This is a genomic window from Bradyrhizobium sp. LTSP885, assembly GCF_000938305.1.
GTDB lineage: Bacteria > Pseudomonadota > Alphaproteobacteria > Rhizobiales > Xanthobacteraceae > Bradyrhizobium.
In genome coordinates this window covers 112218-154436 of the sequence record NZ_JYMT01000039.1, presented here as the reverse complement: position 1 = coordinate 154436, position 42219 = coordinate 112218, and the positions used below count along the sequence as shown (strand labels likewise).

The window sequence follows — 42219 nt, the reverse complement described above, 5'->3', positions numbered from 1 at the left end:
TGTCATTCGGCCTGCAATATTGACCCCCTAAGCCGGGGGATCGGCGTCCAAAATTGACCCCCTACAGGTTGGTCTGTTGCGCTGCCTGCTTTGTAATGAAGCAGGTGGTCGGGGATGCTGGTCGTGGAGACAATTGCCCGGATACGGCGCGAACACTTCATCAAGGGCAAGACGATCAAGGAGATCGCCCGGGACCTGAAGGTGTCGCGGAACACGGTCCGGAAGGTGCTGAGGTCGGGAGAGACCTCATTCGAGTACGAGCGTGTTGTCCAACCGCGGCCGAAGCTGGGACGATGGGCAGCGGAGCTCGACGGATTGCTTGCGGGGAACGCAGCTAAGGCTGCTCGCGAACAGTTGACGTTGATCCGGATCTTCGAAGAGCTGCGCGGGCGCGGCTATGATGGCGGTTACGATACCGTTCGGCGTTACGCCAGGCGGTGGAGCCAAGAGCGTGGGCAATCGACGGCTGCAGCCTATGTCCCGCTGAGCTTTGCGCCTGGGGAAGCCTATCAGTTCGACTGGAGCCACGAGGTCGTCCTGCTCAATGGCGTAACGGTGATCGTGAAGGCCGCCCATGTCCGGCTCTGTCACAGCCGGATGCTGTTTGTGCGGTGCTATCCGCGCGAGACACAGGAGATGGTGTTCGACGCCCACGACCGGGCATTTGCTCTGTTCAAGGGCACCTGCGGACGCGGCATCTACGACAACATGAAGACGGCGGTGGAGACCATCTTCGTCGGCAAAGGGCGTCTCTACAATCGCCGCTTCATGCAGATGTGCAGCCACTACCTGGTCGATCCGGTTGCCTGCACGCCAGCGTCGGGCTGGGAGAAGGGTCAGGTCGAGAACCAGGTCGGACTTGTCCGGGAGCGCTTCTTCACGCCACGGCTGCGGTTCAAAACCCTCAACGAGTTGAACGCGTGGCTGTTGGACAAGTGCATCGCCTACGCCAAAGCGCACCGGCATCCGGAACTGATCGAACAGACGGTCTGGGAGGTGTTCGAAGCTGAGCGACCGAAGCTCGTTCCCTATGCCGGCCGGTTCGACGGATTCCACGCGGTGCCGGCGTCGGTCTCGAAGACCTGTCTGGTGCGTTTCGACAACAACAAATACTCGGTCACGGCCAGCGCTGTCGGGCGGCCTGTCGAGGTTCACGCCTACGCCGACCGCATTGTGATCCGCCAGGACGGGCGCATCGTTGCCGAGCATGCTCGCTCGTTCGGCCGCGGCGATACCGTCTACGATCCCTGGCATTACGTGCCGGTGCTGGCTCGCAAACCCGGTGCCTTGCGCAACGGCGCTCCCTTCAAGGACTGGGTACTGCCGGCCGCGATCGAACGTGTACGGCGCAAGCTCGCCAGCGCCGACGATGGCAATCGGCAGATGGTCGACATCCTCAACGCAGTTCTGACCGACGGCTTGCCGGCCGTCGAAGCCGCCTGCGCCGAGGCGATCACTCACGGCGTTCATTCCGCCGATGTCGTGCTCAACATCCTGGCCCGCCAGCGTGATCCTGCGCCACCGGCCAACATCCTCACCCCGGCTGCGCTGACATTGCGCCATGCCCCGATCGCCGACTGTGCCCGTTACGACAACCTCAGGAGAACCATCTGATGGAACGTACTCAACTGTTCGACCTCATGAGCGAGCTCAAGCTCTACGGCATGAAGGCCGCCTTCGATGAGATCATGGCGACCGCTGTCAAACGCCAGCACGAACCTCAACGCATTGTCGGCGACCTGCTCAACGCCGAGATCAACGAGAAGCAGGCGCGCTCGATCAAGTACCAGCTCACCATCGCCAAACTGCCGCTGGCCAAGGACCTTGAGGACTTCCAGTTCGAGGGCACTCCTATCAACCAGACGCTGGTCAATGATCTCGCCGGCGGCGGCTTCATCGCCCAGCAACGTAACGCCGTCCTGGTCGGCGGTACCGGCACCGGCAAAACACATATGGCCATCGCCATCGCCAGAAGCTGCATCCGATCTGGTGCCCGCGGCCGCTTCTACAACGTAGTCGACCTCGTCAATCGCCTGGAGATCGAGACCCGCAATGGACGGCAGGGTCGCATCGCCGAGCATCTGACCCGGATGGACTTCATTGTCCTCGACGAACTCGGCTACCTTCCGTTTGCTCAATCCGGCGGCCAGCTACTGTTCCATCTCGTCAGCCGGCTCTACGAGCGCACGTCGATCGTCGTCACCACCAACCTATCCTTCGGGGAATGGCCCAGCGTATTTGGCGACGCAAAGATGACCACCGCGCTGCTCGATCGTCTGACTCACCATTGCGATATCGTCGAGACCGGCAACGACAGTTGGCGCTTCAAGAGCCGCGACGACGATCACGCAACCCGCGCTCGCACCGTCTCCGCAACCCCGACCAGCTCCGACGGCGCGAGCGCTACCGCCAAAACCCGTCGCCCAAAGGGGTCAAAATTGGACGCCGATGCGGGGTCAAATTTGAACGCCGATTGACAGGCTGGCTGCCCAAGACGGTCAGCATCATGCGACCGTGCGGCGTCGTAGTGTCAGCCCAGGTATGTCTAGCCGACGCAAAATCGCGGCGTCGATGGCATTTCTCGGAGTGCGCCTCCGATCACAATTGAGTCATTACGTCGCGCCGGTCCCGTCGATTTTACGCCGCGACTTTCCTCCTGCCGCTTCCACGACGCTTCCACGAACGAATTTTTCGGTCAAAATCGGGTCAACAATAGGCCCTTGAAAACGATTTGTTTTCAAGGGCTTGTTGTCTGGTTGCGGGGATAGGATTTGAACCTATGACCTTCAGGTTATGAGCCTGAAGATCCTTTCGAGAAAGTATGAGCGATGAAAGCCGCTGAGCGCCGAAATATCGGCTCATGCTAGCGCTGCATGCCCTGCTCAACGATGCGGACCGCCCCCGACAAAACACACAATGCCGGATGGACGGTATTTGGCGGCTACCGGTTGCATTTTCGTGAGAACGACTCGATTGCTTGCGCCAGATCGACGTATCTGCGCCCGATCACCGCCAATTGCCGCATAAGGAAGTAAGGGTTCTTTCCAAACACAGGCTCAGCGGATTTGATGGTGCAGCACCTCGTTGACACGGGAGGCATTCTTTGAACGCACGGGCCTCAACCTCAGAATTTCGATTGGCGTGATCCGCACAAACGCGGCAGGCATCCAGCCAAAAAATGAAGCATGAGTCTTAGAAACCTCATCATTTGCGCTACAATAATGTCGAAAGCCAAATTCACCGAAGCCGATGTAAAGCGCGCCGTGAAGGGCGTCATCGAAGGTGGCGGCATCGTCGCGAACGTTGATATTTGGCCTGACGGACGGATATCGGTTACAGTCAAAGAGGACAAACACCGCTCGATGGACCCGGAAGATGATCCGGAAGTGTCGCGGAGGCTTCTGTGAAAATTGGCCGATCTGCCCTACCCTTGCCGCGCTACACAAGGCGCAAACGCCTCAAGAAGGGCGGGGTCGGATATTTTTTCGATGCGCCGACGTGGGCACGCAAGAGCGGTTGCCCGGTCAAGAATGAACCGCTGGGAACCGATTATGACTTGGCGGTGCAACGCGCCGAAAGGGTATTGCTGCCCGCGTTCGATAGCTGGCTAAGCGGCGGCGAAGATGCAAATCCGATCGGTATCGGCGTGGTGATCGGAACGCTGGACTGGATGTTTCACGAGTATCGCCGAACGTGGAAACAGAAGACCGCGAAGCGCCTGCAGCCGTTGAGCCCCGGACAATGCCGCGTGCATGAAACCGGCATCAAGATGATCTGCGAATACTTGCTACAGGACGGCAGGCGTCTAGGGACGCGGCGGGTGTCGAGCATCGATACGGCGTTCGCGGACGATCTGTTTGAGAAGCTACTCTACAAAGATGTGGAGGGCGAGAAGGTCGAACGCCGTACCACTGTCAACCACGCCATGAAAACCGCGCGCGGCGCATGGAACGCGATCTCGCGGGCGCACCCTCACATGTTTCCGCCGAAAAACCCGTTCGAGAAGATGGGCCTGCGATCGACATCGCGCGAAACGCCGCATGCGAATTTTGCCGAGCTGGCGGCGTTCCGCGCCACAGCCATCGAGATGGGCTATCCGTCATTGGCAACGGGCGTTCTGATCGGCTGGGAATGGCTCCAGCGCAAGGCTCACATCTTCATACGGTTCATGGCCGAGCACTACCGTCCAGACAGCCGTCCAAACCACGTCTATGTCATCAACTACAAGACCAGCACAGGCTCATGGGAGCCGCTGTTCGATAAGAAAGGCAAGCCGCTCTATCCCCTGCTGATGGCTGAGTTGGATGCCATGAACGCGCTGCGGCCAACCGGCGGCCTGATGCTGCGCCGAGACGGCAGTGGCCTGCCGTGGGGTGGCAAGGGTGAGATGCTGACGCAGGTCGAGCGCATTTCGAAGAAGATCATCATGGCGGCGGGGCTGCGGCCTGAGCTGACGTTCACTTCGTTCGGCCGGCATGGCGGGACCACTGAAGCGAGCACGTCCGGCCTAACGGAAACGCAGTTGATGAAGAAGGGCCAATGGTCATCGACTAAAGCGATGGCGCATTACCTGCACCATGACGACGAGGCTAAACAGGACGCGCAGATAAAGCGCATCAAGCGGCGCAAGCAGGCGGCCAAAAAGTGAACGTTTGTCGGAATGAAACAGCCCAGCTTGTCGGAATGGAAATTAACGAATCCAATAAGTGCCTGAAAACATTGGAGCGGGTGAAGGGAATCGAACCCTCGTATTCAGCTTGGAAGGCTGCTGCTCTACCATTGAGCTACACCCGCGTCGCGCGATCACCTAACACGGCCGGGCGGCCGTCTCAACTGCCCCGGCGGAGGTCTTATTCCCGGCGAACGGCACTCATTTCCGCGCATTCCACCCCTGTTCCCTCGTCCGCACGGCCACTTGTGGCCTTAACAACGGCAGATTCGCTGTCTATATTGAAATTACCGTAACCAACGAAAGGAGGTGATCCAGTGTCTTCACTCAAGCGCTGTCACCTCGCTGGGATCGCCCGCTAGGCTTTGAGCTATGAGCCTGGCATCGGGGCGCTCTCAGCCCTGGACCAGCGAGACAACATAACAGGGCGCGGCGGGAGCAATCCCGCCGCGTTTTTTGCTGCGCGGGCCCGGTGATTCGCAGCCGTTGTTGCGGCTTGGTCAGTGACCCGCCCGGAAGAAGAAGCGGAGCCAGCGCGGAAGCCAGCCGCGCCGCATCACGACAAGGCGCTCGCCGCCATTGAAGGCGGTGCTGCCGTAATAGCGGTGATGGCCGGAAACCTCGTTCCAGTCAGCGGCCTGCAATGCAGGCATTCTCTCGGCGTCGCAGATGATGGTCCCTGGCTTGCGTGGCATGATGCTCTCCAAGAGTCTGTTTGAGCCTGCGCGGTGGCCGCGTCTGCCCATCAGTCGTGCAGATCAACCCAGGCGTTCAAGCCTGAAGGGGCGATATCGGGTTTCCGGACCGTTTCGCGAGGGCTTGCCGCAACACAAAAACTGTTCGATCCGTGAGGGATGAAATGTCGGCTGGGCCGCCTTTGGCCCGTCCTTTGACCAGCCGCATCAACACGGAGGAGCGTTGCCGATGCTTTATGCCATTCTGGCCTACCACGTCGAAGCCGAGACCAGGTCATGGACCGCCGAAGAGGACGCCTCCGCCTTCGCACGCGTACAGGCGGTTCGTGAACGGCTGAAGGATCAACTCGGCCCGGCCGCACGGCTCGGCGATACCCGCAACGCCCGCACTTTGCGCGGACCCGGCCACGGCACGGTGATCGATGGCCCGTTCGCCGAAACGAAGGAGCAGTTGCTCGGCATCCACATGATCGATTGTGCCGATATGGACGCGGCGATCGCGGTCGCGCGAGATCTGCGCAGCGTCAATCCGACGGTGGTCTATGAGATCCGCGCCATCAAGCTCTATGTTCCGGGCTCGCCGTTTCCAGAGACTGCGCGCCCCCGCGGCATCTGAAGCACGAACCGACCGGATCGACGCGCGCAACAGGCACGTCTTTCGTGTCGGCCGGCGCAGTGAAGAATGCCGCTCAGCGATCGCCGGGCAGTCTCGGCAGCTTTGGAAACTTGCTGGCGTCGAACTTCGGCGCCGGCTCGTTCGCCTCCGGCGCGAGCGGCACCTCGTGACTGGGGATCAGGGTCACCTCGAAGACGAGATCGGGCACCGCATCGGCCCGTCCCGTACAGGTCGCGATCGCGCCGTTCCAGGCGCCCTCGAGCCGCACCACGAGGTCGTCGGTGCCGAACACGGTTGCGTGCCCCGCGGTGTGCCGCTTGGCGGTGAGAACAACGGAGAAGCGATCACCATCGGCCTCGACGGTGCCGTCATAGGTCATGATGCTGTCGCTGCCCCACAGCTTGCCGTCGGCCACATGCACGACGCCTGTGCCGTCCGCGAGCGACGTCCGAAACCACGCCGCATAGGTGCCGTTCTTGAGCATGGCGCCCGTCTCTGGCCGCTCCGTTTCATCGCTGACGATCTGGGCACCGTTGCGTTAACAAGCGGTGAAGGAACCTACTGGCCGTCGATCTGCCGTCCCATGATGGCAATCGCCTTCTGGTAGACCTGCGCGGCGTTCCACGCCTCGATCGCGGCGAAGTTGGGTTCCCCGGGCTGATAGCCCGCGCCGGCGCGCCAGCCATTGGCGCGCAGGAAATTCGCCGTCGAGCTCAGCGCATTGGCGGCGACGTCGAGATTGCCGGTGCCGTAGGCCAGGATGTTCTTCGGCATGAACTGGGTCTGGCCGACCTCGCCATGCATCGAGCCGCGCGTGGCTCCCGAGAGCGAACCGCGGTCGATCAGTTTCAGCGCGGCATAGAGCTGCTCGGTGAAGAACTCCGGACGGCGGCAGTCATAGGCAAGCGTCGCGATCGACGACAGCATGTTCTGGTTGCCGCGCTGGCTGCCGAAGCCGGTCTCCATGCCCCAGATCGCGATCAGCGGCCCCGGCGGCACGCCAGTGCGCTGCTGGATCGAGGCGAACAGCGCCGCCTGCGACTGCTTGAGCGAACGGCCGCGCGCCACGATGGTCGCAGCACCGCGCTTGGCCATGAACGCCTCGAGCGACAGGCTGAAACTGTGCTGGCTGCGGTCGGCGGCAATCGTCGCGCTGGCGTAGTTCGCGCCCATCAATGCGCCGATCGCAGTCTGACCGACGCCCTTGGCGCCGGCTTCCTCGGCAAACTGCCGCTTCCAGGTCTCGAAGCCACCCGGGCCGTTGCCGCACTGCGCGGCGTTCGCCTGCGTGCCCAACGCTGCAACGAGCGCGATGGCCGCGAGCGCCGACGTCGCAAGCTGTTTGGCCCTGGTCATCCGAAAACTCCTCCGCATTGGTGCCCTCAGCTGACGATGGCCGACGGTACATGACCCGATCATGAACGCCGAGCCATGATATCCGACGGCGCAGGCCGTTCGATTCCGGGAACCATAGGAAACCGTGTGCGTTTTAGCCACACCTCCGTCAACACAAGGTATCCGCCCTGCTCTCTCCGCACGCGATCGCCGGTTGGTTTGCCCGCACTGGGGCCTGTTCGTGATCGTGGCGCAGGGAGAATCCGCGTGACCACAGATGATTCGCGCCAGCAAAAGGCGCTCACGCCATTACTGGCGCTGAACTTCTTCATGGCGGACATGCAGGCCGGCATCGGCCCGTTCCTCGGCGTGTTCCTGCTCGCGCATGGCTGGCAGAGCGGCTGGATCGGCACCGTGATGACCGCGGGCGGCGTCGCCGGCATGCTGATGACGACGCCGGCAGGGGCGCTGATCGATGCCACGCGCAGCAAGAAGCTGTTCGTCATCATCCCCGGCATTTGCACCGTCATCGCATCGGGCATCGTGCTGCTGTCGCAGCAATTCTGGCTGGTCGCGGCCTCGCAGGTCGCAACCGCGATCGCGGGTGCTGCGATCGGTCCGGCGGTTGCCGGCATCACGCTCGGTATCGTCCGCCAGGCCGGATTCAATCGCCAGAACGGCAAGAACCAGGCGCTCAATCACGCCGGCAACATGGTCGGCGCCGGCCTGTCCGGCCTTCTCGGTTGGCTCTACGGCTTCACGGCCGTATTCTGGCTCGCGGCCGCCTTCGGCGTGCTCTCGATCATCTCCGTGCTGATGATCCCAAGTGAGGCCATCGACGATGACGCTGCGCGCGGATTGGAGCAACAGGACAAGGACAAAGGCCATGCCGGCGGGCTTAAGGTGCTGGTGGAGTCGAAGCCGCTCCTCATCCTCGCTGCCGCGCTGCTGTTCTTCCATCTCGGCAACGCCGCGATGCTGCCGCTGTACGGACTGGCTGTCGTCGCCGACAAGCACGCCGATCCTGCGAGTTTCGTCGCGATGACCATCGTGATTGCGCAGGGGACGATGATCCTGACCGCACTCGTCGCGATGCGGATGGCCGAGAAGGAAGGCTATTGGATGGTGCTGCTGGTGTCGTTCGCCGCGCTTCCGATCCGCGGCGTGATTGCTGCGTGGCTCCTCAACAAATGGGGCGTCTACCCGGTGCAGATCCTCGATGGCGTCGGCGCAGGTCTGCAGAGCGTCGCGGTGCCCGGTCTGGTGGCGCGAATTCTCAACGGCACCGGTCGCGTCAATGCCGGCCAGGGTGCCGTCATGACGGTTCAGGGCATCGGCGCGTCGCTTAGCCCGGCGACCGGCGGCTGGATCGCGCAGGAGTTCGGCTACGGCCCGATGTTCGTCATCCTCGGTGCCTTCGCCGCGGTCTCGGTCACCCTGTGGACGCTGTTCGCCCCGTTGCTCAAGCCGGCCTGCGCCGGCGTATCCGAACGGACGCCACGCGATATCGCTATTGCCGGCGCGGGAGCGGCTTGATGTTCGCATCAACCGCGACCTGGGGCATCGCCGGCCTCGCCACGCTCGGCGTCGTCGCCCGGCCCTGGAATTTGCCTGAGTACATCTGGGCGGTGACCGGCGCGGTGCTGCTGGTCGCCCTCGACCTGCTACCGTGGCGCGATGCGATCGCGGCCGCCGGCAAAGGCGTCGATGTCTACTTCTTCCTGATCGGAATGATGCTGCTCGCCGAGGTCGCCCGCAAGGAAGGGCTGTTCGATTGGCTTGCCGTCCAGGCCGTGCGGCGGTCGCACCACTCGGCGTCGCGACTGTTCGCGATCGTCTACGCCGTCGGCACGTTGGTGACGATCTTCCTGTCGAACGACGCCACCGCGGTGGTGCTGACGCCGGCGGTCTATGCCGCCACCCGCGCCGCCAAGGTCGAGCCGCTGCCCTATCTGTTCGTCTGCGCGTTCATCGCCAACGCGGCGAGCTTCGTGCTGCCGATCTCCAACCCGGCCAACCTCGTCGTGTTCGGCGAGCGGATGCCGACACTGCTCGAATGGCTGCATTACTTCGCGCTGCCGTCAGCGGTCGCGATCATCGTGACCTTTGCCCTGCTCCGTTTCAGCCAGCGCAACAGCCTCGCGGGCCGCGTCGACAGCGACGAGACCCCGATTGCCCTGACGCGCGGCGCCGCGATCGTGGCTTTCGGCATCGCAGCTACCGCGATCGTTCTGCTCGCCGCGTCCGCGCTCGGCCGCGATCTCGGGTTACCCACTTTTGCTTGCGGCGCCATCGTCACCGCGATCGTGCTGCTGCTCGGGCGAAAGTCGCCACTGCCAGTGCTGCGCGATGTGTCGTGGTCCGTGCTGCCGCTGGTGGCCGGCCTCTTCATCCTGGTCGAGGGCCTCAACCATACCGGAGTGCTGCCCGCGCTTGCCGATGTGCTGAAGCAAGCGGCCGCCACCTCGCCCCATGCCACCGCCTGGAGCGCCGGCATCATCGCGGCAACAGCCTCGAACCTGATCAACAATTTGCCGATGGGACTGATCGCAGCGACGACCACGCAGGCCGCACAGGCGTCACATCAGGTCACCGGCGCGATCCTGATCGGGGTCGACCTCGGTCCGAACCTTTCGGTGACCGGCTCGCTTGCGACCATCCTGTGGCTGATCGCCCTGCGCCGCGAAGGCGAGCATGTCGGCGCGCTCCGCTTCCTGCGGCTCGGCATCGTGGTGATGCCGCCCGCGCTGCTATTGTCGTTGTTCGCCCTGTCACTGGTCTCGCCCTGACGGGCGACCCGCGTCGAATATGTCGAGCATCGCGACAAGCATCCGGCGGACGTGCTGCCGTGAGCCTCGGCCGCTACGCCGCCAGCCTGTCGACCTGGACCTTGCCCGCCTTCATGACGAGCGGAATGTGCTCGCCCTGGCCGAGCAGGCACGCGACGTCGCGCAGCGGATTGCCTTCGACCACCAACAGATCGGCAAAGGCCTCGGGCGCGATGCGGCCGAGCTTGCCTTCCATGCGCAGCACCTCGGCGCCGACAATGGTCGCGCTCGCGATCACCGCCTGCGGACCGAGCACTTCGGCACGGATCCGGAATTCGTTGCTCTGCAGACGCTGCGATGGTCCAAGCAGATCGGTGCCAAACCCGATCTTCACGCCGGCCTCGCGAAGGATGCCAAGCGAGCGCAGCCCGGCGTCGCGCACGTCGGCGACCTTGGCGACGCTTGCGGCAGGCAGGCCGTATTGGGCGCCCTCGCTCGCCAGCGCCTCATAGGTGACAAGCGTTGGGACCGCATAGGCGCCCTGCTCGGCCATCAGGCGCGCGGTCGGAAGGTCGACCAGATTGCCGTGCTCGATGGTGCGCACGCCGCAGCGCACCGCGCGCTCGATCGCCTCGGCAGTGTAGGCATGGGCCAGCACATAGGTCTGGCGCGCCCGCGCTTCAGCGACGATGGCGCGGATCTCGTCCTCGGAATAGCCGAACGCTCCGATCGGATCGGTCGGCGAGGCAACGCCGCCGGACGCCATGATCTTGATCTGATCGGCGCCCATCTGCAGCTCCTCGCGGACCGCCTTGCGGCAGGCATCGACGCCGTCGACGACGCGCGCGATCGCGCCGACCCGCACGCAGCAGGAGCAGGTCGGGTCGCCCAGATAGTCCGAGCGTGCGCGTCCGTCGCCATGCCCGCCGGTCTGGCTCAGCGCGCGGCCGGAGACGAACAGCCGCGGACCGTCGGTCAGGCCGGTGTCGATGGCCTGCTTGAGGGCGTAACCCGCGCCGCCGGCATCGCGGACGGTGGTGAAGCCCCGCTTCAACATGCCGCGCAGCAGCATGGTCGAGCGCAGCGTCACCAGCACGTTCGCCATGCGCGCCTGCGCCGCCAGATCGAGCTCGACAGCAACAGCATGCACATGCAGGTCGATCAGGCCTGGCATCAGCGTCTTGCCCTTCAGATCGATGGTGCGATCCGCCGACGCCTGCAGCGGCCGATCCGAAACCTCCTTGATCAAATCATTCTCGACCAGCACGTGATGCCCTTCCAGCAATTCGGGCTGAAGCGGATCGAGCAGTGCGGCGTTCTTGAAGAGCGTTGTGGGCATGACGATGTCCTTGGCGATGTCCTGTCGGGTTAGAACGCCGCCGGCGTCAGCAACGCCGGCAATGCGAGTTGGGCAAAGGGGCGGCAGGCGGCGACGTCATCGTCGTCGTACCAGCCCGCTTCATGGAGGAGATTGAGCGAGCCGAGCGTGCGGCCGCGCCAGCGCACCGGCATGTTGAGCACACTGGCGCAACCGAGCGAGGCGATCAGCGCGTGGTCGGAGAACACCGTAGCGAGATCGTCAAGCGTGCGGCCGATATAGGCCTCGCCCCGGTCGAGCACGGCCTCGGTCCACGGTCCCGCCGCGAGCCGCTTGCGCCCGCCCGCCGGATAGGATTCGGGAAGATTGGAATAGAGCCGCGCGGCCTCGCCGGTCACGCCGTCATAGGCCAGGATGGTGAACAGTTTGTGCCCGATCGCCGATCTCAACGCGGCGTCGAGCGCCGCGAACACCGTGTTCGGCTGATCGACGCTGGCATGCGCGATCGCGACGTCGCACAACAGCGGATCGGCATGCGGCTTGGCGTCCCTGCGGTGCGGCGTCATGCGGCTTCGCTCGCGGCGATCTCTTCCAGCGAGCGCCCGCGTGTCGGCACGCCCATCAGCACGACGGTCAATGCACCGATCAGGAGCACGGTCGTGGTGACGCCGAACACGCCGGCGAAGCCGAAATTCGGATAGAGGTAGCCGACCAGGATCGGCGAGACGATCGCCCCGATGCGGCCGATCGCCGACGCAAGCCCTGCCCCCGTGGTCCGGATCGGCGTCGGAAACACCTCGGCCGTGTAGGCATAGACGCCGGCATAAGTGCCGTTCATGAAGAACGACAAGAGGATGCCGGCCAGCATGATCTCTCCGTCGCTGGTGGCGAGGGCGAGGCCGAACGCGCTGATGCCGCCGAGCAGCATGTAGGTGGCGATCGTGGCCTGCCGGCCGATGCGTTCGTTGAACCAGGCGGCGCTGAAATAGCCGGGCACCTGCGCGCAATACATCGTCAGCGAATAGCCAAAGCTCTTCGTGATGCTCATGCCGTTCTGCACCAGCAGGCCGGGAATCCAGACGAAGAAAGAGTAGTAGCTGAACGTGATCGACAGCCACATGATCCAGGTCATGGTGGTGATGCGGGCCTGCCGCCCGGCGAACAGAGACGCGAAATTGGTCGCAAGCGTTCCCGCTGGCGCCGGAGCCGCGGTCACCTCGACGACCGGCGGCGGCAGGACATGGCCGGCGCGCGCGAAGCTCGCTTCGACCCTGTCGAGCACCGCTTCGGCCTCCTTGAGCCGTCCCCGGCTTTCCAGCCAGCGCGGCGATTCCGGCAGCGCCCTGCGCCACCACAGCAGCATGACGACAGGCACGGCGGTGATCACTAGCACGATGCGCCAGCCGTTATCGTAAGCCGGCACGATGAAATAGCCGAGCAAGGCGGCTGCCACAAAGCCGAACGAGAAGAAGCCCGCCAGCGCGCCCGTGAAACTGCCGCGGTAACGCCGCGCCACGAACTCCGCAAGGTAGGGCGCGATGATCGCGCTCTCGGCGCCGGTGCCCATCCCCGCCACCACGCGGGCGGCGAAGAACGACGACCAGCTATCCACGGTCGCGCTGACCACCGATGCCATACAGTAGAGTGCGAGCGCCGACATCATCACCGCGCGGCGGCCGATCAGGTCGCCGAGCGTGCCGGCCAGCAGGGCGCCGAACAGGAAGCCGACAAAGGTGCTGCTGCCGAGCACGCCGGTCTGGACCGCCGTGAGATTCCAGGCGGTGCGGAGCACCGGCAGGATAAAGGCCAGCACGGCGGCGTCCATCGCGTCGAACATGTAGCCCAGGCCGCCCATCAGCAGCAGATGAATATGAAAACGTGCGAACGGAAGGCGCTCGATGCGCGCCGATATCATCGACATCTGAAATCCCCCTGCCCCACGGCCCGGCGCCCGTATTCCCCGGGGGCACTTGTGCTCCCCGGGGCACTTGTGCTCCCGCGGAGGGATAATAGACAAACCGCCATTATCCCAATAATTTATAGTTATGATCTCATATATCACCAGTGTGAATGTCACCGATGTCATTCCGGACGCTTGACCTGAACCTGCTGAAGGTCTTCGAGGCGCTGATGACCGAGGGCAGCGTCACGCGGGCCGCGAACGCGCTGATGATGACGCAGCCTGCGGTCAGCAACGCGCTGGCACGATTGCGCGACGCGCTCGGAGATCCATTGTTCGTGCGGTCAGGCACCGGGATCCGCCCCACCCAACGCGCCGTGGCGTTGTGGGATCCGATCGGCGAAGCGCTGGAAAGCGTGCGCGGCGCGCTCGACGAGAAAGTCTTCGATTCGGAGCGCGCCCAGACCGAGTTCAGCCTGTCGATGTCGGATTACGTCGCCTCGCTGGTGATGCCGCGGCTCCTCAACCGTTTCGCCAAGGCCGCGCCCAACGCGCGCATCCGCACCGTGCCCAACACCATCATCGGCATCGCCGATCAGCTCGAGGACAACCGGGTCGATTGCGTGTTGAGCGTCTACGTCAACGAGGCGCAGCATCCGGCGCTGATCCGCTCGCGCTCGCTCTGGACCGTCGACTACGCCTGCTTCATGCGGCGGGACCATCCGTTGGCCGCCGGCAAGCGGCTGAGCACGCGCAGCTTCCTGAACGCCAAGCATGTCGATGTCAGCCTGGCCGGCCGGACGTTGCCGACCTACGACCAGTTCCTCGCCTCGCGCGGGCTGTCGCGCAACCTCGTCTCCATCGTCAATCATTACGGTGCGGCTTACGAGATCGTGCGCCAATCCGACCTGATCGGCGTGCTGCCGCGGGATCTGCGCGGCCAGTCGCGACACGCCCCGTCGCTGCGCGCGATGCCGCTTCCGCTCGAGGCGCCACCGCGCGTCGTCAGCCTATTCTGGCACCAGCGCAACGACACCGTACCTGCCCAGCGCTGGCTGCGCGAAACGCTGGTGGAGCTGTTCGCGCGGATGGAGTGAGGAAGTGAATTCACATTCTCACGGACATTCCGATCGAGCGAATTTCAGCCCATCGCAGCCTTTCTTGGCCGTCCCGCCGTGCGCGGACGCAGATGGGCCTGCATCATCAACGGGTCCCGCTGCATCGCCCGGAGCAACATCCCAATGGGTGCCGGCACCGTACCCGCGGCACGATACGAATTCCAGGTGCTGAGACTGACGTTCACCAGATCGGCGGCCTCAGCATTGGATATTCCCATCTGATCTTGCCAGCGACGAATCTCAACGTTGCCGAATGGACGCTGCTCATCAGCCAGCATCTTCAGATGCATGGCATCGATTGCGAGGTCCTCGTCATTCCAAGCGACCGCCGATCCGTAGGATGCAACGTGCGCTTGACTGAACGTCGAAGCATCTTTGAGTGGCGCAAGAATATCGCCACCGGTGGCAATCCACCCGGTCAAGTTCACAGCGTCGCGGCCTCGTCTCCCTCGCCAGCGGACGACCAATGACGACGGAACTTCCACCTTAACGGCTTCGACCCGCGGAATTTCCCTATCCATGTAAATATCCTAGTACAATTTTCGTAGTAGGTTTTCTGTCCGATTCGCCCGAGCCATCGCCCGTCCGACGCGCTCTCACTATCATCTGGCGAGCAATTTCCGACGATGCCCTCAGCGCCAACGCCGGCCATCATGCGGCTCGCCACGTCCCGGCCCTCAGTTCTCCTGCAAAAAGATCGACAACGCCCGCTGCAAGTCGCGGTAGGCACGCGGTCCGATCTTGGCGGCGAGCCGCTTGTCGCTTTCGGCCACTGCGGGCCTGATCCGGCGCAAGAGTGCTGTGCCTTCGTCGGTCAGAGAGAGCACGTAATAGCGCCGGTTGATCGCGGAGGCGGTGCGCCGCACCAGGCCGCGCCCCTCCAGATGATCGGCCAGCCGGCCCAATCCGGCCCGCTCGATCGACAGCAGTTGCGCAATCGCAAGCTGGTTGATGCCGGGATTGGCGTCAATCACGCAGAGAACGGAGAACTGGGCCGGGCTGACGTCATAGGCAGACAATTGCCGGCCGAATTCCTTGAAGACCCAAAGCTGGGCCCGGCGGAGGCGATAGCCGAGCAATTGCGACAGGTCGCCCAAGGCCAACGGTTTCAAGGCCAGCGGTTTCAAGGCCGACGGTTTTGCCCGCGCCGGCTTTTCCGCCTGCGTCGCGCGCGGCTGATGTCGTGACGACTTCACCACGCGTGCTGCGCGGCGCAGGCCCTTGGCGGGCCGCTTCCTGACACCTGCCTTCCCTGGCTCCATCGATATCAATCTTTCCCAAGCCAGTTTCCCAAGCCTGCGCCCCGAAGATCGGGGATTCGAGCGCTTTAGTCTATCCCGGCGCCCCCGCACGGCAAGCAGAGCGGCGCCGGCCTTCGCAATTGCAAATGCCACGAGAGGTTGCGTGGCAGTGTCCGATTTCGAATCCATGTTGACAAGACAACATCGCGGCGCAAGGATCGCGGAAACCTGCCGCAACACGAGCCGGTCCAAGGGAGATAACGTCCGTGCCTCCATCAAGGGTGGACGCCGATGAGCGCGTTGTGACGCGCCGCGGCGAGATGACATCGTGCGCCGCCACACGTGCGCAGCGATCTGTTCGGCAGGACGTGAAGCTCTGCGGCGCGCCGCTGGTCTGGCAATCGCTCTTCATCACCTGGGAGGGACTGACATGAAACGACTATTGCTGGCGTCGACGATTGTTGCAGGCTGGGCGGCGCTCGGCGCACACGCATCGGAAGGGCTGCCGCCAGGCGGCGTCGCCCCGCGTTCATCCTGCACCGGCCTCACCGGCATCAAGCTGGCGAACACGCAAATCCTGAGCGCTGTGCAGAAGTCGGGCTATTGCAATGTGGTCGGCGTCATCGGCAAGCGCACCAGCACGCAGGATCCCGATCATTTCACCTACGCCATCGGCTTTGCGCTCAATTTGCCAAACACCTGGCACGGCCGGTTCGAGATGATGGGCGGCGGCGGCACCGACGGCAGCCTGCAAAGCGACCCGCAGGGCTCGGCCGGCGTCGAGCTCACACAAGGCTGGGCGGTCGCCGCCGATGACGGCGGCCATGAAGACAGCGCGAGCAATGCGGTCGGCGGCTATCAGGACGATGATGCGAATGCCGGAGGCTCGGCCCATTTCGCCATCGACGCCCAGGCGCGCCGCGACTACGGCTATAACGGCATCGAGAAGACGGCTGTCATCTCGAAAGAGATCATCTCCTATTATTACAGTCTCGACACCGAATATTCCTACATCATGGGATGCTCGAATGGCGGCCGCGACGCGATGGTCGCCTCGCAGAAATTTCCCTTTCTGTTCGACGGCGTGATTTCGCAAAATCCCGGCTTCAACCTGCCGCAGGCAGGACTTGCTGAGGCCTGGAACGAGCAACAGTTGGGCAAGCTCGCCACCAGCACCGATATCAACGGCCAGCCGTTCGTTCCGAGCACCTTTCCCGCGCAGGACATGGAGGTGGCCTCGGCCGCAATCCTGAGCGCCTGCGATGCGCTCGACGGGTTGGTCGACGGCATCATCGACAATTACCACGCCTGCACGGCCAAGAAGGTGTACCCGGCGCTCGCCAGCTACACCTGCGGCACCGGCACCCACGGCAGCACGCCGCATAGCGGCACCTGCCTGACCGGCGCGCAAGTCGATGCGCTGAAGAAGATCTACACCGGCCCGGTCAATTCGAGGGGCCAGCGGCTCTATTCGAACTGGTTCTGGGACGCAGGCATCTGGACGCCGCCGACAGCGCCCGGCGCCGGCTGGGGTTTTTGGAACGTCGTCACCGCACCGGTGCCAAACGTCAACACCGCGATCAACCTGACGCTCGGAGCAGGTGCGCTCCCGATGGTGTTCCAGACACCTCCCGTCGTCACGCCGGTCAACGGGCCGACCGGTCAGGAGGCGTTCGTGTTCCATTTCAACTTCGATACCGACGCGCCGAAGATATTCACCCGGACCCAGGCATATCCGGAGAGCTCGATGGATTTCATGGCGGCGGTGTCGACCGACCTGCGGCCGTTCAGGCAGCGCGGCGGCAAGCTGATCGTCTCATCGTCGGTCAATGACGGCATCTTCTCTGGTGCTGCGATCGCCCGCTGGTACCGCAAGATGAACCAGCAGATGGGCGGCCATGCCGGGGATTTTGCGCGTCTGTTCATGGTGCCGAACATGGCTCATTGCGGCGGCGGCGCGGCCACCACCAACTTCGCCGGAAACGAGCTCAACGCCATCACGAACTGGGTCGAGAAGGGCAGCGCGCCGGAGCGCATCGTGGCGGCGAACACCAACACGGCCTCCCCCTACCCGCCTGGCGCGCCGTTCGACCCACGGGTCGCGATGTACTTCCCGACCGGAGGCACGCGACCGCTGTGTCCTTATCCGCAGATTCCGACCTACAAGGGCAGCGGCATGACCAATAACGCGGGCAACTTTGCCTGCGTCGATCCCCAGTTCAAGCCAGGCGGCGACCACGACTTCTACGATGACGACGACGGTCGCGGCGACAGCGCGCACTGATTGATCGCGTCCGGTCGCTGACGCCTCGACAGATGCTGCGCCGCGTTGCATTGGGCGCAGCTGGGCCAATGGCCGATACACCTTGTTCGGCGAGCTATGGTGATGAGCGAGAGGGGTTCGCGGATACAGCCCGCCTTCGCCCTTCGGGCTATGGCGCGGCAGCCTTCGCTCACTTCGCTATGATGGACTTACCGGGCTTGCCCAGCCGTAGCTCGCGAAGCGAGCGAAGGCTGGTGGGGGAAGAAGGACTCGAACCTTCGAAGTCATAAGACGGCTGATTTACAGTCAGCTCCCTTTGCCACTCGGGACACTCCCCCGTCCAACAGCGCTAAATCCCGGCCGCACGAGTGGCGACGGACCGGGTCATCAAGATGACGCTGATAACCGCGCAGGCCCGGTTACGGGTGCGCGATCGGGGCCGTTTATGGTCGAAGGGACCGGCCAAAGTCAACCAAGCCGGCCTCCTAAATGCGGGTTAAATTGCCAATATTCGGGAGCCATGAGACAAGCCTCAGATGAGCGATCGCGACCGCAAGTCCAATTTCCGCCGCGGCGGGCCTAAACCCTTCGAAAAAGGGCGGAAATTCGGCCGCCCGCCTGGTCGGCGGGAGCGTGAATCCGGTTCCGACGGGCCGGTGATTCTGTATGGCTGGCACACGGTGGCGGCCGCACTTGCCAATCCGGACCGCCAGATCCGCAAGCTTTACCTCACCGAGAACGCCGCCAAGCGGCTCGCGGACGAGAATATCGACACCAAGGTCGCGCCGGACATCGTCCGCCCCAGCGAGATCGACCAGAGGCTCGGCCCCGATGCCGTGCACCAGGGCCTGCTGGCGGAGGCCGATCCGCTGCCCTCGCCTGATATCGATACGCTGGCACAAGAAGGCATCGTGCTGGTGCTCGACCAGATCACCGACCCGCACAATGTCGGCGCCATCCTGCGGTCGGCCGCGGCCTTTGCGGTGAAGGCGATCGTCACCACGGCGCGGCACAGCCCGGAGGCCACGGGCGTGCTGGCGAAATCCGCCTCCGGCGCGCTCGAGCTGGTGCCGATGGTGACGGTGCAGAATTTGGCGCGTGCGCTGAACGAATTGAACGACCTCGGCTTCATGACCGTCGGCCTCGACAGCGAGGGCACCGAGGATCTCGGCAAGGTGGCATTGCAACAGCCGCTCGCGCTGGTGCTCGGCGCCGAGGGCAAGGGCTTGCGGCAATTGACCCGCGAGACCTGCAGCGTCGTCGCTCGCCTCGACATGCCCGGCGAGATCAAGAGCCTCAATGTCTCGAATGCCGCGGTGCTCGCGCTCTATATCGGCGCCAGCCGGCTGGGGCTGATGAGCTAGATAGGCGCCGCGGACTCTGTCCACCTCCGAGGGGGCGCTTGCACGATTTCGGAATAATGGAATAATGCCGCTGAGTTGCCCGACATGTCAAGTCTTGTCGCGTCGAACGCCCGCAGCCGCCGGCTACTTTGCATGGGGTTGTTTTCGATATTTTGGCAGCGCGTCCCCTTCAATTCCTCAACCACCAAAGAAAAACGCCCGCTCGCGGATTGCGAACGGGCGCTCTTCAACCGATCACAGGATCAGTAGTAGCGGCGCAGCACGGGGTGGCCGTAGTGATAGGGCGCGTAGCGCGGCGCATAGGCGTGACGCGGTGCGTAGCCGTCATGATAGCCGTAGTGCGGATGGTGATATGACGGGCGATAGTGATGGTACGCGCCGTAGCCGTAGTGGCGATACCCGTACTCATGGTGGCGATAGCCGTAGCCATAGTGGCGATAGCCATAAGACGGGCGGCCATAGCCCTCACGATAGTACGGACGCGGCGCCCAGTTGCCCGGACCGGTATAGGTCGGGCCCTGGTTGACATAGTAGTACTGCTGCGCCTGGTCCGGGTAGGCCTCGTCCGGGTCAGGCAGCCGCTCGGCCGCCACGCCGCCGCCGCCGCAGGGGTTGCAGTAATTCACGACCGGCGGGGCATAGACCGGCGCGCCGCAGGGGTTGAAGCCGCACGCCATCGCGGGCGCAGCCGCCATGACGGCCACGGCCGCAATCAGTCCAGTGATCATTTGACGCATTACTCTCTCCTGTAGGTGTCTTTCGTTGATTTAGGTTTCTTTTGGCTTCTTGGGCTTCTTGGGCTTCTCGACGTTTATTGCGGAATTCTCGGCCGCGGCGGCCGCTGGCCTCCCGGTGGCCTGCCGTTGAACTGCGGTGCGTAGATCACCGGTGGCGGATCGACGGGAACGTTGGATTGGGCCGGCAGCGGTGCCGACTGCGCCGACCATGTCTGGTGATAGCTCTCGGCCGGCTGCGGCAGGCGGCGGTTGGTCGGCGGCTCGATCTCGAGGCGGCCGTAGCCGGGCATGTGGCCCATGCTCGGATAGTAATGGCCGACATTCGGCTCCGGATCTATGTACCGCCCGCCATAGACGGTCGGCTGCATCGGCTCGTTGTGGCCGAGGCCGATTGCGCCTTCGATCACGGCATAGGAGGCATCGACGCCGTTGATGATGATGGGGACGCCCGGGCGATTGGGCACGACGATGTCGAAGCCGCCGCCGGCCCATGCTGTAGAAGTCATGGCCGTCGAGCTCATGGCAGCCAATATCGCCAGTGCTACGCCAAAACGCATCTCACGCAATGCCCCGTTGTTCCAGGCACAACCTAGTCCAAGGCGTCGGCGCAAGGGTTAAGGCCGCCGGTCGAACTGCCGGTAAGCCTAACGCGTAAGCATCAACGTTCGGTCAATTGCGCGAGAACAAGATCGGGAATCGTTAACGCCCATGCCCGACGTGTCGACGCGTCAGGCGAAGGCGTTCTCGATGATCGCGTGGATGCCGATCGCGATGGTGACAAGGCCGACCGCGACCTGGAGCGCGCGATTGGCCCAGGTCAGCCAGCGCGCGGAGGCCGCGAGCGGCACCGCGATCACGCTGGACAGCACGCCCATCCCGATCATCGACCCGACGCCGAACAGCGCGACATAGCCGAGCCCGGTCACCGGGCTCGGGGCCTGCGACACCGTCAGCACCAAAAGCGCCGCCGAGCCCGCCATGCCGTGCATCAGGCCGACCAGCAGCGTGCGCCAGCGGAAGCCGTGCGCATGGATATGCGCGGCGCGCGCGTGCGGCACAGTATCCCCGGCATGGCTGTGGGCGTGGACATGCATGGTGCCATCGGCATGGTCGTGGGCGTGGAAATGCACGCGGTCGCGCCACAGCCGCCACAGCACATGCGCGCCGAGCCCGACCAGCATGATGCCGACCGCGGTCTCGATCGGCTGCGCCACCGATTCCGGAATCGCGTGTCCGAGCAGGACCGCGGCGCCCGCGAATACGAACAGCGTCAGCGTGTGACCGAGCCCCCAGGTCAGGCCGTGCTTGACGATGTCACTGATGCTGGTGCGGCGCGCCGCAATGCTCGACACGGCCGCGATGTGATCGGGCTCGAGCGCGTGCTGAAGACCGAGCAGAAAACCAAGACTCAAAATTCCGAACATCACTCCCCCACGCACGCCCGACGTGACTCGGATCAAACACCAGATCGCCGATCTTGTCAGGCCAGCACGTCATCAAACAGGCCATGCATCGCCGCCCAGGAGCGGCGGTCGGCCTGCGCATTGTAGAGTGCGGCCTTCATGATCGAGCCATCAGCGGCCGGGTTGGCGAAGCCGTGCAGCGCGTTGCCGAAGCTGACCACCTGCCAGTCGGCGACCTCGGCGGCGCGCATCTCGTCCGCGAAGGCCGCGACCTGGTCGGGCGGCGCCAGCGGATCCTCGGCGCCGGTCAACACCAGCACGCTCGCCTTCACCGCGCCCGCTGCCGCCGGCAGTTTGGTCGAGAGCACGCCGTGGAAGCTGGCGACGGCCCTGAGATCGGCGCCGTCACGCGCGAGTTCGAGCGCGACCATCCCGCCGAAGCAGAATCCGATCGCGGCGCATCTGTTGGCATCGACCTCGGGCAGTGCGACCAGCGTCGCAAGCGCGGCGCGGGCACGAGCGCGCAGCGTCGCCGGCTCGGTGCGAAGCACGCCGATCAGGGCTGTCGCCTGCTCCAGATTGGCCGCCTGCCGCCGCTCGCCGAACATGTCGGCGGCGAACGCGGCATAGCCATGCTCGGCAAGCCTGCGTGCCCGCTCCATCGCGAAATCGCCGAGCCCGAGCCCCTCGTGGAACACCAGCACGCCGGGCCGCTTTCCGCTCGACTCCTTGAAAGCGAGATAGCCGCGCAGATGGGTGTCGCCGCAGCGGTAATCGATGTCGCGAAGATGCATGCAAATCTCATCAAGTGGGAACGAGGCGGAACTTCACATCGGTTTGAACATAAGACAAGGCGGAACAGGAACAGGCGCGGCACAGCGAGATTAGCTCTGCATCACGACAGAGGAGACTTCACATGACGCAGCTCAAGATTCTCGGCGCCGCCGCCCTGCTCGCCTCGGCGCTGGCGACCCCCGCAATGGCACAGCAGATGATGGGCAGCCCCGCCCGCTGCTCGAACGTCGATAGTTACGGGAATTGCCAGACGATGCGACCGGGCTATGGCGCAGACGCCAGCTATCACCGCCGCGCCTATCGGCAGGATCGCAATTGGCAGGATAACGACAGCTACAACCGCTATGACTCCGGTCCAGCCGACATCGCGGCGGATGTCGTCGGCGGCGCGGTCGGAACCGCGGCCGCGATCGCCACCGCCCCCTTCGGCGGCCCCGGCTATGGCCCCGGCGGCGGCTATGCCCGCGGCGGCGCCGAATACGCCCGGCAGAACGGCTTCGTCTGTACCCCCGGCACCTGGTTCCGCGGCGACGACGGCCGGCAGCATCCCTGCCAATAATCAGACCTCCATCTCGGAGACGGAAAAGGCGGCCCGAGGGCCGCCTTTTCCTTGCCCGGCCGGCGGCCGCGCCATTTCCCCAGTCTTATTTCTGGTTCTGGCCCTCGCTCGGCAAGTCTGCTATGCGAGCCGCAAATCTCACCCATTCGCCGGCTTAGCTCAGCGGTAGAGCAGTGGTTTTGTAAACCAAAGGTCGGGGGTTCAATCCCCTCAGCCGGCACCATCAATTACTCAGAGCCTGCCCGAGCCGGTTCGCGCTCGAACCAGGCTCACGCGGTTCAGTATCTCCGACTCCTCACCGGGCACGTACTGCAACGGGCATGAGGCGACGCTTGAACGGCGGGAGGGCAATGGGCCTTTCCGCTTTCGGGCGCCGCGAGATGAACCCGCCGCTCACCAGGATCGGCTCACGGTCGCCGAGCACGGCGCGTTCCTCGACAAGGCGACTCATCACCGTGCGCATTTTGATCATGTCCCCGGCCACGAAGGCGCAATCCTCGCCCCGGTTGATTTGCCCACGCATGATGGCTTCGGCCTCCATCATGCTGACCCTCAATGCTCTTACTTGCCTGCGGATTTCGTTGATGCGGTTGTCCATGATGCTCTCCTTGCTGGACGTGCAGCATAAGAACAAAACATGAACAATGAGTCAATCCCGCAATGGGTGATCCTCGAAGATCAAGGGGAGGAACACTAAAAAGGCCGCCAACTGAGGCGGCCCGAGACACCTACTCGCTGCGACCGGACTCCGCCTTGTTCGCCGCGCTTAGTCTGTCCCGGATATATTCGCCGACGTCACCGACCTCGTCGCGCAGCGCCTGCTCGGTAATGCCCTCGCCTTTGGCCATGTCGATGCACCGCTGCGTGAGCTCGGCCACGTCTTGCGACGCGCCCGGCACACGATACTGCTCGACAGCGTGAACGCTGTTCTCGATCCAGAAATCGACGAACTCTCGCGCACTTGCACTCATGTTTTCATCCCGGCTGAGAGCGGTCATAGCGGGCAACGGTTGCATTGCAATGTCAATCTGTCTTCCGTTGCAATCTGTCTTCCGTTGAAGGAATCCGCCGCCTCGGTTGGCGGCCTGTTTGCGCTCCTTGTGGCGGGCGCGGCTTAAGGATGTGAACCAATCCCTGCCCCGCGTCCTTGGCAGGATTCGCGGGAGCGTTCCCGTAAGACCACGCAAATTTCGCATTGTTTCTTGTCCTTCCCCGCAAAAGCCGTGTACGCTGGTGGCGGGTGGACTCAAAGCCATGACCTATTTCATCCTTGCGCGGGACGGCACCAGCCAGATCGTTCTGAAGCGCGACAGCGAGGACGCTGCCGAGAAGAAGGCACGCGAGCTGAAGGAGATGGGCTGGTTCGACGTCGAGATCCGCGAGGACAACCCCTGCGCCGGCCTGGCCGCGCTGACGGAACGCTCGCAAACGCTGCAGTGAACCTTTGCGGACCGGCCCTTACATATTTGTGAGGAGCCACAATGTCCGACACCGCGCATTACCGTTTCCAGTCCGATCAGGCCAAGCGGCTGGCCCGCCAGGTCACCGACGCTGCGGTGCGCGAGAAGCTGCTCGAAATGGCCGAGGAATACGGCCGCTATGCCGACCTGATCGAGGCCCGCGCCACCGAGCCGGAGGTCGAGACGGTCGCTCACTAAAGCTTCCGGTCGGCACCTCTCAAAGCCGGGCTTCGGCTCTCCAGAACGCGCTCGGCCTCGTCGGTACTCTGCTCCACCCCCAGCCCTCACCCGCTCAGGTGGTGTCGCCGTTTTGTCACCTCGCGGGCAAAACAGACGCCTTCGTCAACCATCTTCGTGGTAAACGCTTGATTCTGCAGCGTTGCTTTGCTGGAATCCAGCCCACTGAGGGTGCGCCATGAAGTGGATGAAAGAACGCGATCTCCTGATCGCGCAGACCATGGCTTTCGTGCAATCGGTGACGGGCAAGCGGCCTGACGCCGAGGCGCTGATGGCTGCGCCGCCCGTGGTCGCGCATGGAGCGACGCCGGTCACTGTCGCACTGCCGGTGCCTACCATGATCGAGGTCCCGCCTGCCGCGGCGCCCGCTCCGGCCGCCGCGATGGTTGTTGAGGTCCCGCCGGCGCCGGCGTTGCCGGGTTTCGTAAAGCTCGACCTACGTGGCGACTTCGGTTCGGAAGTGCGTGCGCGGGTTGCGAATTTCCGTGCCAACCAGCAGCGCTTCCTGCGCGAGCGCGAGGAGTATTGCAGCTCCACCATGGACAAGGTGCGCGCAGCGATTCGCGACAACGGCGAACTGCCGCGCTCCGGCAAGTAGGCGCGCTACTCTACGTCTCCCTGCTTCATCTCTCCCGTCGTTAGCTCCCCTGGCCGCCGATCTTCTCCAGCACCGGCAGCAGGTGCTTCAAGAACTCGCCCGGATTCTCGCTCATCGGGAAGTGCCCGAGCCCCTTCATGATGGTGGCTTCGCTGCCGGGAATGCTGCGCGCGACCGCCAGCGTCTCCTCCGGCGTGCAGGAATAGTCGTACTCGCCTGAGAGCAGGAACAGCGGGCATCGCTTGGTGTCGATCTCGGCTATGCGGGCGCGGATGTCGCCGTCGATCTTGTAGAAATAGAGATCGCCCTTGAACACGCCGGGCCCGCTTTGCGCGTAGTACCACAGCGTCTCCCACTTCTCCGCCTCGGGCGCATCGGGGCCGACAAGGCCCGAGACGATGGCGGCAGCGACTTCGCCGCCATGCACGTCCGGCCGGTGCAGGAAATTCAGGTCGTAATAGGGATCGACATGCGCGCCGGCCTGCAGGCCGATGATGGCGCGGAAGCTTTCCGGGTGTTCGAGCGCCAGATGCAGCGCGATCCGGCCGCCGATCGAGCAGCCGATCAGGATCGGACGGTCGAGATCGAGCGCGTCGATCACGGCCAGGATCATCGTCATGTATTGCACTGACGTGAGCTGGTACTCCTCGTCGTGCCAGCCTGAAGGCGGCGACGACTTGCCGTGCCAGGGCATATCGAAGGCAATGACGCGGTGACGGCGCGTAACGCGCGGATCGTTCATCAGGCCGCGATATTGCCGCCCGTCGGCGCCTGCAGTGTGCAGGCAGAGCAACGGCGTGCCCGAGCCTGCCTCCTCGACATAGACGCGGTGCGCCCGGCCGAACAGATCGAGATGCATATAGCGGCCGATGATCGGCTCGAAGCTTGCACTCATGCCGAAGCCCCGTCGCGCGTGCGCAGCTTGGCGAGCGCGTCCTTGAAATAGCGCAGGTTCGCCATGAAGATTTGCAGGTCGCCCTCGGCTTTCAGCACGCGCCGCTTGATCAGCGCCATCAGGTCGTTCGAGCCGGGCGGCGGCCGGCGCGCGGAAAACTTGTCCCATTCCTCGTCCGAGGTGCGCAGCGCAAACGACCATGACGGCATCACGAACGGCCCCTTCGTCACCGACATGAGGCGGCCCTCATGGATCGCGATCAGCCAGGCCGTGTTGCCGATCTCGAGCAGGAATGTGGTCGACAGATACCGTCCACGCCGCACCAACCCGGTGTCGCCATTGACCCGCTCTCTCAGCGCTTCGATCATGTTCGCTCCACCCACGAACGGCCCGTCCGCTGATTGCGGCAGGCGCTTGTTATGTCGACAATGATGGAGGGAATGCGCGGGCCGTCAATCGGCGCTGACGTCGGGCGGCTACGGCGTTTTCAGGCGGAGCCCCGGCTACAGCCAGGCCCACACCAGCGCCAGATTGGCCGCACAGGCCGCCAGCAGCGCAACCGTCAGCGCGGCATGGACACGTTCATGAGGGGTCTGGATCGCTCTCATGACGTGGAGCATCCGGCGATTCTACCCGGGGAGTCCCGGGGATTCTTTTTTTTGGGATTTACCTCTCGTTAGGGACTCAGGGACTCCCGCGAAAGGACCGGAATGATTCATATTTTCAGGTACTTGCTCAGTTAGTTGCTCACGGTTCCGTGATCCCGAAACCTCTTAACCGGTGCCTGCGTTGTCGGTTTTTGGGGGAGACGATGAATGCCCTACGCGCTATTCTACCAGGATGCCAAACTGAGCAAGGCTTACCCGACCGAGGCCGATGTCTGGAAGCTCGCCACGGATTCCGGTCTGGTGGTCGATGCCGTTTCGGAAGAGGAAGCGCCCTCGCCGCGCCCGGTGCTCGATAATGACTACGAGATCCGGCCGTGCCAGCTCGATCCGAACGAAGACCCGGCCAGAAACAAGGCCGATGCCGATCGTGAAGCCCGATTGGAGCTCAAATTGAATTCGTGATGTGTTGGGGTCGTGACGTCAATGGCCCCGGCGCGCATCAGCGAGCCGGGCCGTGTGGTGCGTCATCCCCAGCCCTACGGCGTCGCCGTCACCAGCGAAGCCTGCTCGGCTGCCAGCGAGACACAGACCTTCCGCCGATGCAGGCCCCGGATCGCGCCGGTCACCTTGAGCACCTTGCCGGTCGGACAGGACGCGTCCTGCACGAGGACAGCCTCATAGGGGGCGAGAATCAGGGGTTCGGATTTCAGGACGGTCTGGGCAAGGCACGGCATGGAGACCGCAGATATGATCAGCCCTAACGCGAAACTACGCATGTTCGTTTGTCCACCAGCCCCGGCGAACGCATAATAGCGCATCACGATGAAAGTTCCTTGCAATGCAGAAAATTATTTTTTGCATTGCACTTGTGCCGCCGACACGCACCTAACCCGGCATCAACGCAACAAAAAGGCCGGCTTGAAGCCGGCCTTTCCGCGTCGATCAAACAGACTGACGATCAGTATTTGGCTGCCACCGGTCCGCCCCAGCCGAAGCGGTAGTTGATGCCGAGTTTGACGGTGTGTTCGTCGTTGCGGAAGCTCGCGCCGACGATGTCGGCCGGACCGCCGGTGAAGGTGGTCTTGCCGAAATTGTAGTACTGGTACTCGGCCTTGGCCGACCAGTTCGGGGCGAACATGTATTCGAGGCCGCCGCCGACGGTGTAGCCATCCTGACGGTTGCCGTTGGTGGTGATGCCGACCGGCACGCCGGCGACCGAGGCGTTGATGTTGTTGCCGTCGCGCCAGGCATAACCGCCCTTGGCGTAGAGTAGCGCCGGACCCCAAGTGTAGCCGAGGCGGCCGGTGACCGAACCGATCTGGTCGGTATTGCCGCTCACCAGCGTACCGGCCGGGAACAGCACGCCATTGTTCGACGAGTTGGGCAGCCAGGAGTACTGCGCCTCGATACCCGCCACCCAGTTGGGGGCGAACTGGTAGTCGAAACCGCCCTGCACGCCGCCCATGAAGCGCGCATCGCTGCCCATCAAATTGTTGCCGTCCGTGAACGCGCCGCCGAGATGGCCGCCGATATAGAAACCAGTCCAGTTGTAGACCAGCGCGGGCGCGGTATAGGCCGGTGCCTTGGTGTAAGGGCGGGCCGGCATGTCAGCCGCGAGCACCGGGCTTGCAAGAGCGGCCAATGAGGCCATGGCGGCGGCGGTGCCGAGCAAAAACTTGTTCATCTTGGATCCCCGTTACTAACGTTGCGCTATCAATCCAAACAACGTGACCTCAATTGGGTTGCTTTGGGGCAATGCCAGACCTGTGATGTTTCGCAACTGTGACGGGGCCGCAACAACGCCCGTTTGTTCCTTGCCACAGAAGGTTTTTTCACCCGTTAAGCAGCCGCATTTCGGCTGAATGGATGTCGCGGAAGGCTAAAGGAAGGTTCAGCGCTCCGCGAAAAGTGATCGGATTGTGCGCATCATCCGGTCATGGCTGCGACACTTTGTCAGGCCGCCCCTCAGCGCGTCATCTTTTCCAAATCTGGAAACGGCGAATAGGACACGCCGGCGCAGGGCTCAGTGGCGTTCTCGATGATGCGGTCGAGCCGGCCATCGACAAACAGCACGCCGCGCTCACGAGCCGGCCGGTAACTGCCATCCGTATCCTTCGGGCTGTAGCGCAGGCAGACCACGTAGCGCAGTCGGCCACCGACCGTGCGCTGCACCGGCTCGGCGATCCCTGCCTCGTGCACGCCGACCGGATTGTTCAAATAGGTCTTCATGAACGCCAGGATCTCGGGGCGAAAGCTGGTCGGGAACGGCTGCTCGGCGTTGCCGCGATCGTCGGTAAAGGTGATCGGCCCTGAATCGTCGCCGCCGGCGCAGCCGGCCAGCCCGATTCCCAGCAGCAGCATCGCCGCCAGTTTCACTGAAATTCCCAAACGTCGCTGTCCCATGATTCCCCGGCGCCGCGTCTCCTGACCGGTAAGCCTCTAGACCGCTTCGCGCGGCAAGGGAATTCGCAACTCGGTTATCTGAGCGGTTAGAGCACTTTCGGTTCTGATTGAATCAGAACCGAAGCTCTAAATTCTTGTTTTGACGCGTTTTCTTCACGCGAACCGGTATCCACTTCGCTCGAAAACGCTCTAGGAGCCGCTCCTCGGATCGTCGAAGGGGTCGAGGCTGATCGCATCGGCAAACTTGCGCATCAGCCGCGCCAACTCCTCGACGTCGCGCTCGTCCCAGCTCTCGAAAATGATCCGGCCCATCCGCTCGCGGGCGGCGTCCAGGGCATCCGTCATCGTCTTGCCCTTCGGCGTCACGACGGCCTGCCGGACCCGGCGGTCGGCACCGGCCTGACGTCCGACCAGGCCGAGGCTTTCGAGTTTCGCGACCTGCCGGCTGACCGTGGTGTAATCGCGCCCGACCCCGTCGGCGAGGTCGACGATCCCGATCGGGCCGCGCCGCTCAATGACGACAAGCAGCGGAAACAGCGCCCGGTCGAGCGATATCCCGGCCTCCCGCACCATCGCTTCGTCCCGCTGCGGGCGGTTCATCACGCTCACAATGTCGATCAGTGCCTCGTGCAGGGCACGAAACGTCTCACGATTATGTGTATTTTGCACATATTTTCTTGACGTCATCCCAGCCTCCAATTATGTGCATATTACACATATGGAGACGGCCATGACACAGGAATTTGCAAGCGACGTGCTGATCAGCGGGGCCGGCGCCGCCGGTCTCACCCTCGCCATCGACCTCGCGCGACGGGGAATCTCGTTCCGCCTGATCGAAAAGCTGGGGGCTCCGTTCCACGGCTCGCGCGGCAAGGGCATCCAGCCGCGAACCCAGGAAATCTTCGAGGATCTCGGCATCCTCGACCGACTGGCCGCGACCGGCGGCCCCTATCCCCGACAGCGCGAACACCGCCCCGACGGCAGCTTCGTTGATTCCGACATGGTCACGGCTGCTGCGCCGACGCCGGCCGAGCCTTATTTGACACCGTTGATGGTGCCGCAATTCCTCACCGAAGGCGTGATGCGCGAACGCCTGCGCGAGCTCGGACATCAGGTTGAATATGGCTGCGAACTGATTGGAATAACTCAGGATGGCGACGGCGTCACCGCGCGGCTTTCGCACCACGGCCGCGAAGCGACGATCCGCGTTCGCTATCTCGTTGGCGCCGATGGCGGCCGCAGCTTGGTGCGGCATGCGCTCGATACCGGCTTTCCCGGCAAGACGCTCGGCGTCCGCGCCGTCGTGGCCGATCTCGAGCTGACAGGCCTGGAACGCGATGCATGGCACCGATTTCACGACGGCTCGATGGAGCGCCAGGTCGCGCTGTGCCCGCTCGCGGGCACCAAGCTGTTCCAGTTGCAGGCGCCGGTCCCGCTCGAAGGTGATGTCGATCTCTCGGCGGAGGGGCTTTCCAAAATGGTCGCCGAGCGTACCGGCCGCGACGACATCGGCATTCATTCCGTCGTCTGGGCGTCAGCCTACTCGATGAACGCGCGGCTGGCGGACCGCTACCGGGTTGGCCGCGTGTTCCTGGTCGGCGATGCCGCCCATATCCATCCGCCGACCGGTGGCCAGGGTCTCAACACCAGCGTGCAGGATTCTTACAATCTTGGCTGGAAGCTCGCCGCGGTGATTGCCGGCGCGCCCGCCCCTCTGCTCGACAGCTACGAGGACGAGCGCCGGCCGATCGCAGCCGACATGCTTGGTCTTTCGGCAAAGCTGCTCGAGGCCGGCAAGCGGGGCGAGATGCGGCGCGGTCGCGAGGTGCAGCAGCTCGATCTCGGCTATCCCTGTTCAGCGCTGGCACTGGAGAGGCCGGAACGGCACGGCGGCCTGCTGGCAGGCGACCGCGCGCCCGATGCGCGCCTTCGCGGCGCCGCCGGTCAGGCGCGGCGGCTATTCCAGCTGTTCCAGGGCCCGCACTGGACGTTGCTGGGCCATGACGTCGATCGTGACCTCGTGCCGGCGCGCCGCGGTTTGCACATCCATGGCACCGGTCCGCGCGGCGACCTTCGCGATGACGCGGGCGAATTGCAGAAGAATTATTCGCTGGACGCCGGTGACTGGGTGCTGGTCCGTCCCGACGGCTATGTCGGCGCGATCGTCGCATCGCGCGAGCTGCACACCCTCGAAAGCTATTTGCGCAGCGTCGGGCTCACCTGACACGCAAAACGCGCTCCGGCCCGCCGCCATTGGGGAAGCAATGGCGGGCGGGCCGGGTCTGATATCCGTGGGCGCGGCGGGGCAATGTGGATCGAACCACGCCCGGCGGATCAGGTTCAGCCGCGCTTGACCGGCGCGACGTGCTTGACCGCGACCTTCGCCTTGATGTGCTTGACGTGGCTGGTCGCGAATTTCGGCGCCTTCACCTTCAACACGCCCATGTGCTTGTGGTGACGATGATGGCGATGGTGCTTGTAGTGATGCCGGCCCATCTTCGCGTTGGCGTTCAGAACCTTCGACGGGATCTGCTCGCTCTTGATGACGGGAGCGGTCTTTGTCACGGGGGCAGACTTGGTGACAGGCGCAGGGGCGACGGTCTTGCCCTGCTCGGCGGCGAGCGCGGGAGCTGCGATGACGGACATGGCAATCAGCGCTGCGGAAATCGTCTTCAACATGGTGGTCTCCTCTTCCACGGGGATCGCGGGGTGTCCGGCCGGATGGTCGGTCTCGCCGATCAATGACGCGACCTTAGGGGTGGCGCGCTGAACCCGTTCTGAAGGACACTGACGGTGTTCATTCATGTGAATGACATCTTTGTCATGTTCGCTGCCTGCCGTTTCCAGGCCGTCCCCGGACCGGGTGACGCAAAATTGCTGGATCAACCGGGAATGTTCCGGGGCTTCCGGTATTCATGTCAGCAGGGTTCGGTGTAGGATTGCCGAGCACGATCAGAAACGATCAGGAGCGACGACGAATGAGCAAGACGACACGGTATTTGACCCTTGCGGTGCTCTCGATGGCACTTGCCGCCGGCCCCGTCATCTCGGCCTACGCCGCGGGCGGCGAAGATCCGGCCCCGCCGGCATCAGACAGCGGCAAGGCCAAGGCACCCAAGAAAGCCAAGAAGGACAAGACCTCCTCGATCGAGGACCAGACGTTCCTGGCCGGCTATCACACGGCCTACACCACGATCTATGATCGCCACGACTATGCGGGCGCGATCGAGCAGTTGAAGGCGCTCGGTCAGGACGACCGCGCCGACGTCGCCAATCTGATCGGCTATTCCTACCGCAAGCTCGGCGACTACAAGGTCTCGCAGGTCTGGTACGAGCGCGCGCTCAAGGCCGATCCGGATCATGTGCGCACCTGGCAGTATTACGGCCTCTGGCAGCTCGAACAGGGCAACCGCGAGCAGGCGCAGTATCATCTGAACAAGATCGCGCAGCTCGCCGGCACCAGCAGCGACGAATACCGCTCGCTCGCCGCCGCCCTCGAGAAGCCCCCGGGCACCGGCCTCGTCTACTGAGCGAAGAGGATTTTACGCATCAAGCCGGCGCGGTCGTGATGGCCGTGCCGGCTTTATGATTCTGTCCGCGCTACGGGCGCGGAAGCTCGGCCATCCTTGCGGCATAGGCATCGAGCACGTCGTCGGCGCTGTAGGCCTGGCGCGCCGCGAAATCATCGCGCAGGCCGAGTCCTGCCGATGTCCGGAGCCGTGCGGCGGTGGCTTCCGTCATGATCGGTTGCAGCCCGATTTCCCGCAGCCCCTCCGCGACGCCGTCCATTTCGACCGCGCGGCGCTCGGCGTGCAGTACGTCGGTGCGCACGCACATGTCGACGAATTTGCTGTAGCGCGTCGCATCCATCGGCTCGCAAATGCCGCGCAGCGCTTCGCTGCGCACGCCCGCCAGCGAGGCCGCGGTGAGCGCTTCCACGATCAGCGCCTCCATGCCCTTGGTCACCACGCTGCGCAGCATCTTTACCGCCGCTGCCGCGCCGGCCTGCGGGCCAGCGAGCTCGATCGTGAAGCCTAGCGGCGCAAACAGCTCGGCGAAGCGGGCGGCGCCATCGCCGGAACAGTACAGCGGCACCGCTGCACCGTAGATGCTGACCGCGCCCATCAGATTGGCATCGACAAAGGCGCCGCCATTCGCTGCCACGGCATCAGCGACCTCGCACTTGGCCCTCGGCGTCGACGCGTTGACGTCGACCACCAGCATGCGAGGGCGAACCAGAGCGGCAATCGATTGGCCCACCGAAACGGCAGTCGCGACCACGACCGCCGAGAACACGATATCGGCGCGCGGCGGCGATGCCCCGGAACCCGTCCGAGTAAGGTGGGCGGTTGGTCTTTCCCTCGCAAAACACCAGCGGCGCGGCAACGCCCTTGCCTGCGAGATGTGCCGCGAAGCATTGCGCTGCCTCGCCGAAGCCGACAAAGCCGATTATTTTTTGGGTCATGGCAATCAGTTAGGCAAGAAGCGTGCCCAACATCTCATACGTCGGTTTTGTCCACCCATCCTGCTGCAATCTGCGATTTCTTATCCCGAACTGGCGGCGGGCACTCCGACCACGCGCCGGCGGCGGCCGAGAACGAGCAGCAGCAGGAACGCTCCGACCGAGCACAGCATCGCGAGCTCCAGCAAGGCGCCGCTGCCGACCCGCGCGAGCAGCGCCACCAAAATTGGCGGCGCCGCCGCCGAGATCAGGTTCAGCGGCAGCGCGATGTGCGACACCGCCTTGGCAAACTCGGTCTGGTCGTAGAACACCAGCGGAATGGTCGCCCGCGACACCGCGAGCGCACCGCTGCCGAGGCCGTAGAGTGCGATGAAGGCCGCGATCGCCCAATGGGACCCGTTGCCGACCAGCAGGATCAGCATCGCGATCGGCAGCAGCGCGCCGGCGACGAGGCCCGTTGTGATGCCGTCCCAGCGCCCGCCGCCCAGGAAATCCAGCCCGCGCGCCGTCACCTGCACGATGCCGAGCGACGAGCCGAACGCGATCGCCTCCGGCGCCGACAGCCCCTCGGCCTTCAGTAGTTCGACCAGCACGGCGCTGAATCCGAAGGTCACGAAGGCATTGAGCGCGATCGACGCCACTAGCAGGAAGAAGGTGCTCCTCTCCAGCACCGGGGGCGCTTCGGACCCAGCGGCCGACTCTGCGGTCGCAGCCGGAACGATCGGCCGGCGCGGCAGTCCGAACGTATGCAGCGGCAGGCAGATCAGCAGCAGCATCGCTGCATAGACCAGGCAGGCGCCCCGCCAGCCGACATGGGCGGCGAGAAACGCCGTCATCGGCCAGAAGATCGTGCTGGAGAGCCCGGTGACCAGCATCAGGATCCCGATCGCGCCCTTCGCCTTCCGGCCCGCCACCTCGTTGAGCTTGATATGGGCGGCCGTGGTCAGGGTTGCACTTCCGGCGACGCCGAGGATCGTCCAGGCGACGACATAGAGCGCGAGCCCCTGCGCGCAGGCCAGCACGGCCAGACCGAGGGCTGCGATCGTGACGCCCACCATCATGACGCAGCGGGCGCCGAAGCGCTGGAACGGTTTTGCCAGCAACGGGGCACACAGGCCCATCGTCACGTACAGGATCGAGGTGCCGGCGAAGACGGTCGGGAGATCAAGGCGGAGATCGGCGGCAATCTGGTTGCCGACGATGGCTGGAAGCCCGATTGTGCCCCAGCTGATCAGCTGGGTAACCGCGAGGACCGGCAGGATGCGGGCGATCGCCCGGTCCATCCCAAGAAATCGTCCGCCGGGCCTTGCCCCGCTCTCCATCGCCATGCCGCCCACCGCGCCCAACCGAAATGCCTCGGCCGGCCGATTTCACATGACAATTGCAAGGACAATTGAATGGCTAAGCGCATCGGCCGACTGCGAATCCGTTATCCACCAAGCGCGCCCGCGCGGCAATCGCGCCTTGCCGGATGGCTGGAATGCCTCATCGACAGGTCTGCGACAGGACCGCGCGCGTTACGGAAAATGCTCGCGGCGGCGGTCAGTCTTTGGCCCGCGGTTCACGCTTACTGTGTTGCTCGCCGCGCCCGTATCAGGCTTGGCCGGACGGCTCGCCTGCGCGACCGCCGGGCCGCTGTCGCCGGTCTTCGGGGCCGGCGCCTGCCCCGTCGTGGTCACGCCTGATTCCGCTCGTCCGCCCGCCGAGGGGCCGGAACTCTGCGCCAACACGGTTCCCGACAGCATCAGCGCTGCTACCAGCATTGCCGCGTTGAGTGTCATGGCGAGGTCCTTCTGCGCGCGAGATGCACTGCAACGCGCCAGCCCCGATCGTGTTCCCGCACGATCGGAGCAGGCGCCCATCAGGCTCTCCCTCACCTCATTTCGACGTTTGTATCCGGGTCACGGTGTAGCCCGTGTCGCCGCTCTCGGCGTCGAACTGAACCTTGTCGCCCACCTTGACCTGCTTGAGCATCGCCGGATCCTTGACCCGGTAGACCATCGTCATCGGCTCATCCATCGCGAGGCTCCTGGCCGGACCGTGCTTGAGCGTGATCTTGCCACTGCTCTCGTCGATCTTCCTGACCTCGCCATTGATGGCCGCGCCTCGATCCGCGGCTTGGGCTGCGGCTCCGCCCAGCGCCAGCGCGAGCACGGCGGCGCCTGCCATCCGGATCATCCTGTTCATTGTCGCTTCCTTCGCAATTGCTGCTCTCACTTGACGGTGACGTGCCCGATCATCCCGTCGTCGCGATGATTGGGGATCAGGCAGGAATATTCGAATGTTCCGGCCCTGGTGAATTTCCAGAGGATCTCGGCGCTCTTCTTCGGCGCAAGCCGCACTCCGTTCGGATCGTCGTGCTCCATGTGCGGATGCTTCTTCATCAGTTCGGCATGCTTCAAATTCTCTTCCGTGGTGGCGAGCAGGAACTCATGATCCTTGGTGCCGGCGTTGCGGAGAACGAATCGGATCTGCTCGCCGCGCTTGACCTCGATGCGCGCCGGCGTGAAGTCCATTTCGTTGAGCAGGACCTCGACGGTGCGCGACGGCTTGTTGGGATCGCCCGGCTCGCCGGCCGAAAAGGATTCATGACCGTGCTTCTCGTGACTGGCGGCTGGAGCCACGATGGACAGAGCAGCGAGCGCGACCGCGATCTTGGTGAGATGATTCATGGGTGTCTCCGTGTTGTGTTATCAGCGGCAATTATCGTGGTGCATCATGATGGCTCACCTCATTCGGCAGGCTCCGGGACGCGCAATTTCGCCGTCACTTTCAGCTTTGCCGGAGGCCGCGATGTGCCCGAGGGCAGGCCAAAGCCCTTGACCAGCCCGAAGATCGCCGGAATCACGATCAGCGTCAGCAAGGTCGACGAGATCATGCCGCCGATCATCGGGACCGCGATCCGCTGCATGATCTCCGAGCCCGTGCCGGTGCTCCACATGATCGGCAGCAGCCCCGCCATGATGGCGACCACGGTCATCATCTTCGGCCGGACGCGCTCGACGGCGCCTTCCATGATCGCCTCCTGAAGATCGGCCCGGCTCAACGTCTCGCCTGCGGCGACTCGGCGTGCCCTGATCTCGGCCAGCGCCTGGTTGAGGTAGATCAGCATCACCACGCCGGTCTCGGCGGCGACACCGGCCAGCGCAATGAAGCCGACCGCGACCGCAACCGACATGTTGAAGCCGAGCGCCCAAATCAGCCAGAGGCCGCCGACCAGTGCGAACGGCAGCGACAGCATCACGATCATGGTCTCGGCGATCGAGCGGAAGTTGAGGTAAAGCAGCAGGAAGATGATCGACAGCGTCACCGGCACGACGATTCTGAGCCGCGCGGTGGCGCGCTCGAGATATTCGTATTGCCCGCTCCAGACCACGTACGTGCCCGGCGGAAACGCGATGCTCGCCTGTACCGCGCGCTGCGCGTCCGCGACGTAGCCGCCGAGATCGCGATCGCGGATGTCGACATAGATGTAGCCAGCCAGTTGCCCGTTCTCGGTCCTGATCGAGGTCGGCCCGCGAGCCGGCGTGACATCGGCTACCTCGCCGAGCGGGACCGCGCCACCGGCCGGCATCGGCACCAGGATATCGCTCGCGATCGCCTTCGGATTGTCGCGGAGATCGCGCGGATAGCGCATGTTGACCGTGAAACGCTGGCGTCCTTCCACGGTCGTGGTCACGGTCTGGCCGCCGAGCGCGGTCGCGATCGTGTCCTGCACGTCCTGCACCGCGATGCCGTAGCGCGACAGCGCCTCGCGGTTCGGCGTGATCTCGAGGTAGTAGCCGCCGAGGCCGCGTTCGGCATAGGCCGACGAGGTACCGGGAACCGCCTTCAGCACCTGCTCGATCTGTCGCGCGAGCTTGTCGATGCCGGCGAGATCGGGGCCGATGACCTTGACGCCAACGGGGGTGCGGATGCCGGTCGATAGCATGTCGATGCGCGCCTTGATCGGCATCGTCCAGGCGTTCGACACGCCGGGAAATTGCAGCGCCTTGTCCATCTCGGCGATCAGGCTGTCGATGGTCACGCCTCGCCGCCACTCGTCCTTGGGCTTGAGGTTGACGATGGTCTCGAACATCTCCGGCGGCGCCGGGTCGGTCGCCGTCGCGGCGCGGCCGGCCTTGCCGAACACCGAGGCGACCTCCGGGAAGCTCCTGATGATCCGGTCCTGGGTCTGCATCAATTCGGCCGCCTTGGTCACGGAAATGCCGGGCAGCGTCGTCGGCATGTAGAGCAGCGTGCCTTCGTTCAGGTTGGGCATGAACTCGGTGCCGAGCTGACGTGCCGGCCAGATCGAGACCGCGAGCACGCCGAGCGCCAGCAGGATCACCAGCGTCTTGGCGCGCAGCACGCCCTTGATCACGGGGCGGTAGGCCCAGATCAGGAAACGATTGATCGGGTTCTTGTGCTCGGGGACGATCTTGCCGCGGACGAAGATCACCATCAGCGCCGGAACCAGCGTCACCGACAACAGCGCCGCCGCCGCCATCGCAAACGTTTTTGTAAACGCGAGCGGGCTGAACAGCCGCCCCTCCTGCGACTCCAGCGTGAAGATCGGCGTGAACGACACGGTGATGATCAACAGGCTGAAGAACAGCGCAGGCCCGACCTCGGCGGCGGCCTCGATCAGGATCGAAACGCGCGGCCGGCCTGGCGCGGCGCGCTCCAGGTGCTTGTGCGCATTCTCGATCATCACGATCGCCGCGTCGATCATCGCGCCGATCGCGATCGCGATGCCGCCGAGGCTCATGATGTTGGAGCCGATCCCGAGCAGCTTCATGGCGCCGAACGCCATCAGCACGCCGACCGGCAGCATCAGGATCGCGACCAGGGCGCTGCGGACATGCAGCAGGAACACAACGCACACCAGGGCTACGACGATGCTCTCCTCCGCCAAAGTGCGCTTCAGCGTTTCGATCGCCGCATGGATCAGGTTCGAGCGATCGTAGACCGCAACGATCTCGACCGACTTTGGCAGGCTGCTCGCGATTTCCTTGAAGCGCGTCTTGACGTTGTCGATCACGTCGAGGGCATTGATGCCGAAGCGTTGCAGCACGATGCCGCTGGCCACCTCACCCTCGCCGTTCAATTCCGCGATGCCGCGCCGCTCGTCCGGCCCGATTTCGACGCGCGCGACGTCGCGGAGCAGCACCGGCGTTCCATTATTGGTCTTGAGCACGATGTTGCCGAGATCGTTGATGTTCTTCAGATAGCCCTTGCCGCGGATCACATACTCGAACTCGGAGAGTTCGACGGTGCGGCCGCCGACGTCGGCATTGCCGGCGCGGATCGCGTCGCGCATCTTCGGCATGGTGATGCCGAGATCGCGCATCCGCTGCGGATCGAGGATGACATTGTATTGCTTGACGAAGCCGCCGACGCTGGCGACCTCGGCGACGCCCTCGGCCTTGGCAAGCGCGAACTTCAGGTTCCAATCCTGGATCGTCCGGGTATCAGCAAGGTTCAATTGCTTTGACATCACCGCGTACTGGTAGACCCAGCCGACGCCGGTCGCGTCGGGGCCGATGGTCGGTGACACGCCGGCAGGCAGCCGCGACGCCGCGCTGTTGAGGAATTCAAGCACGCGCGAGCGCGCCCAGTAGATGTCGGTGCCGTCCTCGAAGATGACGTAAACGAAAGACACGCCGAAGAACGAGAAGCCGCGCACGACCTTCGATTTCGGCACCGTCAGCATCGCCGTGGTCAGGGGATAGGTGACCTGATCCTCGATCACCTGCGGGGCCTGGCCGGCATATTCCGTGTAGACGATCACCTGGGTGTCGGAGAGATCGGGGATCGCATCGAGCGGAAGATGGAGCAGCGCGTAGAGGCCGGCAGCCGCGGCAAAGCCGGTGCCGAACAGCACCAGCAGCAAATTGCGCGCCGACCAGGCGATGATGCGAGCGATCATGGCTTGGCTCCCGCATGTCCCGGCATCTCTGTCGCTTGCGCGCCGCCGGACTCGGCGAATCCCTTCAACGCCGCCTTCAGATTGCTCTCGGCATCGATCAGGAAATTGGCTGAGGTCACGACGGCATCGCCTTCCGCGACGCCTTCGGTCACCTCGACGAATCCGCCGCCGCGACGGCCAAGCTTGACCTCACGCGGCTCGAAGCGGCCCTCGCCTTTGTCGATAAGAACGGCCTGTCGCGAGCCGCTGTCGAGCACCGCGCTTTCCGGCACGGCGAGCACCGCGCCCGGCGTCCCGGTCTCGATCTCCGCATCGACATACATTTCCGGCCGCAGCAGCTCGTCGGGATTGGGCACCTCGACGCGAATACGCGCGGTGCGGGTCTGCGCCATCAAATGCGGATAGATCAGCGCCACCTCCCCGGTGAAGGTCTGGCCGCCCAGGGCGCGCGGCTTGATCGTGACCTTGGTCCCAACGGCGACCTGCGCGAGGTCGCGTTCGGCGATGTCGATAAGCACCCAGACCAGGCGATGGTCGGAAATCCTGAACAGCACATCGCCCGGCCCCGCCCGCATCCCGTTGACCGCGTTGCGCTCGAGAATTTCGCCATCCTGCGGCGCAAGCCATGGGATCGAGAGCGAAATCTCTCTGCTACGTTCGAGCTCCTTGATCGCCGGTTCCGGCGTTGCGAGATTCTCAAGTCTGCGACGCGCGCCCTTCAACTCTTTTCCGGTGGCGCCGGCATTGATCGCCGATAGATATTCGGCGGCGGCACTGGACAGCGCGGGGCTGTACACGTTCAGGAGCGGCTGCCCCTTGTGGACGTGATCGCCCGTGGTGACGTTGGCGACGCTTTCCACAAAGCCCTCGAAGCGCAGTGCGACGACCGAGGTGCGCCGCTCGTCCTCCTGGATGGTCCCAGGCGCCCGGATGATCGATCGCACGGGTTGCCGCACGACCGGCTCGGATTTGGCGCCGGTGCGCTGGATCTTGCCGGGCGAGAGTTTGACCGAACCATCATCGCTGTCATCGCCGTCATAGACGGCGATGTAATTCATCCCCATGGAATCCTTCTTCGGCACCGGCGAGGTGTCGGGAAGCCCCATCGGATTGCGATAATATTTGACCTTGCGCTCACTCTTTGCGCTGGCGGGATTCATGTCCGCAGATCGCGCGGGATCTCCAGAACCGACATCGGCATCGCCTGATACGGCCAGATAGTCGCGCCCGTCAGGCGTCTCCTTCGGTGTCAGCGAGTACAGCGGCTTGCCGTCCGGATCGCGGAAATAGATCGGCGCGCCGGCCTCCGCGGCGTGCGCGGCCGGGACAATGGCTGTGATCGCCGGTCGCGGCAGTAGGCCGTGACCGATCCATGCGACGCCTGCCGCTGCGAGGATCGCAGCGGCAGCGCCGGCCCAAGCGAGGCGGCTCATTTCTCGGCCGTCACGACGAGTTTGTTTTCGACCGAACCGATCTCGCCCTGCACCTTCGCACCGAGCGAGAGCTGCCAGCGTCCAGCCATGCCGAAGGTGGCCTTGAACCGGTAGGTGCCGGGCTCGGTCCCCGGCATCGGCGTCACCTTGGTGACCATCTCCTGCATGGCGTCAGGCGCCATGTCGAGCCGCGTTGCGAAGATGACGGCATCAGGGACGGACTTTCCGGTCGTCCTGTCGACCAGCCGCACCGTGACGATGCGATCGGCGCCGACCTGGACGGTCGGCTGCGTGAGCTGGAATTCGTAGTTCTTGATCTCGGCGTGCGCGGGCGAACCCGCCAGGGAAGTACTCAAGGCAGCACCGATCAGCGCGGCGGCAGCGGCGCGCACCAGGTTGGAAGTCGTCATGGTTGTTATCCTCGATACGTCTGATTGGCCGCGTCAGCGGCATGCGACGACACGCGCGCCAACGGGCGCACGCGTCAGCGATCAGGCGCTTGCGCGCCCGTCAGACGTTGGTTCGAGGTGGATGGTCCGGTGGCTTGGCGCCGAGGCCGTCAAGCAGCCGGTCGTCATGCGCGGCGAACTGGCTCCGCAACGGATGACGCTCGACGAGCGTAGCAGCCCCTGTTGGGACCGGCAGCGGCACGCTCAGCATGCAAAGCGCGGCGAACGGACAGCCATCGCAGGTCTTGCTCTTGGTCTGGTCCGGACAGCACGGCATGTCGTCAGACATGGCGTGCATCTCGTCGGACATGGTCCGCATCGTGGTCGCCGCAGCATCCGGCATCATCCTGGCAAATGCCGGCGCCACGGGCGCGAGCAAAAGCCCGGCCGCGACGAGCAGCAGAATCCAGAGATTGGCGAGACGCCTCACATGCATACCCATTTGTCGCATGTTCGCGTACAACCTGCAAATCCGTCCGAGATCACGATCTCGCCAGAGGCACGGATACTTGATGGGTGCGATGACCGTACGATATGAGCGGTTAACCAACGTATCAGCGACGCATGCAACTCGTCTCGACCCTCATTTGCCCGGCTTGCGGATTTGCCGCCACCGAAACCATGCCGACCGACGCCTGCCAGTTCTTCTACGACTGCCAGGGCTGCGGCATCCGTCTCAAGCCGAAGCCCGGCGATTGCTGCGTGTTCTGTTCCTACGGGTCGGTGGCGTGCCCGCCGGTCCAGGCGGACGGAACCTGCTGCGACAAGTCCGGTCAGGCCTGAACGATCGCGATTGACGTCTCGCCTGTTGATTGTCCCTTTGGAGAGACGTAGAGCGCTCATGCAATCGGACGCTTGTCGCGCCCCCGTCTCCCGGTGGCCGCTCCAATATCAGGTGCTCATCATGGCTTCTTCCGACCCATTGGCTGCCGTATTCGCGCATATCGAATCCAACCGCGACAGCTTCCTGCAGCGCCTGATC

At 64.0% G+C, this 42219-nt stretch carries 48 protein-coding genes, 3 tRNA genes and 1 pseudogene (1 of these 52 cut by a window edge); 20 read left to right on the top strand and 32 right to left on the bottom strand.

Going from position 1 to position 42219, the window contains the following annotated elements; genetic code table 11:
• The first annotated feature begins 114 nt into the window (after positions 1–114).
• The 4 genes and pseudogenes from istA (at position 115) to UP09_RS27150 (ending at position 4648) form a co-directional block, all read left to right on the top strand.
• Positions 115–1684 (top strand): annotated as a pseudogene (gene istA / locus UP09_RS27165) (IS21 family transposase).
• A complete protein-coding gene (istB, locus tag UP09_RS27160) occupies positions 1614–2477 on the top strand; it encodes an IS21-like element helper ATPase IstB (RefSeq protein ID WP_044536175.1) in 864 nt (287 codons plus the stop codon). Before istA ends, istB begins: the two are co-directional and overlap by 71 nt.
• Positions 2478–3221: 744 nt before the next feature.
• Entirely contained in the window at positions 3222–3407 is a 186-nt protein-coding gene (locus UP09_RS27155; RefSeq protein WP_044541382.1) for a hypothetical protein, read from the top strand.
• Positions 3404–4648: a site-specific integrase gene (locus UP09_RS27150; RefSeq protein WP_245302233.1), complete on the top strand. Its 1245-nt coding sequence runs from the start codon at positions 3404–3406 to the stop codon at positions 4646–4648. The genes UP09_RS27155 and UP09_RS27150 overlap by 4 nt, the downstream gene beginning before the upstream one ends.
• Positions 4649–4720: 72 nt before the next feature.
• Here the strand turns inward: UP09_RS27150 and UP09_RS27145 are convergent.
• Positions 4721–4794, bottom strand: a tRNA-Gly gene (locus UP09_RS27145).
• Positions 4795–5169: 375 nt separating this feature from the next.
• The gene (locus UP09_RS27140) at positions 5170–5364 is read right to left on the bottom strand and encodes a hypothetical protein (protein ID WP_044541419.1); all 195 of its coding nucleotides are present in this window, start codon (positions 5362–5364) and stop codon (positions 5170–5172) included.
• A 229-nt stretch (positions 5365–5593) separates the two neighbouring features.
• Between UP09_RS27140 and UP09_RS27135 the strand changes: the two genes are divergently transcribed.
• Positions 5594–5980, top strand: a complete 387-nt coding sequence (locus tag UP09_RS27135; RefSeq protein WP_044541381.1) for a YciI family protein — start codon at positions 5594–5596, stop codon at positions 5978–5980.
• 73 nt (positions 5981–6053) lie between these two features.
• Here UP09_RS27135 and UP09_RS27130 read toward each other — a convergent pair whose 3' ends face one another.
• Together UP09_RS27130 and UP09_RS27125 are read right to left on the bottom strand one after the other, a co-directional pair.
• The gene (locus UP09_RS27130; RefSeq protein ID WP_044541380.1) at positions 6054–6464 is read right to left on the bottom strand and encodes a hypothetical protein; all 411 of its coding nucleotides are present in this window, start codon (positions 6462–6464) and stop codon (positions 6054–6056) included.
• Between the two features lie 74 nt (positions 6465–6538).
• Complete coding sequence (locus UP09_RS27125; RefSeq protein WP_044541379.1) at positions 6539–7336, bottom strand: lytic murein transglycosylase; 798 nt, start codon at positions 7334–7336, stop codon at positions 6539–6541.
• 309 nt (positions 7337–7645) lie between these two features.
• Here UP09_RS27125 and UP09_RS27120 point away from each other — a divergent pair, with 309 nt between their 5' ends.
• The gene (locus UP09_RS27120) at positions 7646–8851 is read left to right on the top strand and encodes an MFS transporter (protein ID WP_082070306.1); all 1206 of its coding nucleotides are present in this window, start codon (positions 7646–7648) and stop codon (positions 8849–8851) included.
• Positions 8851–10104, top strand: coding sequence for an arsenic transporter (locus UP09_RS27115; protein ID WP_044541377.1), 1254 nt, complete (start codon positions 8851–8853; stop codon positions 10102–10104). Before UP09_RS27120 ends, UP09_RS27115 begins: the two co-directional genes overlap by 1 nt.
• 73 nt (positions 10105–10177) lie before the next feature.
• On the opposite strand, the gene UP09_RS27110 is transcribed toward UP09_RS27115, so the two are convergent.
• Genes UP09_RS27110 through UP09_RS27100 form a run of 3 tightly spaced genes read right to left on the bottom strand, consistent with a single transcriptional unit; the run spans position 10178 to position 13322 of the window.
• On the bottom strand, positions 10178–11422 hold the full coding sequence (locus tag UP09_RS27110; protein WP_044541376.1) for a metal-dependent hydrolase family protein: 1245 nt from the start codon (positions 11420–11422) through the stop codon (positions 10178–10180).
• Between the two features lie 29 nt (positions 11423–11451).
• Positions 11452–11967, bottom strand: coding sequence for a GAF domain-containing protein (locus tag UP09_RS27105; RefSeq protein ID WP_044541375.1), 516 nt, complete (start codon positions 11965–11967; stop codon positions 11452–11454).
• Positions 11964–13322: an MFS transporter gene (locus UP09_RS27100; protein WP_044541374.1), complete on the bottom strand. Its 1359-nt coding sequence runs from the start codon at positions 13320–13322 to the stop codon at positions 11964–11966. The genes UP09_RS27105 and UP09_RS27100 overlap by 4 nt, the downstream gene beginning before the upstream one ends.
• Positions 13323–13471: 149 nt before the next feature.
• On the opposite strand from UP09_RS27100, the gene UP09_RS27095 reads away from it, so the two are divergent.
• Complete coding sequence (locus tag UP09_RS27095; RefSeq protein ID WP_197082747.1) at positions 13472–14398, top strand: LysR family transcriptional regulator; 927 nt, start codon at positions 13472–13474, stop codon at positions 14396–14398.
• Positions 14399–14442: 44 nt separating this feature from the next.
• Here the strand turns inward: UP09_RS27095 and UP09_RS27090 are convergent, their stop codons facing one another.
• Positions 14443–14940: a hypothetical protein gene (locus tag UP09_RS27090; protein ID WP_044541372.1), complete on the bottom strand. Its 498-nt coding sequence runs from the start codon at positions 14938–14940 to the stop codon at positions 14443–14445.
• Positions 14941–15096: 156 nt separating this feature from the next.
• Positions 15097–15681, bottom strand: a complete 585-nt coding sequence (locus tag UP09_RS27085; protein WP_052833226.1) for a MarR family winged helix-turn-helix transcriptional regulator — start codon at positions 15679–15681, stop codon at positions 15097–15099.
• Positions 15682–16090: 409 nt separating this feature from the next.
• On the opposite strand from UP09_RS27085, the gene UP09_RS27080 reads away from it, so the two are divergent.
• On the top strand, positions 16091–17944 hold the full coding sequence (locus tag UP09_RS27080; RefSeq protein WP_044541370.1) for a tannase/feruloyl esterase family alpha/beta hydrolase: 1854 nt from the start codon (positions 16091–16093) through the stop codon (positions 17942–17944).
• 231 nt (positions 17945–18175) lie between these two features.
• Here the strand turns inward: UP09_RS27080 and UP09_RS27075 are convergent.
• Positions 18176–18261 (bottom strand) — tRNA-Tyr (locus UP09_RS27075).
• A gap of 198 nt (positions 18262–18459) precedes the next feature.
• Between UP09_RS27075 and rlmB the strand changes: the two genes are divergently transcribed.
• The gene (gene rlmB, locus UP09_RS27070) at positions 18460–19287 is read left to right on the top strand and encodes a 23S rRNA (guanosine(2251)-2'-O)-methyltransferase RlmB (protein ID WP_044541369.1); all 828 of its coding nucleotides are present in this window, start codon (positions 18460–18462) and stop codon (positions 19285–19287) included.
• Between the two features lie 242 nt (positions 19288–19529).
• Here the strand turns inward: rlmB and UP09_RS27065 are convergent, their stop codons facing one another.
• From UP09_RS27065 to UP09_RS27050, 4 genes are all read right to left on the bottom strand, one after another.
• Positions 19530–20024, bottom strand: coding sequence for a hypothetical protein (locus UP09_RS27065; RefSeq protein ID WP_044541368.1), 495 nt, complete (start codon positions 20022–20024; stop codon positions 19530–19532).
• Between the two features lie 74 nt (positions 20025–20098).
• The gene (locus UP09_RS27060) at positions 20099–20581 is read right to left on the bottom strand and encodes a hypothetical protein (protein WP_044541367.1); all 483 of its coding nucleotides are present in this window, start codon (positions 20579–20581) and stop codon (positions 20099–20101) included.
• Between the two features lie 171 nt (positions 20582–20752).
• Positions 20753–21448 (bottom strand): HoxN/HupN/NixA family nickel/cobalt transporter, encoded by a 696-nt coding sequence (locus tag UP09_RS27055; RefSeq protein ID WP_044541366.1) that lies wholly within the window; start codon positions 21446–21448, stop codon positions 20753–20755.
• 56 nt (positions 21449–21504) lie between these two features.
• Positions 21505–22221: a dienelactone hydrolase family protein gene (locus tag UP09_RS27050; RefSeq protein ID WP_044541365.1), complete on the bottom strand. Its 717-nt coding sequence runs from the start codon at positions 22219–22221 to the stop codon at positions 21505–21507.
• A gap of 122 nt (positions 22222–22343) precedes the next feature.
• Here UP09_RS27050 and UP09_RS27045 point away from each other — a divergent pair, with 122 nt between their 5' ends.
• Together UP09_RS27045 and UP09_RS27040 are read left to right on the top strand one after the other, a co-directional pair.
• Complete coding sequence (locus UP09_RS27045; protein ID WP_044541364.1) at positions 22344–22781, top strand: hypothetical protein; 438 nt, start codon at positions 22344–22346, stop codon at positions 22779–22781.
• A gap of 148 nt (positions 22782–22929) precedes the next feature.
• Positions 22930–23004: transfer RNA gene (locus tag UP09_RS27040), tRNA-Thr, on the top strand.
• A gap of 72 nt (positions 23005–23076) precedes the next feature.
• On the opposite strand, the gene UP09_RS27035 is transcribed toward UP09_RS27040, so the two are convergent.
• A complete protein-coding gene (locus UP09_RS27035; RefSeq protein WP_044541416.1) occupies positions 23077–23379 on the bottom strand; it encodes a hypothetical protein in 303 nt (100 codons plus the stop codon).
• Positions 23380–23509: 130 nt separating this feature from the next.
• Complete coding sequence (locus UP09_RS27030; protein ID WP_044541415.1) at positions 23510–23752, bottom strand: DUF768 domain-containing protein; 243 nt, start codon at positions 23750–23752, stop codon at positions 23510–23512.
• A 283-nt stretch (positions 23753–24035) separates the two neighbouring features.
• Between UP09_RS27030 and UP09_RS27025 the strand changes: the two genes are divergently transcribed.
• The 3 genes from UP09_RS27025 (at position 24036) to UP09_RS27020 (ending at position 25076) form a co-directional block, all read left to right on the top strand.
• A complete protein-coding gene (locus UP09_RS27025) occupies positions 24036–24221 on the top strand; it encodes a hypothetical protein (RefSeq protein ID WP_044541363.1) in 186 nt (61 codons plus the stop codon).
• A gap of 41 nt (positions 24222–24262) precedes the next feature.
• Positions 24263–24439, top strand: coding sequence for a hypothetical protein (locus UP09_RS38210; protein ID WP_197082746.1), 177 nt, complete (start codon positions 24263–24265; stop codon positions 24437–24439).
• A gap of 217 nt (positions 24440–24656) precedes the next feature.
• Positions 24657–25076 (top strand): hypothetical protein, encoded by a 420-nt coding sequence (locus UP09_RS27020; RefSeq protein ID WP_044541362.1) that lies wholly within the window; start codon positions 24657–24659, stop codon positions 25074–25076.
• 40 nt (positions 25077–25116) lie between these two features.
• On the opposite strand, the gene UP09_RS27015 is transcribed toward UP09_RS27020, so the two are convergent.
• Both UP09_RS27015 and UP09_RS27010 read right to left on the bottom strand, forming a co-directional pair.
• Positions 25117–25971 (bottom strand): alpha/beta fold hydrolase, encoded by an 855-nt coding sequence (locus UP09_RS27015; protein ID WP_044541361.1) that lies wholly within the window; start codon positions 25969–25971, stop codon positions 25117–25119.
• Complete coding sequence (locus tag UP09_RS27010; RefSeq protein WP_044541360.1) at positions 25968–26339, bottom strand: hypothetical protein; 372 nt, start codon at positions 26337–26339, stop codon at positions 25968–25970. Before UP09_RS27010 ends, UP09_RS27015 begins: the two co-directional genes overlap by 4 nt.
• A gap of 447 nt (positions 26340–26786) precedes the next feature.
• Here UP09_RS27010 and UP09_RS27005 point away from each other — a divergent pair, with 447 nt between their 5' ends.
• Positions 26787–27041 (top strand): hypothetical protein, encoded by a 255-nt coding sequence (locus UP09_RS27005; protein ID WP_044541359.1) that lies wholly within the window; start codon positions 26787–26789, stop codon positions 27039–27041.
• A gap of 74 nt (positions 27042–27115) precedes the next feature.
• Here the strand turns inward: UP09_RS27005 and UP09_RS27000 are convergent, their stop codons facing one another.
• From UP09_RS27000 to UP09_RS26985, 4 genes are all read right to left on the bottom strand, one after another.
• On the bottom strand, positions 27116–27355 hold the full coding sequence (locus tag UP09_RS27000; protein WP_044541414.1) for a DUF6719 family protein: 240 nt from the start codon (positions 27353–27355) through the stop codon (positions 27116–27118).
• 182 nt (positions 27356–27537) lie between these two features.
• Positions 27538–28263, bottom strand: coding sequence for an outer membrane protein (locus tag UP09_RS26995; RefSeq protein WP_044541358.1), 726 nt, complete (start codon positions 28261–28263; stop codon positions 27538–27540).
• A 281-nt stretch (positions 28264–28544) separates the two neighbouring features.
• A complete protein-coding gene (locus UP09_RS26990; RefSeq protein WP_502689087.1) occupies positions 28545–28982 on the bottom strand; it encodes a hypothetical protein in 438 nt (145 codons plus the stop codon).
• A gap of 189 nt (positions 28983–29171) precedes the next feature.
• The gene (locus UP09_RS26985) at positions 29172–29669 is read right to left on the bottom strand and encodes a MarR family winged helix-turn-helix transcriptional regulator (protein ID WP_044541356.1); all 498 of its coding nucleotides are present in this window, start codon (positions 29667–29669) and stop codon (positions 29172–29174) included.
• Positions 29670–29712: 43 nt separating this feature from the next.
• On the opposite strand from UP09_RS26985, the gene UP09_RS26980 reads away from it, so the two are divergent.
• Positions 29713–31206: an FAD-dependent oxidoreductase gene (locus UP09_RS26980; RefSeq protein ID WP_044541413.1), complete on the top strand. Its 1494-nt coding sequence runs from the start codon at positions 29713–29715 to the stop codon at positions 31204–31206.
• A gap of 116 nt (positions 31207–31322) precedes the next feature.
• On the opposite strand, the gene UP09_RS26975 is transcribed toward UP09_RS26980, so the two are convergent.
• Complete coding sequence (locus UP09_RS26975; protein WP_044541412.1) at positions 31323–31661, bottom strand: His-rich protein BRANT; 339 nt, start codon at positions 31659–31661, stop codon at positions 31323–31325.
• Positions 31662–31960: 299 nt separating this feature from the next.
• Here UP09_RS26975 and UP09_RS26970 point away from each other — a divergent pair, with 299 nt between their 5' ends.
• Positions 31961–32512, top strand: coding sequence for a tetratricopeptide repeat protein (locus UP09_RS26970; protein WP_044541355.1), 552 nt, complete (start codon positions 31961–31963; stop codon positions 32510–32512).
• Positions 32513–32582: 70 nt separating this feature from the next.
• Here UP09_RS26970 and UP09_RS26965 read toward each other — a convergent pair whose 3' ends face one another.
• The 9 genes from UP09_RS26965 to UP09_RS26925 form a co-directional block, all read right to left on the bottom strand.
• Entirely contained in the window at positions 32583–33206 is a 624-nt protein-coding gene (locus UP09_RS26965) for a DUF1932 domain-containing protein (RefSeq protein WP_245302231.1), read from the bottom strand.
• A gap of 321 nt (positions 33207–33527) precedes the next feature.
• Positions 33528–34727 carry an MFS transporter gene (locus UP09_RS26960; RefSeq protein ID WP_082070302.1) on the bottom strand — a complete coding sequence of 400 codons (1200 nt, stop codon included), beginning with the start codon at positions 34725–34727 and terminating at the stop codon, positions 33528–33530.
• Between the two features lie 234 nt (positions 34728–34961).
• Positions 34962–35225 (bottom strand): hypothetical protein, encoded by a 264-nt coding sequence (locus tag UP09_RS26955; protein ID WP_044541354.1) that lies wholly within the window; start codon positions 35223–35225, stop codon positions 34962–34964.
• 97 nt (positions 35226–35322) lie between these two features.
• The gene (locus tag UP09_RS26950; protein ID WP_044541353.1) at positions 35323–35631 is read right to left on the bottom strand and encodes a copper-binding protein; all 309 of its coding nucleotides are present in this window, start codon (positions 35629–35631) and stop codon (positions 35323–35325) included.
• Between the two features lie 26 nt (positions 35632–35657).
• Positions 35658–36116, bottom strand: coding sequence for a cupredoxin domain-containing protein (locus tag UP09_RS26945; RefSeq protein ID WP_044541352.1), 459 nt, complete (start codon positions 36114–36116; stop codon positions 35658–35660).
• A 59-nt stretch (positions 36117–36175) separates the two neighbouring features.
• Positions 36176–39355 carry an efflux RND transporter permease subunit gene (locus UP09_RS26940; protein ID WP_044541351.1) on the bottom strand — a complete coding sequence of 1060 codons (3180 nt, stop codon included), beginning with the start codon at positions 39353–39355 and terminating at the stop codon, positions 36176–36178.
• On the bottom strand, positions 39352–40788 hold the full coding sequence (locus UP09_RS26935; protein WP_044541350.1) for an efflux RND transporter periplasmic adaptor subunit: 1437 nt from the start codon (positions 40786–40788) through the stop codon (positions 39352–39354). The genes UP09_RS26940 and UP09_RS26935 overlap by 4 nt, the downstream gene beginning before the upstream one ends.
• Positions 40785–41198, bottom strand: coding sequence for a FixH family protein (locus UP09_RS26930; protein ID WP_044541349.1), 414 nt, complete (start codon positions 41196–41198; stop codon positions 40785–40787). The genes UP09_RS26935 and UP09_RS26930 overlap by 4 nt, the downstream gene beginning before the upstream one ends.
• 100 nt (positions 41199–41298) lie before the next feature.
• The gene (locus tag UP09_RS26925; protein ID WP_245302229.1) at positions 41299–41679 is read right to left on the bottom strand and encodes a hypothetical protein; all 381 of its coding nucleotides are present in this window, start codon (positions 41677–41679) and stop codon (positions 41299–41301) included.
• A 122-nt stretch (positions 41680–41801) separates the two neighbouring features.
• Here UP09_RS26925 and UP09_RS26920 point away from each other — a divergent pair, with 122 nt between their 5' ends.
• Together UP09_RS26920 and UP09_RS26915 are read left to right on the top strand one after the other, a co-directional pair.
• Positions 41802–42020 carry a GDCCVxC domain-containing (seleno)protein gene (locus UP09_RS26920; RefSeq protein WP_044541347.1) on the top strand — a complete coding sequence of 73 codons (219 nt, stop codon included), beginning with the start codon at positions 41802–41804 and terminating at the stop codon, positions 42018–42020.
• A 121-nt stretch (positions 42021–42141) separates the two neighbouring features.
• Positions 42142–42219 carry the start of a M20/M25/M40 family metallo-hydrolase gene (locus tag UP09_RS26915; protein WP_044541346.1) on the top strand. 1302 nt of this gene lie beyond the right edge of the window, so 78 of the gene's 1380 nt are visible here — the first part of the coding sequence; its start codon is at positions 42142–42144; its stop codon lies beyond the right edge, outside the window.

What these genes read in the sequence shown, in the direction of transcription:
- istB (WP_044536175.1), top strand. Translation starts at nt 1,614, where the DNA reads ATGGAACGTACTCAACTGTTCGACCTCATGAGCGAGCTCAAGCTCTAC.
- UP09_RS27155 (WP_044541382.1), top strand. Translation starts at nt 3,222, where the DNA reads ATGTCGAAAGCCAAATTCACCGAAGCCGATGTAAAGCGCGCCGTGAAG.
- UP09_RS27140 (WP_044541419.1), bottom strand. Translation starts at nt 5,364, where the DNA reads ATGCCACGCAAGCCAGGGACCATCATCTGCGACGCCGAGAGAATGCCT.
- UP09_RS27135 (WP_044541381.1), top strand. Translation starts at nt 5,594, where the DNA reads ATGCTTTATGCCATTCTGGCCTACCACGTCGAAGCCGAGACCAGGTCA.
- UP09_RS27130 (WP_044541380.1), bottom strand. Translation starts at nt 6,464, where the DNA reads ATGCTCAAGAACGGCACCTATGCGGCGTGGTTTCGGACGTCGCTCGCG.
- UP09_RS27125 (WP_044541379.1), bottom strand. Translation starts at nt 7,336, where the DNA reads ATGACCAGGGCCAAACAGCTTGCGACGTCGGCGCTCGCGGCCATCGCG.
- UP09_RS27120 (WP_082070306.1), top strand. Translation starts at nt 7,646, where the DNA reads ATGGCGGACATGCAGGCCGGCATCGGCCCGTTCCTCGGCGTGTTCCTG.
- UP09_RS27115 (WP_044541377.1), top strand. Translation starts at nt 8,851, where the DNA reads ATGTTCGCATCAACCGCGACCTGGGGCATCGCCGGCCTCGCCACGCTC.
- UP09_RS27110 (WP_044541376.1), bottom strand. Translation starts at nt 11,422, where the DNA reads ATGCCCACAACGCTCTTCAAGAACGCCGCACTGCTCGATCCGCTTCAG.
- UP09_RS27105 (WP_044541375.1), bottom strand. Translation starts at nt 11,967, where the DNA reads ATGACGCCGCACCGCAGGGACGCCAAGCCGCATGCCGATCCGCTGTTG.
- UP09_RS27100 (WP_044541374.1), bottom strand. Translation starts at nt 13,322, where the DNA reads ATGTCGATGATATCGGCGCGCATCGAGCGCCTTCCGTTCGCACGTTTT.
- UP09_RS27095 (WP_197082747.1), top strand. Translation starts at nt 13,472, where the DNA reads ATGTCACCGATGTCATTCCGGACGCTTGACCTGAACCTGCTGAAGGTC.
- UP09_RS27090 (WP_044541372.1), bottom strand. Translation starts at nt 14,940, where the DNA reads ATGGATAGGGAAATTCCGCGGGTCGAAGCCGTTAAGGTGGAAGTTCCG.
- UP09_RS27085 (WP_052833226.1), bottom strand. Translation starts at nt 15,681, where the DNA reads ATGGAGCCAGGGAAGGCAGGTGTCAGGAAGCGGCCCGCCAAGGGCCTG.
- UP09_RS27080 (WP_044541370.1), top strand. Translation starts at nt 16,091, where the DNA reads ATGAAACGACTATTGCTGGCGTCGACGATTGTTGCAGGCTGGGCGGCG.
- rlmB (WP_044541369.1), top strand. Translation starts at nt 18,460, where the DNA reads ATGAGCGATCGCGACCGCAAGTCCAATTTCCGCCGCGGCGGGCCTAAA.
- UP09_RS27065 (WP_044541368.1), bottom strand. Translation starts at nt 20,024, where the DNA reads ATGCGTCAAATGATCACTGGACTGATTGCGGCCGTGGCCGTCATGGCG.
- UP09_RS27060 (WP_044541367.1), bottom strand. Translation starts at nt 20,581, where the DNA reads ATGCGTTTTGGCGTAGCACTGGCGATATTGGCTGCCATGAGCTCGACG.
- UP09_RS27055 (WP_044541366.1), bottom strand. Translation starts at nt 21,448, where the DNA reads ATGTTCGGAATTTTGAGTCTTGGTTTTCTGCTCGGTCTTCAGCACGCG.
- UP09_RS27050 (WP_044541365.1), bottom strand. Translation starts at nt 22,221, where the DNA reads ATGCATCTTCGCGACATCGATTACCGCTGCGGCGACACCCATCTGCGC.
- UP09_RS27045 (WP_044541364.1), top strand. Translation starts at nt 22,344, where the DNA reads ATGACGCAGCTCAAGATTCTCGGCGCCGCCGCCCTGCTCGCCTCGGCG.
- UP09_RS27035 (WP_044541416.1), bottom strand. Translation starts at nt 23,379, where the DNA reads ATGGACAACCGCATCAACGAAATCCGCAGGCAAGTAAGAGCATTGAGG.
- UP09_RS27030 (WP_044541415.1), bottom strand. Translation starts at nt 23,752, where the DNA reads ATGAGTGCAAGTGCGCGAGAGTTCGTCGATTTCTGGATCGAGAACAGC.
- UP09_RS27025 (WP_044541363.1), top strand. Translation starts at nt 24,036, where the DNA reads ATGACCTATTTCATCCTTGCGCGGGACGGCACCAGCCAGATCGTTCTG.
- UP09_RS38210 (WP_197082746.1), top strand. Translation starts at nt 24,263, where the DNA reads ATGTCCGACACCGCGCATTACCGTTTCCAGTCCGATCAGGCCAAGCGG.
- UP09_RS27020 (WP_044541362.1), top strand. Translation starts at nt 24,657, where the DNA reads ATGAAGTGGATGAAAGAACGCGATCTCCTGATCGCGCAGACCATGGCT.
- UP09_RS27015 (WP_044541361.1), bottom strand. Translation starts at nt 25,971, where the DNA reads ATGAGTGCAAGCTTCGAGCCGATCATCGGCCGCTATATGCATCTCGAT.
- UP09_RS27010 (WP_044541360.1), bottom strand. Translation starts at nt 26,339, where the DNA reads ATGATCGAAGCGCTGAGAGAGCGGGTCAATGGCGACACCGGGTTGGTG.
- UP09_RS27005 (WP_044541359.1), top strand. Translation starts at nt 26,787, where the DNA reads ATGCCCTACGCGCTATTCTACCAGGATGCCAAACTGAGCAAGGCTTAC.
- UP09_RS27000 (WP_044541414.1), bottom strand. Translation starts at nt 27,355, where the DNA reads ATGCGTAGTTTCGCGTTAGGGCTGATCATATCTGCGGTCTCCATGCCG.
- UP09_RS26995 (WP_044541358.1), bottom strand. Translation starts at nt 28,263, where the DNA reads ATGAACAAGTTTTTGCTCGGCACCGCCGCCGCCATGGCCTCATTGGCC.
- UP09_RS26990 (WP_502689087.1), bottom strand. Translation starts at nt 28,982, where the DNA reads ATGGGACAGCGACGTTTGGGAATTTCAGTGAAACTGGCGGCGATGCTG.
- UP09_RS26985 (WP_044541356.1), bottom strand. Translation starts at nt 29,669, where the DNA reads ATGACGTCAAGAAAATATGTGCAAAATACACATAATCGTGAGACGTTT.
- UP09_RS26980 (WP_044541413.1), top strand. Translation starts at nt 29,713, where the DNA reads ATGACACAGGAATTTGCAAGCGACGTGCTGATCAGCGGGGCCGGCGCC.
- UP09_RS26975 (WP_044541412.1), bottom strand. Translation starts at nt 31,661, where the DNA reads ATGTTGAAGACGATTTCCGCAGCGCTGATTGCCATGTCCGTCATCGCA.
- UP09_RS26970 (WP_044541355.1), top strand. Translation starts at nt 31,961, where the DNA reads ATGAGCAAGACGACACGGTATTTGACCCTTGCGGTGCTCTCGATGGCA.
- UP09_RS26965 (WP_245302231.1), bottom strand. Translation starts at nt 33,206, where the DNA reads ATGCTGGTGGTCGACGTCAACGCGTCGACGCCGAGGGCCAAGTGCGAG.
- UP09_RS26960 (WP_082070302.1), bottom strand. Translation starts at nt 34,727, where the DNA reads ATGGACCGGGCGATCGCCCGCATCCTGCCGGTCCTCGCGGTTACCCAG.
- UP09_RS26955 (WP_044541354.1), bottom strand. Translation starts at nt 35,225, where the DNA reads ATGACACTCAACGCGGCAATGCTGGTAGCAGCGCTGATGCTGTCGGGA.
- UP09_RS26950 (WP_044541353.1), bottom strand. Translation starts at nt 35,631, where the DNA reads ATGAACAGGATGATCCGGATGGCAGGCGCCGCCGTGCTCGCGCTGGCG.
- UP09_RS26945 (WP_044541352.1), bottom strand. Translation starts at nt 36,116, where the DNA reads ATGAATCATCTCACCAAGATCGCGGTCGCGCTCGCTGCTCTGTCCATC.
- UP09_RS26940 (WP_044541351.1), bottom strand. Translation starts at nt 39,355, where the DNA reads ATGATCGCTCGCATCATCGCCTGGTCGGCGCGCAATTTGCTGCTGGTG.
- UP09_RS26935 (WP_044541350.1), bottom strand. Translation starts at nt 40,788, where the DNA reads ATGAGCCGCCTCGCTTGGGCCGGCGCTGCCGCTGCGATCCTCGCAGCG.
- UP09_RS26930 (WP_044541349.1), bottom strand. Translation starts at nt 41,198, where the DNA reads ATGACGACTTCCAACCTGGTGCGCGCCGCTGCCGCCGCGCTGATCGGT.
- UP09_RS26925 (WP_245302229.1), bottom strand. Translation starts at nt 41,679, where the DNA reads ATGGGTATGCATGTGAGGCGTCTCGCCAATCTCTGGATTCTGCTGCTC.
- UP09_RS26920 (WP_044541347.1), top strand. Translation starts at nt 41,802, where the DNA reads ATGCAACTCGTCTCGACCCTCATTTGCCCGGCTTGCGGATTTGCCGCC.